The sequence below is a fragment of the Burkholderia sp. HMSC10F09 genome, assembly GCF_001806955.1.
Taxonomy (GTDB): domain Bacteria; phylum Pseudomonadota; class Gammaproteobacteria; order Burkholderiales; family Burkholderiaceae; genus Burkholderia; species Burkholderia multivorans.
In genome coordinates this window covers 1-45,821 of the sequence record NZ_KV786597.1, presented here as the reverse complement: position 1 = coordinate 45,821, position 45,821 = coordinate 1, and the positions used below count along the sequence as shown (strand labels likewise).

43 protein-coding genes and 1 pseudogene are annotated in these 45,821 nt (G+C 68.2%); 14 read left to right on the top strand and 30 right to left on the bottom strand.

Features of this window, described 5'->3' with window-relative positions; genetic code table 11:
* Positions 1 to 131: pseudogene (locus HMPREF3115_RS30730) on the bottom strand (glycosyl transferase family 2); the annotation flags it as partial.
* A 397-nt stretch (positions 132 to 528) separates the two neighbouring features.
* Here HMPREF3115_RS30730 and ispH point away from each other — a divergent pair.
* On the top strand, positions 529 to 1,470 hold the full coding sequence (gene ispH, locus HMPREF3115_RS06800; RefSeq protein WP_006397435.1) for a 4-hydroxy-3-methylbut-2-enyl diphosphate reductase: 942 nt from the start codon (positions 529 to 531) through the stop codon (positions 1,468 to 1,470).
* Between the two features lie 12 nt (positions 1,471 to 1,482).
* Entirely contained in the window at positions 1,483 to 2,643 is a 1,161-nt protein-coding gene (gene hpnH / locus HMPREF3115_RS06795) for an adenosyl-hopene transferase HpnH (protein WP_006397436.1), read from the top strand.
* Positions 2,644 to 2,829: 186 nt separating this feature from the next.
* On the opposite strand, the gene HMPREF3115_RS06790 is transcribed toward hpnH, so the two are convergent.
* The 3 genes from HMPREF3115_RS06790 to HMPREF3115_RS28690 form a co-directional block, all read right to left on the bottom strand.
* Positions 2,830 to 3,318, bottom strand: coding sequence for a hypothetical protein (locus HMPREF3115_RS06790; protein WP_006412139.1), 489 nt, complete (start codon positions 3,316 to 3,318; stop codon positions 2,830 to 2,832).
* A 226-nt stretch (positions 3,319 to 3,544) separates the two neighbouring features.
* Positions 3,545 to 3,922 (bottom strand): hypothetical protein, encoded by a 378-nt coding sequence (locus HMPREF3115_RS06780; RefSeq protein WP_070553847.1) that lies wholly within the window; start codon positions 3,920 to 3,922, stop codon positions 3,545 to 3,547.
* 10 nt (positions 3,923 to 3,932) lie between these two features.
* Positions 3,933 to 4,262, bottom strand: coding sequence for a hypothetical protein (locus tag HMPREF3115_RS28690; protein ID WP_081068915.1), 330 nt, complete (start codon positions 4,260 to 4,262; stop codon positions 3,933 to 3,935).
* 132 nt (positions 4,263 to 4,394) lie between these two features.
* Between HMPREF3115_RS28690 and HMPREF3115_RS06775 the strand changes: the two genes are divergently transcribed.
* Entirely contained in the window at positions 4,395 to 4,748 is a 354-nt protein-coding gene (locus tag HMPREF3115_RS06775; RefSeq protein ID WP_006407864.1) for a DOPA 4,5-dioxygenase family protein, read from the top strand.
* Between the two features lie 133 nt (positions 4,749 to 4,881).
* Positions 4,882 to 5,319: a nuclear transport factor 2 family protein gene (locus HMPREF3115_RS06770; protein ID WP_125902524.1), complete on the top strand. Its 438-nt coding sequence runs from the start codon at positions 4,882 to 4,884 to the stop codon at positions 5,317 to 5,319.
* A 17-nt stretch (positions 5,320 to 5,336) separates the two neighbouring features.
* Here the strand turns inward: HMPREF3115_RS06770 and HMPREF3115_RS06765 are convergent, their stop codons facing one another.
* The 3 genes from HMPREF3115_RS06765 to HMPREF3115_RS06755 all read right to left on the bottom strand — a co-directional run bounded on the left by HMPREF3115_RS06765 (position 5,337) and on the right by HMPREF3115_RS06755 (position 8,407).
* Positions 5,337 to 5,957, bottom strand: a complete 621-nt coding sequence (locus HMPREF3115_RS06765) for a PAQR family membrane homeostasis protein TrhA (protein ID WP_006407862.1) — start codon at positions 5,955 to 5,957, stop codon at positions 5,337 to 5,339.
* Positions 5,958 to 6,108: 151 nt separating this feature from the next.
* Complete coding sequence (locus tag HMPREF3115_RS06760; RefSeq protein ID WP_006407860.1) at positions 6,109 to 6,315, bottom strand: YbdD/YjiX family protein; 207 nt, start codon at positions 6,313 to 6,315, stop codon at positions 6,109 to 6,111.
* Positions 6,316 to 6,328: 13 nt separating this feature from the next.
* Positions 6,329 to 8,407 carry a carbon starvation CstA family protein gene (locus HMPREF3115_RS06755; protein ID WP_006407859.1) on the bottom strand — a complete coding sequence of 693 codons (2,079 nt, stop codon included), beginning with the start codon at positions 8,405 to 8,407 and terminating at the stop codon, positions 6,329 to 6,331.
* Between the two features lie 299 nt (positions 8,408 to 8,706).
* Here HMPREF3115_RS06755 and HMPREF3115_RS06750 point away from each other — a divergent pair, with 299 nt between their 5' ends.
* The gene (locus HMPREF3115_RS06750; RefSeq protein WP_006397451.1) at positions 8,707 to 9,657 is read left to right on the top strand and encodes a LysR family transcriptional regulator; all 951 of its coding nucleotides are present in this window, start codon (positions 8,707 to 8,709) and stop codon (positions 9,655 to 9,657) included.
* Between the two features lie 24 nt (positions 9,658 to 9,681).
* On the opposite strand, the gene HMPREF3115_RS06745 is transcribed toward HMPREF3115_RS06750, so the two are convergent.
* From HMPREF3115_RS06745 to HMPREF3115_RS06690, 12 genes are all read right to left on the bottom strand, one after another.
* Positions 9,682 to 11,028 carry an MFS transporter gene (locus tag HMPREF3115_RS06745; protein WP_070553842.1) on the bottom strand — a complete coding sequence of 449 codons (1,347 nt, stop codon included), beginning with the start codon at positions 11,026 to 11,028 and terminating at the stop codon, positions 9,682 to 9,684.
* 79 nt (positions 11,029 to 11,107) lie between these two features.
* The gene (locus HMPREF3115_RS06740) at positions 11,108 to 11,506 is read right to left on the bottom strand and encodes a RidA family protein (RefSeq protein WP_006397454.1); all 399 of its coding nucleotides are present in this window, start codon (positions 11,504 to 11,506) and stop codon (positions 11,108 to 11,110) included.
* 91 nt (positions 11,507 to 11,597) lie between these two features.
* Positions 11,598 to 12,374: a benzoate diol dehydrogenase BenD gene (benD, locus tag HMPREF3115_RS06735; protein WP_006412144.1), complete on the bottom strand. Its 777-nt coding sequence runs from the start codon at positions 12,372 to 12,374 to the stop codon at positions 11,598 to 11,600.
* Entirely contained in the window at positions 12,371 to 13,399 is a 1,029-nt protein-coding gene (gene benC, locus HMPREF3115_RS06730) for a benzoate 1,2-dioxygenase electron transfer component BenC (protein WP_070553840.1), read from the bottom strand. The genes benD and benC overlap by 4 nt, the downstream gene beginning before the upstream one ends.
* A 35-nt stretch (positions 13,400 to 13,434) precedes the next feature.
* Positions 13,435 to 13,923 (bottom strand): benzoate 1,2-dioxygenase small subunit, encoded by a 489-nt coding sequence (benB, locus tag HMPREF3115_RS06725; protein WP_006397461.1) that lies wholly within the window; start codon positions 13,921 to 13,923, stop codon positions 13,435 to 13,437.
* A complete protein-coding gene (locus HMPREF3115_RS06720) occupies positions 13,920 to 15,278 on the bottom strand; it encodes a Rieske 2Fe-2S domain-containing protein (protein ID WP_070553838.1) in 1,359 nt (452 codons plus the stop codon). The genes benB and HMPREF3115_RS06720 overlap by 4 nt, the downstream gene beginning before the upstream one ends.
* Positions 15,279 to 15,371: 93 nt before the next feature.
* Positions 15,372 to 16,307 carry a catechol 1,2-dioxygenase gene (gene catA, locus HMPREF3115_RS06715; RefSeq protein ID WP_070553837.1) on the bottom strand — a complete coding sequence of 312 codons (936 nt, stop codon included), beginning with the start codon at positions 16,305 to 16,307 and terminating at the stop codon, positions 15,372 to 15,374.
* 65 nt (positions 16,308 to 16,372) lie between these two features.
* Positions 16,373 to 16,663 (bottom strand): muconolactone Delta-isomerase, encoded by a 291-nt coding sequence (gene catC / locus HMPREF3115_RS06710; protein WP_006412155.1) that lies wholly within the window; start codon positions 16,661 to 16,663, stop codon positions 16,373 to 16,375.
* A gap of 34 nt (positions 16,664 to 16,697) precedes the next feature.
* The gene (locus HMPREF3115_RS06705; protein ID WP_070553835.1) at positions 16,698 to 17,828 is read right to left on the bottom strand and encodes a muconate/chloromuconate family cycloisomerase; all 1,131 of its coding nucleotides are present in this window, start codon (positions 17,826 to 17,828) and stop codon (positions 16,698 to 16,700) included.
* Positions 17,829 to 18,473: 645 nt separating this feature from the next.
* A complete protein-coding gene (locus tag HMPREF3115_RS06700) occupies positions 18,474 to 18,902 on the bottom strand; it encodes a PRC-barrel domain-containing protein (protein ID WP_070553833.1) in 429 nt (142 codons plus the stop codon).
* Positions 18,903 to 19,144: 242 nt separating this feature from the next.
* Positions 19,145 to 20,275: a 3-deoxy-7-phosphoheptulonate synthase gene (locus HMPREF3115_RS06695; protein ID WP_070553831.1), complete on the bottom strand. Its 1,131-nt coding sequence runs from the start codon at positions 20,273 to 20,275 to the stop codon at positions 19,145 to 19,147.
* Positions 20,276 to 20,337: 62 nt separating this feature from the next.
* Positions 20,338 to 21,045 (bottom strand): YceH family protein, encoded by a 708-nt coding sequence (locus tag HMPREF3115_RS06690; RefSeq protein ID WP_059940085.1) that lies wholly within the window; start codon positions 21,043 to 21,045, stop codon positions 20,338 to 20,340.
* A gap of 269 nt (positions 21,046 to 21,314) precedes the next feature.
* Between HMPREF3115_RS06690 and HMPREF3115_RS06685 the strand changes: the two genes are divergently transcribed.
* Both HMPREF3115_RS06685 and hutC read left to right on the top strand, forming a co-directional pair.
* On the top strand, positions 21,315 to 22,079 hold the full coding sequence (locus HMPREF3115_RS06685; RefSeq protein ID WP_070553829.1) for an SDR family oxidoreductase: 765 nt from the start codon (positions 21,315 to 21,317) through the stop codon (positions 22,077 to 22,079).
* Positions 22,080 to 22,121: 42 nt separating this feature from the next.
* Positions 22,122 to 22,859 (top strand): histidine utilization repressor, encoded by a 738-nt coding sequence (gene hutC, locus HMPREF3115_RS06680; RefSeq protein ID WP_006407842.1) that lies wholly within the window; start codon positions 22,122 to 22,124, stop codon positions 22,857 to 22,859.
* Positions 22,860 to 22,913: 54 nt separating this feature from the next.
* Here the strand turns inward: hutC and HMPREF3115_RS06675 are convergent, their stop codons facing one another.
* Both HMPREF3115_RS06675 and HMPREF3115_RS06670 read right to left on the bottom strand, forming a co-directional pair.
* Positions 22,914 to 23,765 (bottom strand): phytanoyl-CoA dioxygenase family protein, encoded by an 852-nt coding sequence (locus tag HMPREF3115_RS06675; RefSeq protein WP_070553827.1) that lies wholly within the window; start codon positions 23,763 to 23,765, stop codon positions 22,914 to 22,916.
* Between the two features lie 32 nt (positions 23,766 to 23,797).
* Positions 23,798 to 24,583: an ABC transporter substrate-binding protein gene (locus HMPREF3115_RS06670; protein WP_070553825.1), complete on the bottom strand. Its 786-nt coding sequence runs from the start codon at positions 24,581 to 24,583 to the stop codon at positions 23,798 to 23,800.
* 450 nt (positions 24,584 to 25,033) lie between these two features.
* Between HMPREF3115_RS06670 and HMPREF3115_RS06665 the strand changes: the two genes are divergently transcribed.
* Positions 25,034 to 25,894, top strand: coding sequence for a LysR family transcriptional regulator (locus tag HMPREF3115_RS06665; RefSeq protein WP_070553823.1), 861 nt, complete (start codon positions 25,034 to 25,036; stop codon positions 25,892 to 25,894).
* A 61-nt stretch (positions 25,895 to 25,955) separates the two neighbouring features.
* Here HMPREF3115_RS06665 and HMPREF3115_RS06660 read toward each other — a convergent pair whose 3' ends face one another.
* Together HMPREF3115_RS06660 and HMPREF3115_RS06655 are read right to left on the bottom strand one after the other, a co-directional pair.
* A complete protein-coding gene (locus HMPREF3115_RS06660) occupies positions 25,956 to 27,140 on the bottom strand; it encodes an amidohydrolase family protein (RefSeq protein WP_070553821.1) in 1,185 nt (394 codons plus the stop codon).
* 91 nt (positions 27,141 to 27,231) lie between these two features.
* Positions 27,232 to 28,431, bottom strand: coding sequence for an amidohydrolase family protein (locus tag HMPREF3115_RS06655; RefSeq protein ID WP_070553819.1), 1,200 nt, complete (start codon positions 28,429 to 28,431; stop codon positions 27,232 to 27,234).
* A gap of 342 nt (positions 28,432 to 28,773) precedes the next feature.
* Between HMPREF3115_RS06655 and HMPREF3115_RS06650 the strand changes: the two genes are divergently transcribed.
* Positions 28,774 to 29,424, top strand: a complete 651-nt coding sequence (locus HMPREF3115_RS06650; protein ID WP_006397478.1) for an outer membrane lipoprotein — start codon at positions 28,774 to 28,776, stop codon at positions 29,422 to 29,424.
* A gap of 373 nt (positions 29,425 to 29,797) precedes the next feature.
* The gene (locus HMPREF3115_RS06645) at positions 29,798 to 30,304 is read left to right on the top strand and encodes a GNAT family N-acetyltransferase (RefSeq protein WP_070553817.1); all 507 of its coding nucleotides are present in this window, start codon (positions 29,798 to 29,800) and stop codon (positions 30,302 to 30,304) included.
* 52 nt (positions 30,305 to 30,356) lie between these two features.
* On the opposite strand, the gene HMPREF3115_RS06640 is transcribed toward HMPREF3115_RS06645, so the two are convergent.
* The gene (locus HMPREF3115_RS06640; RefSeq protein WP_070553815.1) at positions 30,357 to 32,354 is read right to left on the bottom strand and encodes a glycoside hydrolase family 28 protein; all 1,998 of its coding nucleotides are present in this window, start codon (positions 32,352 to 32,354) and stop codon (positions 30,357 to 30,359) included.
* A 332-nt stretch (positions 32,355 to 32,686) separates the two neighbouring features.
* Between HMPREF3115_RS06640 and HMPREF3115_RS06635 the strand changes: the two genes are divergently transcribed.
* A complete protein-coding gene (locus tag HMPREF3115_RS06635) occupies positions 32,687 to 34,045 on the top strand; it encodes an aspartate aminotransferase family protein (protein WP_053298104.1) in 1,359 nt (452 codons plus the stop codon).
* Between the two features lie 109 nt (positions 34,046 to 34,154).
* On the opposite strand, the gene HMPREF3115_RS06630 is transcribed toward HMPREF3115_RS06635, so the two are convergent.
* From HMPREF3115_RS06630 to HMPREF3115_RS06615, 4 genes are all read right to left on the bottom strand, one after another.
* On the bottom strand, positions 34,155 to 35,870 hold the full coding sequence (locus HMPREF3115_RS06630) for a tannase/feruloyl esterase family alpha/beta hydrolase (protein ID WP_198405903.1): 1,716 nt from the start codon (positions 35,868 to 35,870) through the stop codon (positions 34,155 to 34,157).
* Between the two features lie 26 nt (positions 35,871 to 35,896).
* Complete coding sequence (locus HMPREF3115_RS06625; protein WP_006397484.1) at positions 35,897 to 37,036, bottom strand: porin; 1,140 nt, start codon at positions 37,034 to 37,036, stop codon at positions 35,897 to 35,899.
* A gap of 65 nt (positions 37,037 to 37,101) precedes the next feature.
* Positions 37,102 to 38,307 carry a 3-(3-hydroxy-phenyl)propionate transporter MhpT gene (gene mhpT / locus HMPREF3115_RS06620; protein ID WP_070553814.1) on the bottom strand — a complete coding sequence of 402 codons (1,206 nt, stop codon included), beginning with the start codon at positions 38,305 to 38,307 and terminating at the stop codon, positions 37,102 to 37,104.
* Between the two features lie 277 nt (positions 38,308 to 38,584).
* A complete protein-coding gene (locus HMPREF3115_RS06615) occupies positions 38,585 to 39,079 on the bottom strand; it encodes a MarR family winged helix-turn-helix transcriptional regulator (protein WP_035489176.1) in 495 nt (164 codons plus the stop codon).
* A 278-nt stretch (positions 39,080 to 39,357) separates the two neighbouring features.
* Here HMPREF3115_RS06615 and HMPREF3115_RS06610 point away from each other — a divergent pair, with 278 nt between their 5' ends.
* The 3 genes from HMPREF3115_RS06610 (at position 39,358) to HMPREF3115_RS06600 (ending at position 42,350) form a co-directional block, all read left to right on the top strand.
* The gene (locus tag HMPREF3115_RS06610; protein WP_006407830.1) at positions 39,358 to 40,128 is read left to right on the top strand and encodes a GntR family transcriptional regulator; all 771 of its coding nucleotides are present in this window, start codon (positions 39,358 to 39,360) and stop codon (positions 40,126 to 40,128) included.
* An 88-nt stretch (positions 40,129 to 40,216) separates the two neighbouring features.
* The gene (locus tag HMPREF3115_RS06605) at positions 40,217 to 41,260 is read left to right on the top strand and encodes an aromatic ring-hydroxylating dioxygenase subunit alpha (protein ID WP_070553812.1); all 1,044 of its coding nucleotides are present in this window, start codon (positions 40,217 to 40,219) and stop codon (positions 41,258 to 41,260) included.
* Positions 41,261 to 41,315: 55 nt separating this feature from the next.
* A complete protein-coding gene (locus tag HMPREF3115_RS06600; protein WP_070553810.1) occupies positions 41,316 to 42,350 on the top strand; it encodes a PDR/VanB family oxidoreductase in 1,035 nt (344 codons plus the stop codon).
* 142 nt (positions 42,351 to 42,492) lie between these two features.
* Here the strand turns inward: HMPREF3115_RS06600 and HMPREF3115_RS06595 are convergent, their stop codons facing one another.
* Both HMPREF3115_RS06595 and HMPREF3115_RS06590 read right to left on the bottom strand, forming a co-directional pair.
* A complete protein-coding gene (locus tag HMPREF3115_RS06595; RefSeq protein ID WP_070553808.1) occupies positions 42,493 to 44,415 on the bottom strand; it encodes a feruloyl-CoA synthase in 1,923 nt (640 codons plus the stop codon).
* Positions 44,416 to 44,515: 100 nt separating this feature from the next.
* Positions 44,516 to 45,821, bottom strand: a 1,306-nt coding sequence (locus tag HMPREF3115_RS06590) for an aldehyde dehydrogenase (protein ID WP_083302158.1), incomplete at its 5' end; no start/stop codon positions are given.

The following is a 45,821-nucleotide window of genomic DNA, read 5'->3' as shown; positions in this document are numbered from 1 at the left end:
GCCGCGCCGCGCGCCTCGGGCGGCAGCGGACGCGCCGGCTGCGCGCGCCAGAAACCGCCGCGCGCGACGAGCAGCACGATCCAGATCGCGAGCGACAGGCCGGACAGCAGGAATGCGATCGCCAGCATCATCGGCACGTCTCCTGCCGGCGCGCACCGGAGCGTTCAATCAGGGTCGGAATAGCGCCCGAAACCGCACGGGCGAGCAGGCAATACGCGGAAAAATCGACGGTCATCGAAAGGCCTTGAAATGAGCGCGACGCCGGGCGGCCGGACGGGCAGCCCGCGAAACCGCGTAGTTTACTGGGTTCCGCGCGCACGGGCGCCGACGCACCCGTGCCGGGATTGCAACACGGCAAATACGGCACCAAAGCAAGGACCGGCCGATAGGGTTAAAATGCGCGATTAATTCGGGGTTCCGGGGCCTGACCGGGCCGGTCGTTCCTGCCTTCATAACATCAAGCCGGGGCAATCGAGCTGAAGTGCCAACTCCTCGAACCCCGTTTCTGTCGTCGGAGTTCGCTCACCTATGCGAGTCATCCTTGCCCAGCCTCGCGGCTTTTGTGCGGGGGTTGTCCGCGCGATCGAGATCGTCGATCGCGCGCTGCAACAGCACGGCGCGCCGGTTTATGTGCGTCATGAAATCGTCCACAACCGGCACGTCGTCGAAAATCTGCGTAATAAGGGGGCACGATTCGTTGAGGAACTCGACGAGGTGCCGCATGGCGCCGTCGCGATCTTCAGCGCGCACGGCGTCGCCCAGACGGTCGAGCGCGACGCGCAGACGCGCGGCCTCGACGTGCTCGACGCCACCTGCCCGCTCGTCACGAAAGTGCACGTGCAGGGTCGACAGTACGTGGCGGCCGGCCGCCGGCTGATCCTGATCGGCCACGCCGGGCATCCGGAAGTCGAGGGCACGATCGGGCAGATTCCGGCCGAGGTGATCCTCGTGCAAAGTGAAGCGGAAGTCGATACGCTGACGCTGCCGGTCGACACGCCGGTTGCGTACGTGACGCAGACGACGCTGTCGGTCGACGACACGCGCGGCATCATCGAAGCGCTGCAGCGCCGGTTCACCGACATCGTCGGCCCGGACACCCGCGACATCTGCTACGCGACGCAAAACCGCCAGGCCGCCGTGCGCGAGCTGAGCGGGCAAGTCGACGTGCTGCTCGTCGTCGGCGCGACCAACAGTTCGAATTCGAACCGGCTGCGCGAGATCGGCACCGAAAGCGGCGTGCCGAGCTACCTGGTCGCCGACGGCTCGGAAGTGAAGGCCGAATGGTTCGCAGGCGTGCAGACGGTCGGGCTGACCGCCGGTGCGTCGGCGCCCGAAGAGATGGTCGAGGATGTGATCGGCGCGCTGCGCGCGCTGGGGCCCGTCGAGGTCACGACGATGGCGGGCCGTGAAGAAAAAGTCGAATTCAAGCTGCCGGCGAAGCTCATGCAAGCTGTCGCCCGCGAAGTTTAAGGAGGACAACTCTTGTCTATTCCGCTGCTCCAGCAAGTCCGCGTCGGCGCGTACATCATGCGCCAACACCTGTCCGGCAACAAACGCTATCCGCTCGCGCTGATGCTCGAGCCGCTGTTCCGCTGCAACCTCGCGTGCAACGGCTGCGGCAAGATCGATTATCCGGATCCGATCCTGAACCAGCGCCTGTCCGTCGAGGAATGCCTGCAGGCCGTCGACGAGTGCGGCGCGCCGGTCGTGTCGATCGCCGGCGGCGAACCGCTGCTCCACAAGGAGATGCCGGAAATCGTCAAGGGCATCATGAAGCGCAAGAAGTTCGTGTACCTGTGCACGAACGCGCTGCTGATGGAAAAGAAGATGGACGACTACCAGCCGAGCCCGTATTTCGTCTGGTCGGTCCACCTCGACGGCGACAAGGAGATGCACGACCACTCGGTGTCGCAGGAAGGCGTGTACGACAAGGCCGTCGCGGCGATCAAGGAAGCGAAGCGCCGCGGCTTCCGCGTGAACATCAACTGCACGCTGTTCAACGATGCGATTCCGGAGCGCGTCGCGAAGTTCTTCGATACGCTCAAGCCGATCGGCGTCGACGGCATCACGGTGTCGCCGGGCTATGCATACGAGCGCGCGCCGGATCAGCAGCACTTCCTGAACCGCGACAAGACGAAGAACCTGTTCCGCGAAATCCTCAAGCGCGGCGAAGGCGGCAAGCGCTGGTCGTTCAGCCAGTCGTCGCTGTTCCTCGACTTCCTGGCCGGCAACCAGACGTACAAGTGCACGCCGTGGGGCAACCCGGCGCGTACCGTGTTCGGCTGGCAGAAGCCGTGCTATCTGGTCGGTGAAGGCTACGTGAAGACCTTCAAGGAACTGATGGAAACGACCGACTGGGACAGCTACGGCGTCGGCAACTACGAGAAGTGCGCGGACTGCATGGTCCACTGCGGCTTCGAGGCGACCGCCGTGATGGACACCATCGCGCATCCGCTGAAGGCGTTCGCGGTGAGCCGCAAGGGCGTGCGCACCGACGGCCCGTTCGCACCGGACATCTCGATCGCGAAGCAGCGTCCGGCCGAGTACGTGTTCTCGCGCCACGTCGAGATCAAGCTCGAGGAAATCCAGCGCGCCGGCAAGGGCAAGCTGCAAAAGCCGGCGAAGCCGGCCACGGCGGCCTGAGCGACTGTCACGCGATGCGGAGGCCCGGCCTCCGCGCTTGCAGGCAGGAATAGAAGCGCCACGGAGTGAATGCCACTCCGTGGCGCTTTCGTTTTGGGCCGCGTCTTGCCGGTACGCGCTCGCGTCGGCAGCCGCGAGAACGCGCGGTCGGCCCTGTCTCCTCCTACCTGCCTCGGTGCGCGGCCGCTAGGCGGCCAGTGCCTCTGTGCGATGTGTCCGCATCCGCGCGGCCGCATGCTCGATCAGCTTCGGCTGGCCGCTCGCCACGAACGCGCAGACATGCCGCCACAGCTCCGCCAGCCGATATCGCGACAGCGAGTCGACACAGGCGTCGTTCGCGGCAAGCACGCGCTCGAGCAACGCCCCTTCGTCGTCGGTCAGCGTCCATGCGCCGCTCTGCTCGGCGCGCGCCGTGCTCGCATCGAGCGCGCGTTCCGCGTCGACGCACAGGTCGACGCTCGCGTCCGCGCAGGTCAAGTCGTCGAGCGCCAGGAACACGAGGTAGAGACTCGTGCGCAAGCGCAGCAGCAGCGCTTCGCTGCCGTGCTCGCCGCGCAGCGCGACGAGCGCCATGTGGCATTTGAGGGAAATGTCGCGCGCGTACGCGGGCGGCAGCGGCAACAGCCACTCGCGCGTCAGCGGCGCGTGGCGACGGGTTTTCTTCCTGGCCTTCATGATTCGCGCTCGCTTCGCGGATCGTCGTCCGCGCTCACCTCGGGCAATCCGGTTCGGCATGCGGCGGCGCCGCGGTTCGCACCGCGATGGCCGCCGCGCGCACGCCGCCACGCGCCGTGCGGATCCAGCCTTTGCGACGCCGGGCGCACGGCCGGCAGCCGACGCAGTGCCGATGCACGTACGACGTCCGGAGATCGGTTCATGCATCCCATGCTCGCCTCCTGCATCAGAACGTGTTCTCGCCCTTCAGGTAATACGCGGCCTTCACGAAGAACGCCCTGACCGGATGGCCCGCCTGCGCGTCGCGCGCCGCGCGCGCCTGCATCGCGGCCTTCTCTTCGGCGGAGCGGTCCGGCACCGGGTTGCGCACGCGTTCGAGCGCGCGCTGCATCGCGAGCGGATAGTTCTGGTTGCCGGCCGTCGTCGCGCGATAGCCGGCGCGCGTCATCTGCATCAACTGCACGTCGGTTTCGGCGCGTGCCGCGGACCAGGTCAGATGCGTGGCGTTCGGCGACCGGTCGGCACCGGCGGACTGCGCGAAAGCGACGGCGGGCAGCGCAACGAGTGCGCCGAACAGAACGGCAACGGATACGAGGGATCGCATGGTGGTGTCCTCAAGATAGTTGTTTCCGCATCGATCGTCGCGATGCGTCGAAGCCATCGTATGCCGCGCACCGCCCCGCTTGAATAGCCGAATCCGCAATTGATATTTTCGGGTCGGGTCTACGGCCTGAAACCGGCCGCGTTCGAGAATCGCGCCGGAATGGAATTTCTTTATTCCATTCAATTACCTGATCGCGTTTGCGCGGCGGTTTCGCGCGCCGCGCACGGCTTTTTTTCGATTTGCGTAACGACATGTTGCCGATGCCAGGAAGGAAGCCGCGCGGATCGTTGCCGGCGATGCGCCGCACGTGACGGCCGCGCGAAAAATCCTGCACTTGCATCGCGCCTCTTCGATATCCGACAAGCACTCGCTCGCCACGACGCGCCACGCCCGACGCGGGCGCGCGATAATGCCGTATCGCGCCGCTTCATCCGGTGCTTCATGCACGCTCTCCTTTTCTTCGGGTCTTTCCATGGATTTCATCGACGTCAATGCCATCCGGAACTGGCACGCGCACGTCTACTTCGATGCCGCCAGCCGCGACGCGGCATGGACGTTTCGTCAGACCATCGAAGCACGCTTCGGCGCGATCATCGAGCTCGGCCGCTTTCACGAACGCCCGGTCGGGCCGCATCCGGCATGGTCTTACCAGATCGCGTTCGGCGCCGCGCAGTTCGACGACATCGTGCCGTGGCTCGTGCTGAACCACGGTGCGCTCGATATCTTCCTGCACCCGAACACCGGCGACGATCTGCGCGACCATCGCGATTCTGCGGTGTGGATCGGGAAGTCGTATGCGCTGAATCTCGACGCGCTGGCGCGATAGGGATCGCGCATCGCGCGCCGCCGACGGCATGTCGGCTTCGACATTTCGGTTTGCGTTGAAACGTCCGTCGACGCAGCGTCGATACAGTGGGCGTCGTCACCGATCTTCCGTGGAGCCCGCGATGACCTCTTCCATTGCCGATGCCGATGCCGACGCCCGCGCACGGCGCATTCACGACGACTGGCACGCCGCCGTCGTTGCTCGCGACCTCGATGCACTGATGGCGCTGTATGCCGACGACGCGGTGCTCGAAACCCCGCTGATCGTCGTCACGCTGCCCGCGCATGGTTCAGGCGTACTGCACGGCAAGGCCGCGATCGGCGCGTTCTTCGCGGCGGGCCTGCGCGATCCGCGCAATCGGCTCGGACGCTGGTACCGCACCGGCGTGTTCTTCTCGAACGGCAGGCAGCTCACGTGGGAATATCCGCGCGCGACGCCGGACGGCGATCAGGTCGATCTCGTCGAAGTGATGGAGCTTCGCGACGGACTGATCGCGCATCACCGCGTGTACTGGGGATGGGTCGGCTTCCAGGCGTTGACGGCGGCGGCAGCGGCGCGCGATCGCGGATGAAAGTCGCACCGCCGCGCTCACGCGACATACAGCGCGACACTGACGAACTGGCACAGGCTGCCTGCCAGCACGAACAGATGCCAAATCCCGTGGCCGTGACGAATCCGTTCGTCGTTGATGAAGAAATAGATGCCGACGCTGTAGATCACGCCGCCGGCGACGAGCCATGCGGTGCCGACCGGCGGCAGCGCATGAATCAGCGGACGGACCGCGACGAGCGCGAGCCAGCCCATCAGCACGTACAGCACCATCGACAGCACGCGCGTACGCCGGCCGAGCGTCAGTTCCTGCACGATGCCGAACACCGCGAGCCCCCAGCTCACGCCGAACAGCGACCAGCCCCACGGGCCGCGCAGCGTGACGAGCGTAAACGGCGTATAGCTGCCCGCAATCAGCAGATAGATCGCCGCGTGGTCGCATTTCTGCAGGATCGCCTTCAGGCGCGGATCGCGCACGCTGTGATAGAGCGTCGAGATCGCATAGAGCACGCACAGCATCGCGCCGTACACGCTGAAGCTGACGACCTTGTAAGCGTCGCCGTCGAGTGCGCCCATCGTCACGAGCGTCGCCAGCCCCGCGACCGACAATAGCGCGCCGACGAGGTGCGTAATGCTGTTGAAACGCTCACCGACATGCACGACCCATCCTCCTGCACGATTCCTCGATACGAACGGGCTCCATGATACCGGGCGCCGCACAACGGCGATGCGCCACGCGCGCAATGAAAAAGCGCCGTGACTTGCGTCACGGCGCTTCGGCAGGCATTGCCGGATCGTCCGGCGGTTCAGTTCAGCAGCACTTCCCCGCGCCCGATCCGTACCGCGCGTTCTGACGCTCGCGGAAGAATTCCTCGTACGTCATCGGCTCGCGGTCCGGATGCGTGCTGCGCATGTGCGCGACATAGGTGTCGTAGTCGGGCAGCCCGACCATCAGCCGCAGCGCCTGCCCGAGATAACGTCCGGCGCTGCGCAGGTCGCTGCCGAGATCGCTGAACATCGCGGCCTCCGCGTCAGCGTCCGCTGCCGAGCGCCTGCGCGGCCGGCATCGCTTCGTACGGCGTCTCGCGCACGGTCGGCTTCGCCTCGCGGCGTGCGCGCAGCACGGCGATCAGCCCGTACACCGCGATGCTGACGACGACGAGAATGAACAGCCCCGCGAGCGCGGCATCGACATAGTCGTTGAAGATGATCCGCTTCATCTGCGCGATCGACTTCGCCGGCGCGAGCACCTTGCCTTCGTCGACTGCCGCCTGCAGCTTCGCCGCGTGCGCGAGGAAGCTGACCTTCGGATTCGCGTCGAAGATCTTCTGCCAGCCGGCCGTCAGCGTGCAGATCAGCAGCCAGGCCGTCGGCACGATCGTGACCCACGCATAGCGCTCGCGCTTCATCTTGAACAGGACGACGGTGCCGAGCACCAGCGCGATCGCGGCGAGCATCTGGTTCGAGATGCCGAACAGCGGCCACAGCGTGTTGATGCCGCCGAGCGGATCGACCACGCCCTGATACAGGAAGTAGCCCCACGCCGCCACGCACAGGCCGGTCGCGATCAGGTTCGCCGGCAGCGACTCGGTGCGCTTGAGCGCCGGATGGAACGTGCCGAGCAGATCCTGCAGCATGAAGCGGCCCGCACGCGTGCCGGCATCGACCGCCGTCAGGATGAACAGCGCCTCGAACAGGATCGCGAAGTGATACCAGAACGCCATCATCGCTTCGCCGCCGATCACCTGGTGCAGGATGTGCGCCATCCCGACCGCCAGCGTCGGCGCGCCGCCTGCGCGCGCGATGATCGTCGTTTCGCCGACCGCCTTCGCGGTCTGCGTCAGCATGTCGGGCGTCAGCACGAAGCCCCATTGCGTGACGGTGTTCGCGACGGCTTCCGGCGTCGAGCCGAGCACGGCGGCCGGTGCGTTCATCGCGAAGTAGATGCCCGGCTCGATCACGCACGCGGCGACGAGCGCCATGATCGCGACGAACGATTCCATCAGCATCGCGCCGTAGCCGATGAAGCGCGCGTTGGTTTCGTTGTCGATCAGCTTCGGCGTCGTACCCGACGAGATCAGCGCGTGGAAGCCCGACACCGCGCCGCACGCGATCGTGATGAACAGGAACGGGAACAGGTTGCCCGACCAGACCGGGCCCGTGCCGTCGACGAACTTCGTCAGCGCGGGCATCTTCAGTTCCGGCGCGACGATCAGGATGCCGATCGCGAGACCGACGATCGTGCCGACCTTCAGGAACGTCGACAGATAGTCGCGCGGCGCGAGCAGCAGCCACACCGGCAGCACCGATGCGATGAAGCCGTAGCCGATCAGGATCCAGGTGAGTTGCGTGCCGCTGAACGTGAACCAGGCGGCGAGCGTCGGCGAGTCGTGCACGTGCTGGCCGTACGCGATCGACGCCATCAGCAGCACGAAGCCGATGATCGACACTTCGCCGATGCGGCCCGGCCGGATGAAGCGCGTATAGACGCCCATGAACAGCGCGATCGGAATCGTCGCGGCGACGGTGAACGTGCCCCACGGCGAATTGGTCAGCGCCTTCACGACGATCAGCGCGAGCACGGCGAGGATGATCACCATGATCAGGAACGCGCCGAACAGCGCGATCACGCCGGGCACCGTGCCGAGTTCCATCTTGACGAGATCGCCGAGCGAGCGGCCGTCGCGGCGCGTCGAGATGAACAGCACGATGAAGTCCTGCACCGCACCGGCGAACACGACGCCGGCCAGGATCCACAGCATGCCGGGCGTATAGCCCATCTGCGCGGCGAGCACGGGCCCGACGAGCGGCCCGGCGCCGGCGATCGCGGCGAAGTGATGGCCGAACAGCACGTACTTGTTGGTCGGCACGTAGTCGAGGCCGTCGTTGTACTTGACGGCCGGCGTCATCCGCAGGCCGTCGAGCTGCATGACCTTGCTGGCGATGAAGCGGCTGTAGAAGCGATATGCGATCAGATACACGCAGACTGCGGCGATCACGATCCACAACGCGCTGACGCGCTCGCCGTGTGCGAGTGCGATCGTCCCGAACGCGAACGCGCCTAGCAGCGCGACCGCGATCCAGATCAGGGTGCTGGATGCCCGATTCATGGCGTCTCCTAGTCTCCTATTTGGTTCTCGATTGAGCGCGGCGGCACACCGCGCCCACGTGACGTCAAAGCGTCGCGCCCCGGTCCTGGGCGGCCGGGGCAGTGGGTCGTAGTATTCCGGCGGCGCGCATGGCTTACAAGCGGACAACTACGTACCGCCTCTACGTAGAAATACGTAGCGCGTAGATGCGGCCTTCATGTCGCGTCCCGCGCAGAGGCCCGTAAAATACGACGTCGGCCGACGCGCGGCGCGCGTTCGCGCCGGCTTGCGCAACGCCCCACTCTTCGACGGCAGGAAACATGGAGCTACGCCATCTGCGGTATTTCGTTGCGGTCGCCGAGGAGCGCAGCTTCACGCGCGCCGCGCAACGCCTGCATATCGCGCAGCCGCCGTTGAGCCGGCAGATCCAGCAGCTCGAACAGCTGCTCGACGTGCAGCTGTTCGAACGCAATTCGCGCCCGCTCAAGCTCACGGAGACGGGGCGCTTCTTCTATCAGCATGCGGCGCAGCTGCTCGCGCAAACCGCCGAACTCGAATCGATGACGCGCCGCGTCGGCAAGATCGAGCGCAGCCTGTCGGTCGGCTTCGTCGGCTCGACGCTGTACGGGATGCTGCCGAAGATCATCCGCCGCTATCGCCAGCAATACGCGGAAGTCGAGCTGAGCCTGCACGAAATGTCGACGATGGATCAGATCAAGGCGCTGAAGGAAGGCCGGATCGACGTCGGATTCGGCCGCATCCGCCTCGAGGATCCGAGCATTCGGCGCGTCGTGCTGCGCGAGGAGCGGCTGATCGCGGCGCTGCCGCTCGGCCATCCGCTGTGCGACGCGAAGCCGGTGCTGTCGCTGCACGATCTGCTGAAGGAAACGCTGATCATCTTCCCGAAGGCGCCGCGGCCGAGCTATGCCGATCAGGTGCTTGCCGCGTTCCACGACCGTTCGCTGAAACCGGCGCGCGTGATCGAGACGCGCGAGCTGCAGATCGCGCTCGGGCTCGTCGCGGCCGGCGAAGGCGTGTCGATCGTGCCGAAGAGCGTGTACGGGCTGAAACGCGACGACATCGCCTACAAGGATCTCGACGACGCGAAGCTCGTGTCGCCGATCATCATGAGCATGCGGATGCTCGACCAGTCCGAGGACATCGAGCGCATGCTGCAGCTGATCTACGATCTGTACGACGAGCAGGGAATGGAATACATGACGCCGTCGGAGCACGAACCGACGGCGCGGCGCGGGCCGGCGCCGGACTGAACGGGCGGACGCCCGTTCGCGTCGTCAGCGGTTCGCCGGTGCGAGATCGGCGCCCGGCGTGCGGCCGAGACGCAGCCCGAACGCGGCGAGCGCGGCACCCGCGAGCGGCACCGCCAGCGCGGTGAAGAAGCCGGGCGCAGCGCCCCACGCGAGAAACGTGCCGCCGATCGCCGAGCCCGCAATCGCGCCTGCACGCCCCATTCCGATCGCCCAGCCTGTCGCCGTCGCGCGCAGCGCAGTCGGATACGCACCGACGATCAGATAGTTGAGCGCGATCTGCTGGCCGCCGATCCCGAAGCCGGCCGCGCCGACGAGCACGAACACGAGCGTCCAGTTCGTGCCGGCCTGGCCGAGCGCGAGCGCGACCGCGATACCGAACGCGAACATCGCGCACAGCAGGTTGCGCACGTTCACGCGCGGCAGCACGATCGACAGCGGAATCGCGCAGACGATGAACACCGCGTTCACGATCACGGTGCCGACCGGCGCCTGCTGCGCGGTCAGGCCGGCCGCCTTCAGCACGGTCGGCAGCCACGACAGCAGCATGAACCATGCGATCCAGTTCAGCAGATAGATGGCCCAGATGCCGAGCGTCCGGCGCGCGTAGCCGTTGCGGAGCAAGGCGCCGACGCTCGCCTTCGCGCTCGCTTCGTCGGGCACCGTGAAGCGTACGTCGGCCGGCAGCGGCTGCGTCGCGATTTTCGACAGCGTCGCACGCACGCGCTGTCGCGCACGCGCATCGTCGCGCGATGCCAGATAGCAGAGCGATTCCGGCAGCAGCAGCGCGACTGCGCCGAGCATCGCGAGCGGCACGCCGCCGCCCACCGCGAAAATGCCCTGCCAGCCGATCGCCGGCAGCATCCGCGCGGCCAGCAGCCCGCCGAGCATCGCGCCTGCGGGCAGCCCGAGCAGCACGCCGGTCATCACGGCGCCGCGCAGCCGCGCGGGGCAGTATTCGGCCGCGAGCGCGAGCAGCACCGGCGTACAGCCGCCCATCCCGAGCCCGGCAATGAACCGCAGGACGAGAATCTGCGACGGACTGCTCGCCCACGCGGTCGCGAGCGTCGCCGCGCCGAACAGCGCGAGCCCGATCATGATCGCGGGCCGGCGCCCGATGCGATCGCCGACGAGGCCGAGCGTCATCGCGCCGATCGTCATGCCGACGATCCCCGCGGTAAGGATCGGCGCGAGCGCGCCGGACGGCAACGCGAACGACGCGAGAATCGCGGGGCCGGTAAACGCGATCGCCTGCGTGTCGAAGCCGTCGAGCAGCGCGATCAGCACGCACAGCGCGAGCACGCGAATCTGGAACGCGCCGAGCGGCGCATCGTCGATCCACGCGGGGATCGAGCGGGTGGCGGAAGCCGTCATCGAGGGGAGTCTCCTGAGTCCGGGCGCGACGACGGCCCGGTTCGTTTTTGTCCGTCGTGGTCGAATGCCGTCCGCGCACTCAGCGCGACAACACCGCCACGGCCTTGATCTCGACGATATAGCCCGGCGCGCCGCCGAGCATGTGCGCGCCGACCGCCGTCCACGCGGGCAGCGGATCGGCGGTGAAGTAGCGGTTGCGCACCTGCATGAACAGCGGCAGATCGCGCATGTCGGTATGGAACGTGGTTAGATCGACGACGTCGGCGAGCGATGCGCCGGCCGCCTCCAGCACGTAGCGCAGATTCTCGAATGCCTGCACGATCTGCGCCTCGCGGCCGTCGACCAGCTGCATCGACCGGTCGCGCCCGATCTGCCCCGACACATAGATCGTGTCGCCGACCTGAATCGCCGGTGCATAGCCGATCTGTTCGTAGACGGCCTCCATTCCTGCGGGCACGATGGCCTTGCGCTGCTGCATCGATGTCTCCTCGTCCGGCGTATGTGCCGGCTGCGATGATGGAATGCGCGCCGCCGATCGACGGCGCGCGTACGTGCATGACGCGTGCGCGTCAGCCGTTGTCGCCGCCCGCGACGGGCAGCACGGTGCCGGTGATGTAGCTCGCCTCGTCCGAGGCGAGGAACAGGATCGGCGCGATCTGCTCGTCGAGCGTGCCGTAGCGCTTGAAGAACGTCGATTCGGTGACCTGCTTCACCGCCTCGCTCATCCACGCCTGCTCCTGCTCGCTGTCGCCGGCCGCATTGCGCGGCACGCGGCGCGGCGGCGCGGTCGTGCCGCCCGGCGCCGTCGCGACGACGCGGATGTTGTGCTCGCCGTATTCCATCGCGAGCGCCTGCGTCAGCGCATTGACGCCGCCCTTCGCGGCCGAGTACGGCACGCGGCGAATGCCGCGCGTCGCGTTCGACGACACGTTGACGATCGTGCCGCGCCCGCGTTCGAGCAGATACGGCAGCACCGCGTGGCACGCGTAGAGCGTCGGCATCAGCGAACGGCGAATCTCGGCGTCGATCTGCGCGGGCTCGAATTCGGCGAACGGACGCATCCGGATCGCACCGCCAACGCCGTTGATCAGCACGTCGATCGCGCCGAACCGGCTGGCGGCGAACGCCATCGTCGCGCGCGCGCCTTCGTAGGTTTCGAGATCGGCGACGAAGCCGGCCGCGCGGTCGGTGCCCGCTTCGGCCGCCACGTCGGCGACGAACTCGGCGCGATCGACGAACAGCACTTGACCGCCTTCGGCCGCGGCGCGCAGCGCGACGCCGCGACCGATTCCCTGCGCGGCGCCGGTAACGACGAGGGTCTTGCCAGCGAATCGTTGCATGGTCATGCCGCCTTTGCCGTCACGTTCGGCGTGAACTTCTCGTAGTGGAAGCTGTTCGGCTTCACGCCCGTGTCGTCGAAATGCTTGCGCACCGCGTCGACCATCGGTGGCGGGCCGCACAGATAGACGTCGACGTCGCCGTCGTTCAGCGCATCGGCCGGAATGTGTTGGGTGACCCAGCCCTTGCGCGGGTGGCTCGACGCGTCGTCGGCGACCACCGTCGCGTAGCTGAAGTTCGGCAGCCTAGCGACGTACGCGTCGATCGCGTCGACCTGCACGAGATCGAGATCGCGCGTCACGCCGTAGACGAGATGGATCTTCTGCTGCGACGCGGCGCGCGCCAGCACTTCGAGCATCGACAGGAACGGCGCGAGCCCCGTGCCGCCTGCCAGGAACAGCAGCGGCCGCTGCACGTCGCGCAGATAGAAGCTGCCGAGCGGCCCGTGCAGGTCGAGCTTGTCGCCCGGCCGCGCCGTCTCGAGCCAGGTGCTCATCACGCCGCCCGGAATCTTCTTGATCAGGAAGCTGACCTTCGTCTCGCCGGGCGCCGAGGAGAACGAATAGGACCGATGCTGGCCGCTGCCCGGCACGTCGATGTTCACGTACTGGCCCGGCAGGAACACCGGTGCGTCGGCGGCCGCGTCGATGTCGACTTCGAGCACGATCGCCGCGTCGTTGTGCGGTTCGATCTTCGCGACGGTCGCCGCGAACCGGCTGTTGCCGGTCTTGCACGCCGTCGACGACGTCGGCACCGCGATCACGCAGTCGCTCTGCGGCACCATCTGGCACGTGAGCACGAGGCCTTCGTCCTTCTCGTCCTCGGTCAGCGCGTCGTCGATGTAGTCGTCGCCGAGGTCGTAGCGGCCGCTTTCGGCGCGGCACTTGCAGGTGCCGCACACGCCGTCCGAACAATCCATCGGCAGGTTGATGCGCGCACGAAATGCCGCATCGAGCACCTTCTCGCCGGCCTTGCATTCGATGAAGCGCGTGACGCCGTCCTCGAAGTTCAGTGCAATCTTGTAGCTGGACATGGAACGCTCCTCCATTCCGTTTTCGATATCAGGCGTCAGACGTGATAGACGTCGAGCACCTGGCGGATGTAGTCGTTCTTCAGCACGATCTTCTTGTACGAGATCAGCAGCGCGTCGCCGACCTTGCGCAGCGTGACGAACATCGTGCCGAAGAAATGATCGGTGACGCGGTAGCGATGATTAAGCGTGTGGAAGTTGTAGCGCACGTCCACTTCGTCGCCGCGTTCGGCCAGCACCTCGACGTTCGTCACGCTGTGGCTCGTACGCGGCTCCGGCGTCGATGCGCCGCTGCGCTCGGTCTTGATGCGGAACACGCGATCCTCGAGGCCGCCGCGATCGGGGTAGTACATCAGCGAGATCTGGCTTTCGTGATCGTCCGTCAGGCGATCGTCGTCGTCCCACGCGGGCATCCAGTACGTGACGTCGTCGGTGTAGCAGGTCAGCCACTCGTCCCACTGACGATCGTCGAGCAGGCGCGCCTCGCGGTACAGCGTCGCGCAGATGGTGTGGTAATCGAAGCTCATGACAGCGCCTCCTCGCGTTCCTGCTTCAGCGCGTCACGCATCACGCGCACCCAGTATTCGTGCTGGCACACGAACAGCCCTTCGTCTTCGCTGCGCTCGCCCGAGATCAGCGGCTTCAGCCCCATCTTCGTCGCGTTCTCGTCCGGCCCTTCGATCCAGAGCGGCGCGCCGCGCGACAGGTCGTTCCACAGCGACGTGATGCCCGCATAGCCGGCCTGGCATGCGCGAAACTCCTCGAGATCGTCCGCGGTGCCCATGCCCGACACGTTGAAGAAGTCCTCGTACTGGCGGATGCGCAGCGCGCGGTCTTCCGCGCTTTCGCCCTTCGGCGCGAAGCAGAAGATCGTCACTTCGGTCTTGTCGACGGAGAGCGGCCGCACGACGCGAATCTGCGTGCTGAACTGGTCCATCAGGAACACGTTCGGATACACGCACAGGTTGCGCGTCTGGTTCACGATGAAATCGGCGCGCACCTCGCCGACGCGCGCACGAATCTCGTCGCGGTGCCGGTAGACGGGACGCACTTCCGGGTTCATCGTCTTCGTCCACAGCAGGATGTGGCCGTGGTCGAACCCGTACACGCCGGCGACCGAGCGGCTCCAGCTGTTCGCGTCGACCGCCTTCGTGCCGTCTTCCTTGCGCCGGCCCATCGTCGCCGCGTAGTTCCAGTGAACGGTGCTGACGTGATAGCCGTCGCAGCCGTTCTCCATCTGCATCTTCCAGTTGCCCTCGTAGATGTAGGAGGAATTGCCGCGCAGCACTTCGAGGCCGTTCGGCGCCTGGTCGACGATCTGGTCGATGATCACGCGCGCTTCGCCGAGATAGTCTTCGAGCGGCAGCACGTCGGCATTGAGGCTGCCGAACAGGAAGCCGCGATAGTTCTCGAAGCGCGCGACCTTCTTCAGGTCGTGCGAGCCGTTCGTGTTGAACTGCACCGGATACTCGGTCGTCTTCTCGTCCTTCACCTTCAGCAGCTTGCCGCTGTTCGAGAACGTCCAGCCGTGGAACGGGCACGTAAAGCTGCCCTTGTTGCCGTGCTTGCGGCGGCACAGCATCGCGCCCTTGTGCGCGCACGCGTTGATCACGGCATGCAGCTCGCCGTTCTTGTCGCGCGTGATCACGATCGGCTGGCGGCCGATCCATGTCGTGTAGTAGTCGTTGTTGTCGGGGATCTGGCTTTCGTGCGCGAGATACACCCAGTTGCGCTCGAAGATGTGCTTCATCTCGAGCTCGAACAGCGCGTCGTTCGTGAAGATGTCGCGGCGGCAGCGGTACAGGCCGGCAGCCTTGTCGTCCTGTACGGCGGACGACAGCAGTTGGTCGAGTGCGTTCGCTTGGTCGAAATTGGCGGACATGGCGGTTCCTCCCATGCACGCGCCGGCGTGCATCGGTGTCGAAAGAGGGGGCGCGGGAGCCGCGCGGCGCAGCGCCGCCGCGGCGCCGGGGCGTTACGCGTCGGCGGACGCGCGCGGACGATGGACGACCTGGTTGTCGCGGCCGTCGAGCAGCGGCGTCAGCACGATGTCGAACTCGATTTCCTTGTACGCATCGCTCTTCATGCCGAGCGCGGCGCCGCCGGTCTTGTCGACCACGTGCGGAATCAGTTCCTCGCGCGTCGCGTATGCGAAGTCGTCCCAGATCAGCGGGTCGCCTTCGATGTTGAACTGCGTCGTGAGCTTGCGATGGCCGTCGCCGGACACGAAGAAGTGCACGTGCGCCGGGCGGTTGCCGTGGCGGCCGAGGCCGTTCAGCAGCTGCTGCGTCGCGCCTTGCGGCGGGCAGCCGTAGCCGACCGGCATCAGCGTGCGGAATTCGTACTTGCCGTCGGCATCGGTGCGCACCGCGCCGCGCAGGTTGAACGCGGTCTGCGCGCCGGTCGGGTCGAAGTGCGAGTAGAAGCCCTTCGAGTTCGCGTGCCAGCATTCGACGAGCGCGCCGGCGAGCGGCTTGCCGTCGGTGCCCGTCACGGTGCCGCGGATCACGAGCGGGCCCGCGTCGGCATCGTCGTCGAGATCGATCTTCGCGACGCCGTCGCGCACGGGCGCGCCTGCCACGTACAGCGGCCCTTCGATCGTGCGCGGCGTGCCGCCGTCGAGGCCGGCCGCGCGGTCGGCCGCATCCATCCGGATGTCCAGATACTTCTCGAGCCCGATGCCGGCCGCGAGCAGCGCCGCTTCGCCGTCCTGGCCGAGCTTGTTCAGATAGTTGACGCCGGCCCAGACTTCGTCGGGCGTGATGTCGAGATCGTCGATCGCCTTGAACAGGTCGCTCAGCAGACGATGCACGATCTGGCGAAAGCGCGCGTTGCCGGCGTCGCCGTTCAGGTTCGCGGCGGCCTTCAGCAGATCCTGCACTTCCTTCGTATCGAATACCTTGACGCTCATGATGGTGTCTCCACGTGTGTTTTAGGAAAAATCGACCGGCGCTCGCGCGGCATCGCGCGGCCGGCTCAGAGGTCGTCTTCGCGAACCGACGACGGGTGGCGACACAACGGCGTCACCGAAATCTTCATGTACGGAAACAGCGGCAGCTGCGTCAGGATGTCGTGCAGCTCGGCGTTGTCCGCGACGTCGAAAATGCTGTAGTTCGCGTATTCGCCGACCACGCGCCAGATGTGGCGCCACTTGCCGCTGCGCTGCAGCGTCTGCGAATACGCCTTCTCGCGCGCCTTGATCTCGTCGGCCACGCCGGCCGGCATGTCGGCCGGCAGATTGACGTCCATTCGTACGTGGAAAAGCATCGTGATGATCCTGATACGTGTGTGGGGAATCGGGTTAGCGGACGACCTTCGTCAGCCCGTCGCGCGTAAACCGCGCGACCTTCTCGTCGTCGAGCTCGATGCCGAGGCCCGGGCCGCTCGGCACGGTCAGCTCGAACTCGCTGTAGTCGAGCGGCGTCGCGAGAATTTCTTCGGTGATCAGCAGCGGCCCGAACAGCTCGGTGCCCCACTGCAAGTTCGCGAAGCTCGCGAACAGATGCGCGGACGCAACCGTGCTCACCGCGCCTTCGAGCATCGTGCCGCCGTAGAGCTCGATGCCGGCCGCATCGGCGATCGTCGCCACGCGCTGCGCGGCGAACAGCCCGCCGCTCTGTTCGATCTTGATCGCGAAGACGTCGGCGCCGTGCTGCTTCGCGATGTCGAACGCGCTGTCCGGGCCCTGCAGGATTTCGTCGGCCATCAGCGCGACGGGGAAGCGGCGCATCAGCCGTGCGAGCGCGGCGGCCGATGCGACGGGCTGCTCGACCAGTTCGCAGCCGGCGTCCGCGAGCGCCGGCAGTGCGCGTGCGGCCTGCGTCTCGCTCCACGCCATGTTCACGTCGACGCGCACCGCCGCGCGATCGCCGAGTGCCTTCTTGATCGCGGCGACGTGGCGGATGTCGGCATCGAGCGCCTTCGCGCCGATCTTCAGCTTGAACACGTTGTGCCGGCGCACGTCGAGCATGTGCTCGGCCTCGTCGATGTCGCGCGCGGTGTCGCCCGATGCCAGCGTCCACGCGACCGGCAGGCGCTCGCGGCGGCGTCCGCCGAGCAGCTCGCTCACCGGCACGCCGAGACGCTTGCCGTGCGCGTCGAGCAGCGCCGTTTCGAGCGCGCTTTTCGCGAAATGGTTGACCTTCACGAGCTTGCCGACATACGCCATCAGCGCCTGGATGCGCGTCGCGTCGCGGCCGATCATCGCCGGCGCGAAGTACGTGTCGATCGCGAGCTTCATCGCTTCGGGACTTTCCGGGCCGTAGGCCATCCCCGCGATCGTCGTGCCTTCGCCGATGCCCGTCACGCCGTCGCTGCAGAACACCTTCACCAGCATCAGCGTCTGGCCATGCATGGTCGCGACCGACAGCTTGTGCGGACGGATCGTCGGCAGATCGACGAGCCGGGTTTCGATGCGTTCGATGGTGATCATGGGATACGTCGTGTATGTGGGGTGCTTGGACCGATTTATACGTCTCGCCCAAATGCAGCGTCCAATACTTTTGGACACCCCTATCCATACCTGCTGGGTATTCGATATTCGGCTCCGCATCGGAATGACCGTGTTTTCCATACCTCACAAGATTGGTCGGACGACCGGGGAGCCGCGTCGGAGCGAGGTTCGCGACAAGTCGGCTGGCGCGGCGACGACGCGCCCGACGGCGCCGGTCCGATGGCCCGCAGCGGCAGGAAAAACGCGCACGACGATGCGCGATCAGGGTTTTCCTGAGGGGAAATGGCGGCACCGGCGCGGCCGGTCCGACGGCAATCGCGTTGCTCGCGGAGCCGATGAAGTTGTCTGCGGCCTGAATCGAATCGGTGAAGATGCCGCGGGCATGCGCGCGCATGCCGCTCGGCGGGCGCGGTGCGCGCGACGACGTCGCGCAGTCGATCGCGTCGCTTGCGTCGCCGCAAGCGGCATGGATGAGAGGACAGAGAGTGACGGACGACGGCGGGCTCGATGCACGGCAACCGCCGCGACGTCGCGCGACGCGCGTGCAGACCCGCGCCGCACGCGCGGCGCCCGGCGCGCGACACGCGGCGCATCACGCCACGGGCGCACGCGGACGCGCGAGGATCAGTGCTTGTCGTCGACCTTCTTCGGCTTCGGCGGCGACGGCACCTTCGCGTACTGGAATGCCGGCGTCGCCTTCAGCGCGTCCTTCGTCGCGCCGGGCAGATAGATGTTGCCGCTGCGCACGTCGAGCGACGCGATCGGCACCGCGACGTCGTGCGCGGCGACACCGAGGAAGCCGCCGGCCGAGACGATCGCCGCCGACACGGAGCCGTCGGGTGCGACGATCAGGTCGCGCACGGTACCGACCTTCTGGCTCTGATCGTTGTAGACGGCTTTGCCGAGCACGCTCTTCTTCACGCTCCAGCCTTCCAGCAGCGCCTGCGATTGCTCGACGGTCACGCTGAGCGGCTGCGCGCCGGCGATCTGCGCGTGCGCGCTCACGCTCGATGCGAGGACGGCCACTGCGACGAGGGTCTTGTAGAACGCCATGCTTGTTTGCTCCGTTGAATGAGGAACGCTTCTGGCAGCAAAACCCGGACCGCGCCGGCAATCCGCGATACGGACCGCCGCCGCGACACCGGGCTTCGCCGAGGGATCGGCGGCACGGCCGCGCCGCCGCGTGCAGGTATCGAAGGGGCCGGGATCGCGGGCCGTCGATACGTCGCACGGCCCATGTTAGCGTCTGCGCGAAAGCGCTGCAGCGAGCACGATGTCGCAGTGCGCGCGCACCGTCACGCGTTGCGTGCGAACACGCGGCGATGACGCACGGCTTCGGCGAGCACGTCGAGCACGGGTTCGGTCTGCGCCCAGCTCAGGCATGCATCGGTGATCGACACGCCGTACTTCAACGGCACGCCGGGCTTCAGATCCTGACGGCCGGCTTCGAGATGGCTCTCGATCATCACGCCGACGATGCGGTGCTCGCCCTGCGACAGCTGGCGCGCGAGATCCTGCGCGACCTCGATCTGCCGCTCGTGCGACTTGTTCGAATTCGCATGCGAGCAGTCGACCATCACCTGCTCGCGCAGGCCCGCCGCGCGCAGCACGGCGCAGCTCGCGTCGACGTGCGCCGCGTCGTAGTTCGGGCCGTTCTTGCCGCCGCGCAAAATCACATGAACGTCGTCGTTGCCGCGCGTCTCGAAGATCGCGGCCATGCCCATCTTCGTCATCCCCATGAACGCATGGCTCGCGCGCGCGGCGACGATCGCGTCCGACGCGACCTGCACGCCGCCGTCGGTGCCGTTCTTGAAGCCGATCGGGCAGCTGAGCCCCGACGCGAGCTGACGATGGCTCTGGCTCTCGGTCGTGCGTGCGCCGATCGCACCCCACGCGATCAGGTCCGCGATGTACTGCGGGCTCAGCAGATCGAGGAATTCGGTCGAGGCGGGCAACCCGAGCGCGTTGATGTCGAGCAGCAGTTGCCGCGCGGCCCGCAGCCCTTCGTTGATGCGGAAGCTGCCGTCGAGACGCGGATCGTTGATGTAGCCCTTCCAGCCGACCGTCGTGCGCGGCTTCTCGAAGTACACGCGCATCGTGATCAGGAGATCGTCCTTCAGCGCATCGGCAGCGGCCTTCAGGCGGCGGGCGTAGTCGAGCGCCTGGTCGTGATCGTGGATCGAGCACGGGCCGACGACGAGCAGCAGCCGATCGTCGCGGCCGTGCAGGATGTCGCCGATCGCCTTGCGCGTATCTTCGACGAGCGTCTGCGTGGCCGCCGGCACCGGCAGTTCGTCGAGCAGCAGCGCCGGCGAAATCAGCGGACGCACGGCGCCGATACGGACGTCGTCGATGCGCGTCGTATCGAGCGTCGCGTCGGCGACGCCGACCTCGCGATCGTGCGTGGGATTGTCGAGCTTCTGCATGGGAATTCTCCGCGGGCGTCTGGATGGATCGGCAGGCTCGATTATGGCACCCGCGTCGGGCGTCAGTTCGCGTCGCCCGGCGCGTCGGCGTCGATCCCGAGTTCGGACGCCATGCGGCGCACCAGCGCGTTCAGCCGCGCGACTTCGTCCGCGAGACGCTTCTGCTCCGCCTTCAGCGCCTCGAACTCGGACGGCGCCACGGCCTCCCCGCCGCCGCCGTCCGCGCCCGCGAATTCGCCGACGTTGACGTCGCCGCACAGCAGATGCATCCAGCGGTTCTCGCGTGCGCCGGGCGCGCGCGGCAGCCGCACGACGAGCGGCGGCTCGCGCGTCGCGAGTTCGTCGAGAAACGCCTCGACCGACGAGATGTCGGCGAAGCCGTGCAGCCGCGCGCTGTTCAGCCGCAGTTCGGCCGCCGTCTGCGGGCCGCGCAGCATCAGCACCGTCAGCAGCGCGATCGCCTGGCTCGGAATGCCGAGCACGCGGTTCAGGTTGTGTTCGAAACGCGGCACGCGGCTGCTGCTGCCCTCGAACACGAGGCTCAGATGCTTGAGCGCGTCGAGCGCCGTCGTCACTTCGTCGTCGGTCACGTTCATCACCGGCGCGCGCGCGGTCTTCTGGTTGCAGCCCGCGGTCAGCGCATTCAGCGACAGCGGATAGGTATCCGGCACCGTGTGCTGCTTCTCGACGAGCACGCCGAGAATGCGGGCCTCGAGGGGCGTGAGTTCGCGAAGGGCGCGTGGCGTGGGCGTATCCGGCGTGGTGTTCATGAGTGGCGTCGCGGCAGCAGCAGAGAGGAATCGGTTCGATGCGCGTCCGGCAGGCGGACGGGTGACGCATATGATAGCTCGCGGCGAAGCGCGCTCGCGCAGGCACGCGTGCCGCGTTTGCGCGTCGCGCGGTGCGGCGCTACGATAGCCGTTCATCCGGATTTCCACGACGCGATGCGACGCAGCCGGCCGGCGCGCGCCCCGTACCGTTTCGTTTTCGCGCGACGCCGCCGCGCGTGCGCGCTCCACGCTCTTCATCGTTCACCGACATGACTTCATCCGCCAGCGCGCCGAACGTGCGCGCCATCGTCACCGGTCACACGCGCGGGCTCGGCGCCGCGCTCGCCACGCAATTGCTCGATCAGGGCATCGCCGTGCTCGGCGTGTCGCGCAGCCGACATCCGTCGCTCGCGGCCGCGTCGCACGCGCAGTTCGCCGAGATCGAGCTCGACCTGTCGGACGCGGCCGCCGTCGCCGCGTGGCTCGCCGGCGATACGCTGCGACGCTTCGTCGATGGCGCATCGCTCGTGCTGCTGTTCAACAACGCGGGGATCGTCGATCCGATCGGCCCGCTCGACGTGCAGGACGCGAACACGGTCGCACGCGCCGTCAACCTCAACGTCGCGGCGCCGCTGATGCTGTCGGCCGCGCTCGCGCAAGCCGTCTCGGCGCCGACGGAGTGCCGGATCGTGCACGTGTCGAGCGGCGCCGCACGCAATGCCTACGCGGGCTGGAGCGTCTATTGCGCGACCAAAGCCGCGCTCGATCACCATGCGCGCGCGGTCGCGCTCGACGCGAATCGCGCGCTGCGGATTGGCAGCGTCGCGCCGGGCGTCGTCGACACCGGCATGCAGGCGACGATCCGCGCGACCGGCGACGACCGCTTTCCGATGCGCGACAAGTTCGAGCAGTTGAAGGCGAGCGGCGCGCTGTCGACGCCCGAGGCGGCCGCGCGGCAGCTGATCCGCTACGCGCTGAGCGACGCGTTCGGCGCGACGCCGACGGCCGACGTGCGCGAACTGCCGGCCGCCTGATCCGCTAGAATCCGTCGATCGCCTTTGCCCGAGAGTTCCCCGATGGTCATGAAGACCACCGCGCCGTTCCAGCAGATCAAGACGCTCGTTCGCCAGAAAACCGAAGCGGGCGAATGGCGGCCGGGCGACCGCATTCCGTCCGAACTCGATCTCGCCGCGCAGTTCGGCGTCGCGCGCATGACGGTCAACCGCGCGCTGCGCGAACTGACCGAGGAAGGCGTGCTGAAGCGGATCGCGGGCGTCGGCACGTTCGTCGCCGAATCGAAGCCGCAGTCGAACCTGCTGATGATCGCGCATATCCGCGACGAGATCCGCGCGCGCGGGCACGCGTACCGATGCCGCGTGCTGAGCCAGTCGCGCGAGCCGGCGTCGTTCGACGTCGCCGCGGCGTTCGGGCTGCCGGTCAATACGCCGGTGTTTCATGTGGTGTGCGTGCACGAGGAAAACGGCCGCCCGATCCAGCTCGAGGACCGCTACGTGAATCCCGCCGCCGCGCCCGCATTCATCGATCAGGACTTCAGCCAGGAACCGCCGTCCGAGTATCTGTACAACAACGTGTCGCACGACGAGCTCGAGATCGAGCACGTCGTCGACGCGTCGCTGCCGACGGCCGAGCAGGCGCGGCTGCTCGACATGCGCGCGGACGAACCGTGCCTGACGCTCACGCGCCGTACGTGGACGAAGGGCGTGCCCGTCACGTTCGTGCACTTCCTGCATCCGGGCAACCGCTATCGGCTCGGTTCGCGCTTCAAGCCCGGCGCGGGGCGCCGCCAGACCTGAGCGCACGCGGCCGCGTGGGTGCCGCACGCATCGCGTGCGCGCGCGCGTTCGCGTTCAGATCGCGCTCGCCTGTCCCGCCTCGCGCGACCACACGATCGGAAACAGCGGATGCGCGAGCGGCGCGCCGTCCGGCAGTTCGTCGGCGAGACCGGGGAAGTCCGGCGAGGTCTTCCAGCGACGCGCCGCGTGACGGATGTCGTCGCCGACGAAGCGGATCGAGAACGCGCGCCGCCGGTTGCGCGTGCCGCCCGACGCATGCAGCGTCAGCATCCGGAAGCAGACCATGTCACCGGGCTCGAGCGCCCAGCGACGGATCGGGAACGCGGCGCGGTCGGCTTCGATGTCCGGCAAGTCCGCGAGGCTGCCTTCCGGAAACCACTTCGCTTCCTTGTCCATGAACGTGCGCGGCATCAGCCACGGCCCGCGATGCGAGCCCGCGACGAACTCGAGCGTCGACTCGAGCGGCACCGGATCGACGGGAATCCACATGCTGACGTTGTCGTCGCCTTCGATGTTGTAGTACGGCTGATCCTGATGCCACGGCGTGCGCTGTCGCGTGCCGGGCTCCTTCACGAGCAGATGGTCGTGATGCAGCCGCACGGTCGCGGTGCCCATCAGCGCGGCCGCGACCGACGGCGCCGGCGAACGCACGATGAACTGCCGATACGCGTCGTTGTGCTGCCAGTTGCAGAAATCCTCGAAGAACCAGCCCGGATCGTCGGAGCGGCTCGCGACCTTCGCGCGTGCGCTCGGATGCGCGAGGTTCTCGTCGATGCCGGCGCGCAGCGCGGCCACTTCGTCCGGCGAAAAGATGCCGCGGATGCATACCGCGCCATCGGTGCTGAACGCTTCGATCAGGTCGGGCGTCACGGCTTGCGCGACACGCTCGGAGATGCTCGTCGTCATGATCTGCCTGCAGTCGGTTGAATGCGCGCCGCTTACTGCTTTGCGCCGTAGATGTCGAAGTCGAAGTATTTCGCGGCGATCTTCTGGTAGGTGCCGTTCGCGCGAATCGCCGCGATCGCGTCGTTCAGCCGCGACTTGAGCGCCGCATCGCCCTTGCGCAGCCCCATCGCGACGCCGAAGCCCGTGATCCGCGAGTCGGTGATGTCGTCGCCGGCGAACGCGAAGTGCTTGCCGCGCTCGGTCTTCAGAAACGAATAGCCGGCCTGCGTCTTGTCCTGGAACGTCGCGTCGAGGCGGCCGTTCACGAGATCCTGATACACCTGGTCCTGGTTCTGGTACGTGACGATCGTCACGCCCTTCGGCGCCCATTCGGCCTTCGCGTACATGTCCTGCGTCGTGCCCTGGATGATCCCGACGCGCTTGCCCGCGAGCGACGCGGCCGTCGACTGCAGCTTCGAGCCGGCCGGCGCGACGAGCGCGGCCGGCGACGCGTAGAGCTTGTTCGAGAAGTCGATCTGCTTCAGCCGTTCTTCGGTTGCCGTCATCGCCGACATGATCACGTCGAACTTGCGCGCGCGCAGCGCCGGAATCATCCCGTCGAAGTTCTGCTCGACCCATACGCATTTGGCATGCAGCTGCACGCAGATCGCGTCGCGCAGGTCGATGTCGAAGCCGCTCAGCGAGCCGTCCGGCTGTTTCGCCTCGAACGGCGGATACGTCGGGTCGATGCCCCAGCGGATCGTCGACGTGTCCTGCGCGAACGACACGAGCGGCGCGCAGGCGAGTGCAGTGGCGAGAAGCTTGGCAATCCGGTTCATGGCAGATCCTTTGGGTCTCGACGCGGCGCGCAGGCGCGCGACGTCCGGTGGATACGCCGCGCCGGATGCCGGCGCGGTGCGCGAAACAGGGAACTTCGATGACGTGCGGCGCAGTCTAGACCGCCGATTTTCGGTGCGCAAGACGGGAGCGACGCGCCCGCGCGGGGCTCTATGCGACGAGCGTTCGGTCGCGTGCGGGAAGTCGGATTGATTGGCGTTTGTTATCCGAACTTGAGCGGGACTTAGTCGCACTTTCCATGTTTACCCTGCCCTCTGTTCGACAGCGCACTCCCGGTTTTTTTCGGCTGCCGGCTTGCGACAGATGTCTATACCGCCCGCGAGCAATCGCGCCCGCTCCGGCGAAACCGCGATTGCCGGGCGTGGCGGCGCATGTTAAAAGTCGTCCCCCGCATTCGGAAACGCAATGCTCGCCCCATCAGAAGTGCAGAAATGAATAGACCTTTGTTCGACCTCGACCTGCTTCGCGCGCTCGTGATGGTCGCCGATTGCGGCAGCTTTACGGCCGCGTCCGCGCGGCTGCACTCGACGCAGTCGACGGTGAGCCAGAAGGTGCGGCGACTCGAGGAAATCGCGGGGCATCGCCTGCTCGATCGCGGCACGCGCGACGTGCGGCCGACCGATGCGGGCGTGACCGTGCTCAGCTATGCGCGGCGGATGCTCGCGCTGAACGACGAGATGCTCGAAGTGCTGGCCGGTGCGACGGTGGCGCTCACCATCCGGCTCGGCGTGCCGGACGATTTCGCGGCGGGCCGCACGACGCACGCGCTCGCCGCGTTCAAGCGCGCCCATCCGCAAGTGAAACTCGAAGTGACGTGCGGGCTGAGCCGCGACGTCAGCGCCGCGTACGATCGCGGCGAACTCGATCTCGTGCTGATCAAGCAGCGGCGCGACAGCCGCGAAGCGGTCGCGCGCTGGCCCGAGAAACTGCGCTGGATCGACAGCGCGAAGCATCCGTCGATCGATCTCGACCCGCTGCCGATCGTCGCGTTTCCGCCGCGCGGGCTCTATCGCGACGACATGATCCAGGCGATCGAGGCACGCGGCCGCCGCTGGCGCATCGCGTTCACGACGTCGAGCCTGAGCGGCATTCAGGCGGCCGTCGCCGACGGGCTCGGGATCAGCGTGCTGCCCGCGCGCGCGGTGACGGTCGAGCACGTCGTGCTGACCGCGACGCAAGGCTTCGCGCCGATCGAGAACATGGACGTCGCGATCCTGCATCGGCCGACCGCCGATCCGATGGTGCGCGAGCTGACGAAGACGCTCGCGGACATGCTCGAACACGAGCAGTAAGCCGCGTGCATGCGAGGCGGTGTGCGGCACGCACGCGCCGCCGCGCACCGCCGTGCGCAGGTCAGACCAGCGCGCCGTTTCGCGCGACGATTTTCCCCGACGACACGACGAGCCGCCGCACCGGCCGTGCGACCACGGCCTCCGCGAGCGTCATTGCATCGACGAGCACGACGTCGGCGCGCGCGCCGGGCTGCAGCCCGTAAGCGTCGAAGCCGCAGCCGCGCGCGGCGCCGTGCGTCACGCATTCGAGCGCGACTTCGAGCGCGTCGTCGCGGCGGAAGTCGTTGCGCATCGCGATCAGCATCGCGCGCTCGAGCATGTCGGGCGATCCGTACGGCGTCCACGTGTCGCGCACGCCGTCGTTGCCGCCGATGACGGTCACGCCGGCCGCGCGGCACGCGAGGACCGACGGCACCGGCACCGCGGCCGGCGCCGTCGTGACGACGGCGACGCCGAGCTCGGCCATCCGCGCGAGCAGCGCGTCGCGCTCGCGTTCCGCGAGGTCGCCGAGACAGAACGCGTGGCTGATCGTCACCTTGTGCTGCATGCCGAGCGCGGCTGTGCGCTGCAGGATCAGGTCGAGCGAATACGCGCCCATCGAGCCGCGCTCGTGCAGGTGAATGTCGAGCCCGCGGCCGTAGCGTTCCGCGATCGCGAACAGCACGTCGACCGCTTTCACCGGGTCGCCTTCGATTGCGCACGGATCGAGGCCGCCGAGCAGATCGGCGCCGGCCGCGAGCGCGTCGGCGAGCAGCGCGTCGGTGCCGGGCCGCTTCAGCACGCCCGACTGCGGAAACGCGACGATCTGGATCTCGACCTGGCCGCGCAACGTCTCGCGCGTATCGAGCACGCGATGCAGATGACGCAGCCCCGCGTCGGTATCGACGTCGACGTGCGTGCGGATCCGCGTCGTGCCGGCCGCGAGAAACGCGCGCGCGAGCGCGAGCGATGCCGCGCCGGCATCGTGACCGCTCGTCGCGCGATAGTGCCGCTCGTTCTCGATGCGATCGACGAGGCGCGGACCGACCGCGTTGCGATACCACGGCATGCCCCAATGCGTCTTGTCGAGATGCGTGTGGCCTTCGACGAGGCCCGGCAGCGCGATCGCGCCGGCGCCCTCCTCGATCGCGCAGTCGGGCGGCGCATCGAGCGACGGGCCCGTGCGCACGATGCGGTCGCCTTCGATGAGGATGTCGAGCGCGTCGTCGGCGCCCGTGCGGACATTGCGGATCAGCAAGAAGGTCATGTCGATCTCGTGCGGTCAGTGTGAAGTCGAGCGCCGTGCGAGCGGGTGCAATGCAAGCTGACGGCGCGCGATGGGCGCCCGGTCCGCATCATCATCGCGCGAAATCGAGCGCGGGCGCGTACGGCGCGCCGGGATCGCTTTCGCCGCGACGCACGACCCAGCGCTCGGCGGGCACGCCGGCGACGGCGGCCGCCGCGTTCGGCGCGCGCACCGCGACGAAGGTCGCGTCGCAGCCGACCGCGAGCCCGTCGCGTGCTCGGCCGATGGCGCGTGCGCCCGCGTGCGTCGCCATGTCGAGCGCGACGCGCAGCGCGTCGTCGGTGTAGAAGCCCGACCGATAGCCGACCAGCATCGCGCGCTGCAGCATGTCGCCGTTGCCGTACGGCCACCACGCGTCGCGAATGTTGTCGTTGCCGGCGAACACCTGCACGCCCGCGTCGCGCAACGCCAGCACCGGCGGAAACGCGCAGTCGCCCGGCGCGTTCGTCATGATCGACACACCGGCGTCGGCCAGCGCGGCCGCGGTGCGCGCGACGACGTCGGCGCCGACCTGGCCGAGCGCATACGCGTGGCTCACGTTCACGCGCCCGCCGAGGCCCGCCGCACGCGTGCGCGCCGCGATCCGCAGCAGTTGTGCGATGCCCGTGTCGCCCGGCTCGTGCAGATGAATGTCGATCTTCACGCCGCGCTTCTCGGCGATGCCGAACACGATGTCGAGCTGGCCGTCCGCATCGCCGTCGAGCGTCGTCGGATCGATGCCGCCGACGACGTCCGCGCCTTCGCGCACGGCCGCGTCGAGCATCTCCGCCGTGCCCGCGCACGACACGACGCCGGCCTGCGGAAACGCGACGAGTTCGATGTCGACGATGCCGCGCCACCGTTCGCGCGCGGCCATCACCGCGTGCAGGTTCGCGAGGCCCGTCGTCGCGTCGACGTCGACATGGCTGCGCATCGCGACCGTGCCGAATGCGGCGGCCTGCGCGATCAGCGCATGCGCGCGCTCGGCGATCGGCGGCGCGGCCGCGAGCTGACGCTTCTCGACCGCGAGCCGCTCGCGCAGCGAGTCGACCGGTTCGTGCGGCACCCAGCGGTCGCCGACGAAGCTTTTGTCCAGATGAATGTGGCCGTCGACGAAGCCGGGCAATACGACGCGGCCGTCGAGATCGATCGTTTCCGTGCCGGGCGCGGCGCCGCAGTCGCGGCCGATCGCAGCAAAACGGCCGTCGCGCACGAGCAGTTCGATGGGCTGGCCGTCGGCGTCGACGGCATGGGTGAAGAGGCGGTCGGTCATCGTTCGTGATAGGGCGAAGGTCGCGGCGCGACGCCGGGGCGAACGGCAAACGTCGGACGGTGCGGCGCGACCGTGGATGGGGTGCGGCCACGATAGCGGACGGCGCGGCGCGAGGCCAATTAAATGTCACGATGCCGCGCATTCGATTTCGCGATGCATGCGCGAGGGCCGCGCATGCGGCCGGCGCGGCCCGCAGCGCGCGCGTGGAGCGACGCCGCAACAGACTTTACACGTTGTTACCCGGCCGCACCGGACGCGCATCGGGCCATTCCTTATACTCACGCCCAGTTCGCCTCCGTCCCGGAATCCGTCGGCGAACACGTTGCCGATTCAGGAAACCCCATGATGCGCCTGCCTTCCAAGAAGACCGTCCTGTTTGCGTCGCTCGTCGCCGTCGCGGCGCTTCCGCTGACCGCGTGCGTCGCGCCCGGCTACGGTCCGTACGGCGCGCAGCCCGGCTACCCGCAGCAGCAGCAATATGCGACGCCCGGCTATGCGCAACCCGCTTACACGCAACCGGGCTACGTGCAGCCCGCGTATCCGAACCAGCCGTACGACTCGCAGCAGCAGTACGGGTCGCAGCCGTACGGCAATCAGTACGGGAATCAGTATGGGAACCAGTATGGCGGCCAGTACCAGAACGGCTACGGCACCCAGTACGGGACCGTTGCGAACATCCGTCCGATCAACAGCGCGGTCGGCCCGTCCGGCGTCGCGGGCACCGTGGTCGGCGCACTGATCGGCGGCGTGCTCGGCAATCAGATCGGCCGCGGTCACGGCCGCGATGCGGCCACCGTGATCGGCGCGCTCGGCGGCGCCGTTGCGGGCAATCAGATCGGTCAGCAGATGGGCGCGCAGCAGGCGCCGAGCGGCTATCGGATCGACGTGCAGGTCAGCGACGGTTCGATGCGCTCGTTCGACGTACAGTCGCCGGGCGACCTGCGCCCCGGCGATCGCGTACAGATCAACGGCAGCCAGCTGTCGCGCTACTGATGTCCGGTTCGCGCGCGACCGGTTTGCCGATCGGTTGCGCGCGCAACGACGATTCTTCACGGACGTGCCGCAACCCGACACGGTCGCTTGCGCGCTTCGTGGGCACCGGTCGCCGTCGAGGCGAGCGACATGCAGCACGCAACACGCATAAGCAGCCTTTCACATCGGCATCGTTCACGCCACGCATCGCCGAACCATGGCGCGCGCCTCGCCGCCGCACGAACCGCCCTCCCGCATCCTCTCCTCCGCCAGGCCGCATCGAACTGGCGCAACGTCTCAGCATGCGCGTGCGTTTTCGCTTAGCATCGACGTTCGCTGCCGCCTATCGGGCAGCGCCTCCCGACATTCGAAGCGCTTGCGCGCATACCGATCGATGATCACGATCCGCCTGCTCGACGCCGCCGACGCGGCCCCGTTCCAGTCGCTGCGCATTGCCGCGATCCGCACGTCGCCGACGTCCTTCCTGCCGACCGAAGACGAAGTCGCGGCCGTGCCGGTCGAAACCTTCGCGGCGCAGATCACGCCGACGCACACGCAAGCCGTGTTCGGCGCGTTCGACGGCGATACGCTGGTCGGCAGCACGGGCGTGCGACGCGACACGCACGCGAAAGTCGCGCACAAGGCGACGATCTGGGGCGTGTATGTCGACGCCGCGTATCGCGGCCGCGGCATCGCGCAGTCGCTGCTCGAACACGCGATCAGGCATGCCGAACACGTGTGGCAGTGCGCGCAGCTAATGCTGTGCGTGAATGAATTCAACGCGACCGCGGAACGGCTCTATGCGTCGCTCGGTTTCGAGCGGTTCGGCACCGAGCCGCGCTCGCTGTGCGTCGACGGTCGCTTCTACGACGAGCACCACATGGTGAAGCGCATCGCATGATCGGCGCAGCGGCGCGCAGCGCGAGACCGCTCGCCGCTTCTTGCTGCCACGATCAACGCGAATCGGTGATCGTCGTGTTGACCGTCTGTCCCGCAATCACGACGTTGCGCAGCGTCATCCCGCTCACGTTGAACGCATAGATCGGGCCCGGCGACGTGACGGTCGGCGTGCCCGACGCGACCGGCGTGCCGAAATCGCAGTTGCTGATCGTTACGCCGGCGATCGGCTGCACGGTCGGCGCGGGCGACGCGCCGTTGTAGTCGAATGCGACCGGCCCCTGCGCGACGATCGCCTGAAAGCACGATGCGGTCACGCCGTTCAGCGTCACGTTGCGCGCGGTCACGTCGGCGATCGTCACGTTCTGCACGACCGGCGCCCGCGTGCGCACGGCGTCGTTCGCCGGTTGATAGTCGCAATCGAACGTGACGATCCCGCCTTGCGCGGCCGACGGATTGCCGGCGGCCGGCGTCACGACGCCGAGCGGCACGCTCGCGTTGATCGGGCTGCCCGCGAGCAGCGCGCTGCCGTAGCCGCCGCCCTTCAGCGTGACGCCGTTCGGCAGCGACACGCCCTTCACGTGAAAGTCTTTCACGTAGCCGCCGCGATTCATGTTCGTCTTCACGCGAATCGCGATGTTCAGCGGATTGGTCTGCCAGTTCGCGTTCAGCATCGACAGATTCGTCGCGTAGATCTGCTCGACGCCGCCGCCCATTTCGCTGCCGAGCGTGATCCCGCCGTGGCCGCTGTTCATCGTGCAGTTGCGCACCAGATGCCGCTTCGCCGGCCCGTACTCGGTGTCGCGGTTCTTGCCGGACTTGATCGCGATGCAGTCGTCTCCGGTGTTGAACGTGCAGTCCTCGCAGAGCACGTCGGTGCATGCGTCCGGATCGAAGCCGTCGTTGTTCGGGCCGAGGCTGTTGGTCGTCACGCCGCGGATCACGACGTTGCGGCACGCGGTCGGATGGTGCTGCCAGAACGGCGTGTTCTGCGTCTGGTAGTTCTCCATCAGCACGTTCGTGCAGCCGATGAATTCGACCATGCACGGCCGCAGATAATGACCGAGCCCGAAGATGCGCTTGTCGACCGGCACGCCGGCTTCCGAGAGCGCGGGCAGATAGTTCTGGTCCTGCTGCCACGGCGTGACGGGCGACGTCAGCATCGCGTACAGCGCATCGGGGATGCCGGGCGCGACGATGCGCAGATCGACGTTGTTCGGATTCGCATACGCCTGGCTCGGCACCGACGCCGCCGCGCCATACGCGCCCGAGGAGCCCTTGTACGTCCACCAGCACACGCTGCCGTTGCCGCTGCCGGCAAACGGCGTCATCGCCTGCCCGTTCAGCACCGACGTCGGCCCTTCGCCGGTCAGCGCGATGTTCACCGCGTTGCGCGCGTACACGGGCGCGCCGTAGTTCAGGCAGTCGTTAGCCTGCCAGCGGCTGTAGTACAGCCGGCCGTTCGCGCCGCAGTCGACGGGGCCGTCCTTCGCGTAGTCGGCCGGGTTCGGGCTGAAATAGATCGTGCAGTTCGCGCTCAGATGGAAGTTCACGTTGCTCTGCAGCACGATCGGGCCCGCGCAATACCAGTTGCCGGGCGGCACGACGACGCGGCCGCCGCCTTCGCGCACGCACGCGTCGATCGCGGCGAGAAACGCCGGACGCGAGTCGAACGCGCCGGGCGCCGTCGTCCGGTCGGCACCGGGGCTCACCGGCGATTTCGCGGCGTTCGTGTACGGCGACGTTTGCGGGACCGTCGTGCACGGACGCGCGCCGTAATGCGTGACGTCGAAGTCGCGCGCGCGGAACGCAAGCCGCGACACGTGCGCGAGCGACGCGGCGATCCGCGCGGCCGCGCCGTGCTCGCCCCAGATCAGGTCGACCGCGGACGACGCGGGCAGGTTGCCCGCCCAGGCGCGCGTGGCCGCGAGCGGGCCGCCGAGCACCGTGCCCCCGGCCAATGCACCGGTCCAGCCGAGGAAGGCGCGGCGCGACAGGCGCTTCGGCGAGCGCGAACGAACGGACGAAGACGGACGGTGGCGGGCAGCGGCCATGGACACTCCTTCAAATCGATAGAGGGCGGGCGCCGCGCCGGGCGGCACGCCGATTATTCATATGTCGTCGTACTACTTGGAGCAGTCTAGTCGCGAATCGCGCGTTCGATGTATTTGTCGTTTACCCTGCTTGTACTGGGGCTTCTGTCTGACGTGCGCGCCCACTCACCTCGGCGACTTCCGCTGCGCCGACATACGTTGTCGTATGTTTATGCGCACAAACCATCGCCTGCCGCGCGTGGCGCTTCGTGTCCGCCCCCGTGATTCCGCCCCTGTTCAGCGGCCCGCCGCGCGCGCTATCGTGTCTGCTCCTTCACAACCAGGAGCCGCACTTGTCTTCCCGCCACGGAGTCGACCTCACCCGGGCCCGCGCGCTGTTCGACCGCGAGCGCCGCGCGTTCACCGAAGCCATGCCGATTTCCCGCGCGCTGTCCGCGGAAGCGGCGGAGCATCTGCTTTTCGGCGTGCCGTTGCACTGGATGCAGGATTGGTCGACGCCGTTTTCGCTGTACGTGAAGGAGGCGCGCGGCGCGACGTTTACCGACGTCGACGGGCACCGCTACGTCGACTTCTGTCTCGGCGATACGGGCGCGATGTTCGGCCATGCGCCCGAGCCGGTCGCACGCGCGCTCGCCGAGCAGGCGACGCGCGGCTACACGACGATGCTGCCGAGCGAGGACGCCGCGTGGGTGTCGCGCGAGCTCGCGCGCCGCTTCCGCCTGCCGTTCTGGCAGTTCGCGCTGAGCGCGAGCGATGCGAACCGCTTCGTGCTGCGCTGGGCGCGCGCCGCGACGGGCCGCAACACGATCGTCGTGTTCAACGGCTGCTATCACGGCACCGTCGACGACGTCTTCGTCGATCTCGTCGACGGCCGCCCGGTGCAGCGCGACAGCCTGCTCGGGCAATCGTACGACCTGCTCGCGAACACGCGTGTCGTCGAATTCAACGATCTGGACGCGCTCGAAGCGGCGCTGAAGCACGACGACGTCGCGTGTGTGATCGCGGAACCCGCGATGACGAACATCGGGATGGTGCTGCCCGAGCCCGGCTTCTGGCGCGAGGCGCGCGCGCTCACGCGCCGCCATGGCACGCTGCTCGTGATCGACGAAACGCACACGATCAGCAGCGGCCCCGGCGGCTACGCGGTCGCGCACGATCTCGAGCCGGACGTGCTCGTGGTCGGCAAGCCGATCGCGGGCGGCGTGCCGTGCGCGGTGTACGGATTCAGCGCCGAATTCGCCGAACGCGCGAAGCAGGCGAAGCTGAACGCGCCGCCCGGCCATTCGGGCATAGGCACGACGCTGACGGCGAACATGCTCGCGATGCACGCGATGCGCGCGACGCTCGCCGAGGTCGCGACCGACGCCGCGTATGCGCACATGTTCGAACTCGCAGCGCGCCTCGCGGCAGGGCTCGAGCAGACGATCGCGAAACACGCGCTGCCGTGGTGCGTGACACGCATCGGCGCGCGCACCGAGTTTCAGTTCGCACCGACACCGCCGCGCAACGGCACGCTCGCCGGCGCGCAGCTCGACAGCGAGCTCGAGCACATCGTGCATCTCTACCTGTTGAACCGCGGCGTGCTGATCACGCCGTTCCACAACATGATGCTCGTGTGCCCGCAGACGACGGCCGACGACGTCGACCGGCTCGTCGCCGAGTTCGACGCGTGCCTGAGCGAGCTGACCTGAGCGCTTGAACCGCGCGGCGACACGCGCGGCCGGTCCGTCGCCGGTCGCTGGTCGCCGGATCGCGCGACCGCCGGACAGCCGGACCGCCGCGCGCCCACCGCTCGCGCGCTCAGCGGCAACTGAAGCTCGCCGCCGAATTCAGATCGCCCGAGCCGTTATAGCGAGCAACCTGCGGATACGGACACAGCGGCCGCGTACGCCCCGTGCCCCACGACGCGGGCACCTCCGCATTCGGCACCGGATTCGCCGCATCGCGCGCGGCCGCGACGATCGCACCGGGCGCCTGCCCCTGCTCGACCCACGCGACGAGCGGCGTCAGCATGTCGAACTGGTCGGTCGCCGGCCCGCCCGAGCAATGGTTCATCGCCGGCACCGGATAGAAGCGCGCGAAATCCGACGCATCGCCGCCGTTCGCCTGCGCGAGGCGCGCATACCAGTCGCGCGTGTCGTTGAACGAGAACACCGGATCGCCGGTGCCGTGATACACGAGCAGCTTCGCACCGCGCTGCTTCAGCGCGCCGAGGTTCGTTTCGTCGGGCGGCGTCATGAACGACCACGCCGATTGCGTGTACGCGCCGCTCGTCGCGAAAATCGCCGGCGCATCGTTGTCCATGTCGAAGCCGAGCGCGAAACCGGCCAGGTTGGCGAGCGTCGACGCGGGCTTCGGCGGCGTCATGAACGTGAACGCCATCGCGGCCGGATCGAGCGCGATCGAGTTCGACTGCTTCCACGCGGCCCAGCCGCTGCCGGCCACGCCCGGATCGTACGGAAAGCTCGCGTAGAGCGCGGCGCCCGCGCTGTTGCGCGCACCGGCGAACACGTTCGCGAGCGCGGTCTTTTGTGCCGGTGTCAGACACGCACCGGTGCGCGTGCCGTTCGCGCAGTCCGGTATGTCGGCGTCGAGGCTGAAGTGCGCCTGGCATGCGGCGACGTCCTGCACGATCCCGTCGGCCGCGCCGTCGAGCGCGTCGCATTTGGCGAGAATCGCCGCGCCGACGAAGCGGCGCTCCGCATCGTTGAATCCGCTGCGGATGTCCGGCAGCCCGTTCGCGCCCGTCGCCGACGCGATCTTCGCGAACTGCTGCGCGCCGTACATCTCGCCGATCGCCGCCTTCGGCAGATGGAAGCCGGGATCGCCGGCGATGATCCCGTCGTAGTCGGCTGCGTTGCGCACGGCCGTGACCATCGCGTGACGGCCGCCGTTCGAACAGCCGCCGAAATAGCTGCGGTCCGGCGCCTTCCCGTATGCGATGCGGATCACCTGCTTCGCCATCGGCGTCAGCGCATCGACGGCGCCGTAGCCGTAATCGATGCGCGCCTGCGGATCGACGCCGAACAGCGGATTCTGCGCGGCGCTGTGCCCGGAATCCGAGCTGATCACCGCGAAGCCCATCGCAAGCGCATCGGTCAGCGGGCCGCCGCCGCCGATTTCGCCGGTCGCGGTCACGACGTTGCCGTCGAGTCCGCCGTTCGCCTGATAGAAGAAACGGCCGTTCCAGGCCTTCGGCAGGCGCATCTCGAAGCCGATCGCATAGGTGTTGCCGTCGACCGCGCTCACGCGCTCGTTCATCTTGCCGGCGATCACGCAATGCTCGGGAACCGGCCTGCCGGCGACGGTCAGCGCGCCGGCCGCGGCGGTCGTCACGGACGTGAACGACGTGTTCGCGTACGCGAGCTTCGCGGCGAGCGCGTCGCAGGTCTGCGTCATCGCGGCCGGCGTCGCGGCGCTCAGATGCGTCGGTGCGGACGTCACCGAATCGTCGCCGCCGCACGCGGCGAGCAGTGCGGCCGACAGCGGCGCCGCGCACAGCAGTTTGCGGTTCATCATGGTGTCCTCGCGCGCTCGTCGAATCAGAACAGATGCTTGACGCCGACCATCGCGCCGAGCTGCCCCATCCCTTCGCCCGGTGTCGTGCCGGGGCCGCCGCCGCTGACCGCGTAGCGCGCATGCGCGCTGTTCCACAGATACGACGTCTGCGCATAGACGGACGTGCGCTTCGTCAGCAGATACGTCGTGCGCAGCGTCGCCATCGTCGCGCGCGTGTCGTGCGCGCTGTTGACGATCCGGTAGCCTTCGCCGTCGACGATCAGATAAGGCTTCACCGTGTACGACGCACCGACGAAGAACAGATCGGAATGTGCACCGGCCGCGGCCGGCGAACCGGTCGACACGCGGCGCCCGATCCAGCCCGCGCCGACGCGTGCGCCGCCGGCTTGCGCATACGCGCTCAGATGCACGCGCGCGTCCTTGCCCGCGCTGCTCGTGAAGGCGACCGGCGCAACGCCGTCGAAGAAGTTCGCGGCCGCACCGGTCCCGCCGCGCTGCTCTTCGTACGAGGCCGCCGCACCGAAATACGCGCTGTCGTACTTCAGCATCGCCGACCAGTTCCGGCATTCGACCGCATGGCCCGGCACCTGTCCCGCGCAGGTGCCCTGCCCCGGCGAATTGCCGGTGCCCGCGCCGTCGCGGCCGAACGAATACGCGGCCCCGAGCGTCACGCCGCGATAGGTGCCGATGTAGGTGACCGCGTTGTCGGCGCGGCCGTTCGGCACATACGCGTCGAGCGAGCCGAGGCCGTAGATGTCGGGGCCGATGATGTCGGCACCTTGCAGCGCGAGATACGTCATCGTGTACTGGCGGCCGAACGCGAGCGTGCCGAAGCCGCCCTTCAGGCCGACGAACGCCTGCCGGCCGAACAACCGACCGCCCTGCCCGAGATCGCCGCCGCGCACGTTGAAGCCGCTTTCGAGCACGAACACCGCCTGATAGCCGCCGCCGAGATCCTCGTTGCCGCGAATGCCCCAGCGCGACGGCATCTCGCCCGTCACCGCGGGCATCCGCACGACGTGATCGCCGGCCGCGTTCGCGTGCGTGACGAATTCGACGCCCGTGTCGACGATTCCGTACAGCGTCACGCTCGATTGCGCATGCGCGCCGGTCGCGGCGAGCGCGCATGCGCCGGCCGCCAGCAAGGCTTTGGTGTGCTTCATGATGAGTGTCTCCAGACCTGCGTCGATGTCGCGCTCTGACGGCGCGTCGGGTTGAAAGAAGGAACTCAGTCCTGCGCGTGCGGCCGGCGGATCAGCAGCAGCGCGGCGATCGCGGCGACGAGCGTGACGGGGATGCTCGCGCCGATCACGACCGACGCGCTGCGGCCCATCGCGAGCAGTTCGGCGGCGGCGAGCGGCCCGACGACCGAGCCGAGCCGCCCGACGGCCACCGCGGAGCCCACGCCGGTGCCGCGCATCGCGGTCGGGTAGTAGATCGCGGCGAGCGCATACAGCACCGACTGGCCGCCGACGACGAACATCCCGGCCGCGAACGCGGCGACGGACAGCCACATGAGCCCCGGCGCGATCGCGAGCGCGGCAAGCGACAGCACGATCCCCGCATACATGCCGCCGACGACGCGCGCGGGCCGCATCCGGTCCATCGACATGCCGATGCCGAGCACGCCGAGGCCGCTGCCGATGTTGAAGAAGATCTGCACGATGCCGGCCTGCCCGCGCGCGAGCCCTTTCGCGGCCATCAGCGACGGCAGCCAGTTCAGCAGGAAATACAGCACGATCAGCGTGCAGAAGTAGCTGATCCACAGCGCGAGCGTCGAGCCGGTGCGGCCGCCGCCGAACAGCGTGTCGCGCACGCCCGCGCGCGCGGCGCCGGACGCGCTGACGTCGAGAAACGCGCGCGACTCGGGCAGCAGCGCGATCAACAGCGGCGCAAGCAGCAGCGGCCCGACGCCGCCGACGTAGAAGATGTGACGCCATTCGGTGTCGCCCGCGAGCAGCACGCCGATCAGCGACGCGATCACGCCGCCGAACGGAATCCCGCAGTACATGATGGCGACCGCGCTGCTGCGCGAGCGCGCGCCGACGGCCTCCGACGACAGCGCGATGAGGTTCGGCATCGCGCCGCCGAGCCCGAGCCCCGTGAGCGCACGCACGGCGACGAGCATCGCGAAGCTCGATACCTGCGCGGTCGCGATCGACAGCAGCCCGAACAGGCATACCGACGCAATCAACACCTGTTTGCGGCCGATCCGGTCCGCGAGCCAGCCGCCGAGCATCGCGCCCGGCAGCAGCCCGAACGTGCCCGCGCTGAATGCAACGCCCATCTGCGAAACGGTCAGCCCGAATTCATGCGCCATGCGCGGCGCGGCGACGCCGACCGACTGCAAGTCGAGCCCCTCGAGCAGCGCGATCGCGAAACACAGACCGAGCGTCGTCGCGACGGCCGGCCTCTCGGCAACGGAAGTGTCCATGTCGTCTCCAAACCTGGACCCGCACGCGATGCGACCGCACCTGCGCGAGGGCTTTGTCGTAACCGGATCACGATCGGCTTTATCAGGCTGCCTGATTCTATGTCCGAAATAAAATCCGCGCGGCGTGCTGACGTGCGGACCGTCGTTCCATCGAAGGACGCGACGATTTAATAACAGGTAACCTGATATTTCAAGTGCGAAACGGGCCGGTGTTAACCCGCAACGCGCGCGGAAACCGGCCGAGCGGGCCGTGAGGAAGCCGACGAAACGGTCGCGCTTAGTCGCGCAGATTGCGCACGAACAGCTCGAGCGTGCGCTGGACCTGCGCGACGTCGTCGGCGGTCAGGTCGTCGCCGAGCATGCGGCGCTCGAGCGGGCGCAGCACCTGTTCGCATTCGCGCAGGATCGCCGAGCCTTCGTCGGTCAGGCGCAGCAGGATCACGCGGCCGTGGCTCGGGTCGGCCTCGCGCGTGACGAAGCCGCGCGCGGCCATCGCGCTCATCACTTCGTTCGCCGATTGCGGCGTGATGAACGAGCGGACCGCGAGCTGCGCGTTCGATAGCGCACCGCGCGCCTCGAGCACCGACAGCGCCGTGTACTGCGCGAGCGTCACGCCGAGCGGCGCGAGCGCGTCGCTCATCTGACGCCGCAGCAGGCGGTCGAGATTGCCGATCAGGTAGGTCAGCCGCTGCTGCGTGCGCACGCGCGGCCGGGCTTCGGTGACGCGGGCGGCGCGTTTCGCGCCGGCCGGTTTGACGGGAGTCGAACTCATGAACGTGTCGGAATCGATATCGCGGGCCATCTTACCTCACGCGCTGCGCGTGCCGACAGCGGTCGTGCCGGACGTTGCGTCGCCGCGCGTCCGGCACCGGCATGCCGTGCGCGACACTGTATACAGCGCGCGGTCGATCAGCGGCATTCATTCGTGGTTTACCCGTGAAATCGCGCGATTCCACTTGATTTCGTCTCGTCGATGTATACAGTTTTATCAAGCAACCTGATAACCCATCGTGCCGCGATCGCTCGCGGCGCGCACGTTTTCCGCCACCGATGACGACCGTCGACACGCCCGCTTCCGACACGCGCCCTGCCGCGTCCCCGTCCCAGACCGTCCGCGCGCTGCTCGGGCTGCGCGAGCTCATCGTCGGCGGCGAACTCGGCCCCGGCGAGCGCATCTCCGAGCTGTGGGTCGTCGAGCGGCTCGGCGTGTCGCGCACGCCGGTGCGCGCGGCACTGATCCGGCTGCAGGAAGAAGGGCTGATCGAGCCGATCGCGACCGGCGGCTTTGCGGTGCGCGCGTTTTCCGCGCGCGAGATCGGCGACGCGATCGAGCTGCGCGGCACGCTCGAAGGGCTCGCCGCGCGTTTCGCGGCCGAGCGCGGCGTGCCGGCGTCGACGTTGCGCAGCCTGCATGCGTGTGCGGACGAAATCGACGGACTGCTGGCCGGCCCGCTGACCGACGAAACCTTCTCGCGCTACGTCGACGCCAACGCGCGCTTTCACCGCCTGCTCGCCGGCGCGGCGGGCAGCGACGTCGTCGCGCGGCAGATCGACAAGGTCGCGACGCTGCCGTTCGCGTCGGCGAGCGCGTTCGTCGTCGTGCAGTCGCTCGATCCGCGTGCACGCGAAACGCTCGTCGTTGCGCAGGCGCAGCATCGCGCCGTGCTCGATGCGATCGCGCGCCGCCAGGGCGCGCGGGCCGAAGCGCTGATGCGCGAGCACGCGCAGATCGCGCACGACAACCTGCGGCGCGTGCTCGACAACCAGCGGGCGATGACGAAGCTCGCGGGCGGCAACCTGATCCGTCGCGACGCCGGCTGAGCGGCGCGCGGCATTTTCTCGTGCGGCGCGCGACGCGCCGCTTTTCCGAAGACGAACATGGCGTGCAAGCACGCCCTGGAGGAGACGCATGTTCCTGAAAAACGCCTGGTATGTCGCGTGTACGCCCGACGAATTCGCGAGCAAGCCGCTCGGCCGGCAGATCTGCGGCGAGCGCATGGTGTTCTTTCGCGATGGGCAGGGCACGGTCGCCGCGCTCGAGGATTTCTGCCCGCATCGCGGCGCGCCGCTGTCGCTCGGCACCGTGCGCGACGGTCATCTCGTCTGCGGCTATCACGGGCTGACGATGGGCGCGGACGGCAAGTGCACGAGCATGCCGTGCCAGCGCGTCGGCGGCATTCCGGCGATCCGCCGCTATCCGGCCGTCGAGCGCTACGGCTTCGTGTGGGTGTGGCCGGGCGATCCGGCCCGCGCCGATCCGGCGACGATCCACCCGCTGCACTGGGCCGACGATCCGGGCTGGGCATACGGCGGCGGCCTTTATCACATCGACTGCGACTACCGGCTGATGATCGACAACCTGATGGACCTCACGCACGAGACCTACGTGCATGCGTCGAGCATCGGCCAGCCGGAGATCGAGGAAGCGCCGCCGACGACGAAGGTCGACGGCGACACGGTGACGACGAGCCGCTTCATGGAAGGCATCGTGCCACCGCCGTTCTGGGCCGCCGCGTTGCGCGGCAACGGGCTCGCCGACGACGTGCGCTGCGATCGCTGGCAGATCTGCCACTTCACGCCGCCGAGCCACGTGATGATCGAGGTGGGCGTCGCGCATGCGGGCAAAGGCGGCTATCACGCCGACCCGCGCGACAAGGTGTCAAGCATCGTCGTCGACTTCATCACGCCCGAGACCGAGACGTCGATCTGGTACTTCTGGGGGATGGCACGCAGCTTCGCGGTCGACGATCGCGCGTTGACCGAGACGATCCGCAAGGGCCAGGGCGCGATCTTTGCCGAGGATCTGGACATGCTCGAGGCGCAGCAGCGCAACCTGCTGCGCTGGCCGGACCGGCCGCTGCTGAAGCTGAACATCGATGCGGGCGGCGTGCAGTCGCGCCGCGTGCTCGACCGCCTCATCGAACAGGAGCGCGCTGCCGCGCTGTCGTGCTGACCCTCGCGCCGCGTCCGCGCGCACGCGCGACGCGGCGCCCTCATTGACCGTTGCCATGAAAGTCACGCTTCTCCGCAAGCTTCCCGTCGCGACCGACATCTGCATGTTCGAACTCGGGCCGGCCGACGGCGCCGCGTTGCCGCCGTTCACGGCCGGCGCGCATATCGACGTCCATCTCGGCGGACTCGTTCGCCAGTATTCGCTGTGCAACAGCCCGTCGGAGGCGGGCGTCTACCGGCTCGGCGTGCTGCGCGAGCGCGAATCGCGCGGCGGCTCCGTCGCGATGCACGCGTGCGAGCCCGGCACGACGCTCGAGATCGGCGAGCCGCGCAATCACTTCCCGCTCGATCCACATGCCGCGCACAGCGTGCTGCTCGCGGGCGGCATCGGCATCACGCCGCTGCTCAGCATGGCGCTGCATCTGGCCGAGACCGGGCGGTCGTTCGAACTGCATTACTGCGCGCGCGAACCGGCGCGCGCGGCGTTCGTCGACCGGCTCGATACGCCGCCGCTGAACGCGCGCACGCGGCTGTGGTTCGACGATGCGCCTGCCGGGCAGCGCATCGATTTCGCGCAGGTACTCGGCAAGCCCGATGCGCATACGCATCTGTACGTGTGCGGGCCGGCCGGGTTCATCGCGGCGGTGCTCGGCGCGGCTGCGCAGGCCGGGTGGGATCCGGCGAACGTGCATCGGGAGTACTTTGGCGCTGCCGGCGTAGGCGCGGCCGGCTTAGGTGCGGCCGGCTTAGGCGCGGCCGGCTTAGGCGCGGCCGGCGTAGGCGCGGCCGGCGAAAGCGAAACGTCGGCAGCAGCAACGGCCGATGGCCCGTTCCAGGTATCGCTCGCGCAATCGGGCCGCGTCGTCGACGTGCCGGCCGGTATGACGATCGTCGAAGCGCTGCGCAGCTGCGGGATCGAGGTGCCCGTGTCGTGCGAACAAGGCGTCTGCGGCACGTGCCTCACGCGCGTGCTGTCCGGCACGCCCGATCATCGCGACGTCTACCTGACCGACGACGAACGGGCGGCGAACGATCAGATGCTGCCGTGCTGTTCGCGCGCGCGCACGCCGATGCTCGTGCTCGATCTGTGAGACGGCCGCGCGGCGCGAGCCGCGCAGGCCGACGTGCGGCCGCTACGTTTCGCGGCAAACGCCGCGCGCCGACACCGCGCGGTGCACGCGTTGCGACATGCAACGCAGCGCTCGCCGCGCAACGGCATCCGCGCGTGCGGCTTCAGCCGTGTCGCGCAATGCGCTCGATGTCGGCAAAGATCAGCCCCGCTTCCGCATCGTCGCGCGCATCGGCCGCATACATGGCCTCGACCAGCGCCGCACGATGCGCGAGCACCGCGCGCTGATTGATCGACCCCTTGTCGGTGACTTCGCCGAGATCGAGCGACGGCGGTTCGTCGAGAATCCGCAGCCGCGTGATGAGCGTCGCGCTGCCGGTCGCGTCGCGGTTCAGCCGCGCGAGCAACTCGACGAAGAACGCGCGCACGGCCGGCGCGCGCAGCACCGCCTGCACGTCGGCATCGGGTGCGGCACCCGCGAGACGGCGGCAATCGTCGATGCGCGGAAAGATCATCACGCCCACATCGTCGCGGTTCATCCCCGTCACGACCGCGTCCTGCACGTACGGCGCGCCGTTCGAAATGATGCGCGCGCGCATCGGCCCGACGCTGACGAACGTACCCGACGACAGCTTGAAATCCTCCGCGATGCGGCCGTCGAACATCAGCCCGATCTCGGGCCGCTGCGGATCGACGAAGCGCACTGCGTCCCCGCTGCGGTAATAGCCCTCGTCGTCGAACACGTCGCGCGCGTCCGCATCGATCGCGCGCCAGTAGCCGGCCATCACGTTCGGCCCGCGAAAGCGCGCCTCGAGCTTGCCGTCGACGGGCACGAGCTTCGCGTCGCAGCCCGGCGCCGGCAGGCCGATGTAACCGGCCGCCGAGAACGGTCCGGTCGTGAACATGCATGACGGCGCGGCCTCGGTCATCCCGAGCCCCGCCATGATCCGGATACGCTCGCCACAGTGCGCGAGCGTCACGCGCTCGAGGCGATCCCACGCGGCCTGCGACAGCCCCGCGCCGGCGAAGAAATAGAGCTTCACGCGCGAAAAGAACGTGCGGCGCAGCGCGGCGTCCGTTTCGAGCGCGGCGGTCAGTTCTTCCCAGCCCTTCGGCACGTTGAAATAGACGGTTGGCGCGATCTCGCGCAGGTTGCGCAGCGTCTCGTCGAACTTGCCCGCAACGGGCTTGCCGTCGTCGATGTAGAGCGTGCCGCCGTTGTAGAGCGCGATCCCGACGTTGTGGCTGCCGCCGAACGTGTGATTCCACGGCAGCCAGTCGACCAGCACCGGCGGCTCGATGCCGAACTGCGGAAACGTTTCGAGGAGCATCTGCTGGTTGCTGCACAGCATCCGGTGCGTGGTCGGCACCGCCTTGGGCAGCCGCGTCGAACCCGACGTGAACAGGAACTTCGCGATCCGGTCGCCCGTCACCGCGTCGTGCGCCGCATCGACGTCGCGCGGCACCGTATCGAGCAGCGACGCGAAGCGCGTCGCGCCCGGCATGCCGTCGCGCGCCGACACGATCACGCGTTCGACGTCGGCCGGCACCGCTGCATCGAGCGCCGCGCGGTAGGCGTCGCCGTCGGACGCGAAGACGAGCCCCGGCGTCAGCAGTGCGAGCGCGTGACGCAGCTTGCCGTAGTCGCTCGACACGAGCGAATACGCGGGCGACAGCGGCGCATACGGAATGCCGGCCCACATCGCGCCGAACGCGATCTGCAGATGTTCGAGATCGTTGCCGGACAGGATTGCGATCGGCCGCTCGACCGACAGGCCGCGATCGAGCAGCGCCTGACCGATCGCGCGCGCGCGTTCGAGCATCTGCGCATACGTGATGCCGATCCACGCGCCGTCCGCGCCGCGCCTCGCGACGAGCCAGCGGTCCGGATGCGCCTGCGCGCCGCTGACGAGCCGGTCGGTGAGCCGGCGCGGATACGCGCCGAGCGGCGTGGCCGCGCGCAGATACCAGCAGCCGTCGCGCTGCACGATCTCCGGCGGCGCCGTGCCGATCGCAACCGGCCGGTAGCCGGCGGGAACGGTCTGCGCGGCCGCGTCGCCGCGCGATTGGGTCGGGTCCGCTTCCAAGTCTTGTCTCCGTGCGGTTCCGGCGCGCGTGCGCCTGTGCTCGGCCGGAACGTCGTTGTATCGTGATCGCGGCTGCGACGCGCGCAGCCCGTGCCGATCGTCAGATCGGGTAATGCCGCGGCGCGGTCTGCACGGTGATCCAGCGCAGATCCGTGAATTCGGCGATCGACGCCTTGCTGCCGAAGCGTCCGTAGCCGCTCGCCTTCACGCCGCCGAACGGCATCTGCGCCTCGTCGTGCACGGTCGGCCCGTTGATGTGGCAGATGCCCGATTCGATCCGCTTCGCAAGCTGCATCGCGCGCGCGATGTCGCGGCTGAACACGGCCGCCGACAGCCCGTATTCGCTGTCGTTCGCGGCCGCGAGCGCGGCCTCGTCGTCGTCGACGCGCTGCACGGTCACGACCGGCCCGAACGATTCGTCCGCGTAGAGCTTCATCTCGCGCGTGACGCCGTCGACGATCGTCGGCTGCATCACCGCGCCGTCCACCTTGCAGCCGAGCGGCAACGCGGCGCCGTGCGCGCGCGCGTCGTCGACGAGCGCCGCGATCCGCTGCGCCGCCGCTTCGCTTTCGAGCGTGCCGAGCACGACGCCCGGCGCGGCCGGGTTGCCGGCCTTTAGCGTGCGCGCCTTCGCGACGAGCTTGTCGACGAACGCATCGGCGACCTTGCGATCGACGATCACGCGCTCGGTCGACATGCAGATCTGCCCCTGGTTGAAGAACGCGCCGAACGCGACCGCGTCGACGGCCGCATCGAGATCGGCGTCGTCGAGCACGAGCACCGGCGCCTTGCCGCCGAGTTCGAGCAGCGCGGGTTTCAGATGCTGCGCGGCGAGCGTCGCGACGATGCGGCCGACGCGCGTCGAGCCCGTGAAGTTGACGCGCCGCACGGCCGGATTCGCGATCAGCCGCTCGACGATCGCCGGGGCGTCGTGCGGCGCGTGCGTGATCACGTTGACGACACCGTCGCCGAGCCCCGCGTCGTGCAGCACGCTGCCGATCAGCCGGTGTACGCCGGGGCAGCCTTCGGACGCCTTCAGCACGACCGTGTTGCCGCAGGCGAGCGGCATCGCAAGCGCGCGCGTCGCGAGGATCACGGGCGCATTCCACGGCGCGATGCCGAGCACGACGCCGCACGGCTGGCGCACGGCCATCGCGAGGCTGCCCGGCACGTCGGACGGAATCACGGCGCCTTCGATCTGCGTGGTCATCGCGGCGGCCTCGCGCAGCATGTTCGCCGCGAGCATCACGTTGAAGCCGTACCAGTTCGCCATCGCGCCCGTTTCCGCGCGGCCGATCTCGATGAACTCGCCGGCGCGCGCGTCCATCGCGTCGGCCGCCGCGAGCAGCCGGCGGCGACGTTCGGTCGGCGCGAGCGCCGCCCATCCGGGAAACGCGCGCGCGGCG

Bases quoted from the DNA above. Each gene is read 5' to 3' on its own strand.
- ispH (WP_006397435.1), top strand. From the start codon at position 529: ATGCGAGTCATCCTTGCCCAGCCTCGCGGCTTTTGTGCGGGGGTTGTC.
- HMPREF3115_RS06790 (WP_006412139.1), bottom strand. From the start codon at position 3,318: ATGAAGGCCAGGAAGAAAACCCGTCGCCACGCGCCGCTGACGCGCGAG.
- HMPREF3115_RS06780 (WP_070553847.1), bottom strand. From the start codon at position 3,922: ATGCGATCCCTCGTATCCGTTGCCGTTCTGTTCGGCGCACTCGTTGCG.
- HMPREF3115_RS28690 (WP_081068915.1), bottom strand. From the start codon at position 4,262: ATGCAAGTGCAGGATTTTTCGCGCGGCCGTCACGTGCGGCGCATCGCC.
- HMPREF3115_RS06775 (WP_006407864.1), top strand. From the start codon at position 4,395: ATGGATTTCATCGACGTCAATGCCATCCGGAACTGGCACGCGCACGTC.
- HMPREF3115_RS06760 (WP_006407860.1), bottom strand. From the start codon at position 6,315: ATGTTCAGCGATCTCGGCAGCGACCTGCGCAGCGCCGGACGTTATCTC.
- HMPREF3115_RS06755 (WP_006407859.1), bottom strand. From the start codon at position 8,407: ATGAATCGGGCATCCAGCACCCTGATCTGGATCGCGGTCGCGCTGCTA.
- HMPREF3115_RS06750 (WP_006397451.1), top strand. From the start codon at position 8,707: ATGGAGCTACGCCATCTGCGGTATTTCGTTGCGGTCGCCGAGGAGCGC.
- HMPREF3115_RS06745 (WP_070553842.1), bottom strand. From the start codon at position 11,028: ATGACGGCTTCCGCCACCCGCTCGATCCCCGCGTGGATCGACGATGCG.
- HMPREF3115_RS06740 (WP_006397454.1), bottom strand. From the start codon at position 11,506: ATGCAGCAGCGCAAGGCCATCGTGCCCGCAGGAATGGAGGCCGTCTAC.
- benD (WP_006412144.1), bottom strand. From the start codon at position 12,374: ATGACCATGCAACGATTCGCTGGCAAGACCCTCGTCGTTACCGGCGCC.
- benC (WP_070553840.1), bottom strand. From the start codon at position 13,399: ATGTCCAGCTACAAGATTGCACTGAACTTCGAGGACGGCGTCACGCGC.
- benB (WP_006397461.1), bottom strand. From the start codon at position 13,923: ATGAGCTTCGATTACCACACCATCTGCGCGACGCTGTACCGCGAGGCG.
- HMPREF3115_RS06720 (WP_070553838.1), bottom strand. From the start codon at position 15,278: ATGTCCGCCAATTTCGACCAAGCGAACGCACTCGACCAACTGCTGTCG.
- catA (WP_070553837.1), bottom strand. From the start codon at position 16,307: ATGAGCGTCAAGGTATTCGATACGAAGGAAGTGCAGGATCTGCTGAAG.
- catC (WP_006412155.1), bottom strand. From the start codon at position 16,663: ATGCTTTTCCACGTACGAATGGACGTCAATCTGCCGGCCGACATGCCG.
- HMPREF3115_RS06705 (WP_070553835.1), bottom strand. From the start codon at position 17,828: ATGATCACCATCGAACGCATCGAAACCCGGCTCGTCGATCTGCCGACG.
- HMPREF3115_RS06700 (WP_070553833.1), bottom strand. From the start codon at position 18,902: ATGGCGTTCTACAAGACCCTCGTCGCAGTGGCCGTCCTCGCATCGAGC.
- HMPREF3115_RS06695 (WP_070553831.1), bottom strand. From the start codon at position 20,275: ATGCAGAAGCTCGACAATCCCACGCACGATCGCGAGGTCGGCGTCGCC.
- HMPREF3115_RS06690 (WP_059940085.1), bottom strand. From the start codon at position 21,045: ATGAACACCACGCCGGATACGCCCACGCCACGCGCCCTTCGCGAACTC.
- HMPREF3115_RS06685 (WP_070553829.1), top strand. From the start codon at position 21,315: ATGACTTCATCCGCCAGCGCGCCGAACGTGCGCGCCATCGTCACCGGT.
- hutC (WP_006407842.1), top strand. From the start codon at position 22,122: ATGGTCATGAAGACCACCGCGCCGTTCCAGCAGATCAAGACGCTCGTT.
- HMPREF3115_RS06675 (WP_070553827.1), bottom strand. From the start codon at position 23,765: ATGACGACGAGCATCTCCGAGCGTGTCGCGCAAGCCGTGACGCCCGAC.
- HMPREF3115_RS06670 (WP_070553825.1), bottom strand. From the start codon at position 24,583: ATGAACCGGATTGCCAAGCTTCTCGCCACTGCACTCGCCTGCGCGCCG.
- HMPREF3115_RS06665 (WP_070553823.1), top strand. From the start codon at position 25,034: ATGAATAGACCTTTGTTCGACCTCGACCTGCTTCGCGCGCTCGTGATG.
- HMPREF3115_RS06660 (WP_070553821.1), bottom strand. From the start codon at position 27,140: ATGACCTTCTTGCTGATCCGCAATGTCCGCACGGGCGCCGACGACGCG.
- HMPREF3115_RS06655 (WP_070553819.1), bottom strand. From the start codon at position 28,431: ATGACCGACCGCCTCTTCACCCATGCCGTCGACGCCGACGGCCAGCCC.
- HMPREF3115_RS06650 (WP_006397478.1), top strand. From the start codon at position 28,774: ATGATGCGCCTGCCTTCCAAGAAGACCGTCCTGTTTGCGTCGCTCGTC.
- HMPREF3115_RS06645 (WP_070553817.1), top strand. From the start codon at position 29,798: ATGATCACGATCCGCCTGCTCGACGCCGCCGACGCGGCCCCGTTCCAG.
- HMPREF3115_RS06640 (WP_070553815.1), bottom strand. From the start codon at position 32,354: ATGGCCGCTGCCCGCCACCGTCCGTCTTCGTCCGTTCGTTCGCGCTCG.
- HMPREF3115_RS06630 (WP_198405903.1), bottom strand. From the start codon at position 35,870: ATGAACCGCAAACTGCTGTGCGCGGCGCCGCTGTCGGCCGCACTGCTC.
- HMPREF3115_RS06625 (WP_006397484.1), bottom strand. From the start codon at position 37,036: ATGAAGCACACCAAAGCCTTGCTGGCGGCCGGCGCATGCGCGCTCGCC.
- mhpT (WP_070553814.1), bottom strand. From the start codon at position 38,307: ATGGACACTTCCGTTGCCGAGAGGCCGGCCGTCGCGACGACGCTCGGT.
- HMPREF3115_RS06615 (WP_035489176.1), bottom strand. From the start codon at position 39,079: ATGAGTTCGACTCCCGTCAAACCGGCCGGCGCGAAACGCGCCGCCCGC.
- HMPREF3115_RS06610 (WP_006407830.1), top strand. From the start codon at position 39,358: ATGACGACCGTCGACACGCCCGCTTCCGACACGCGCCCTGCCGCGTCC.
- HMPREF3115_RS06605 (WP_070553812.1), top strand. From the start codon at position 40,217: ATGTTCCTGAAAAACGCCTGGTATGTCGCGTGTACGCCCGACGAATTC.
- HMPREF3115_RS06600 (WP_070553810.1), top strand. From the start codon at position 41,316: ATGAAAGTCACGCTTCTCCGCAAGCTTCCCGTCGCGACCGACATCTGC.